This window comes from Streptomyces sp. NPDC048370 (assembly GCF_043200825.1).
GTDB lineage: Bacteria > Actinomycetota > Actinomycetes > Streptomycetales > Streptomycetaceae > Streptomyces.
Genome location: NZ_JBICYI010000015.1, coordinates 112,177 through 160,508, shown reverse-complemented (window position 1 = coordinate 160,508; position 48,332 = coordinate 112,177). Strand labels below are relative to the sequence as shown.

Below are 48,332 nucleotides of genomic sequence, written 5' to 3'. Positions count from 1 at the left end.
GGGGGGGCGCGGGGGGGGGGGGGGGGGGGGGGGGCCCCCCCCCCCCGCGGCCCCGGGGGGGGGGCCCCCCCCCCCCCCCCCCCCCCCCCCACCGCCGTACGACCAGGTGGCTAGGATGTGCGGCCGCAAGATCAACTCATTGGGGGGAACCGTGCCAACCGTTCTGTGCGTGTCGTACACGCGATCGGCCGCCGGATCGGGGGGACGGCCGTGACGTGGACCGCAGAGGCGAACGAGGCGGCTTGGCGCCTGCACTCGATCCTGGACATGCCGACCTATCGCCTGACCGAAGTGCCGCGCCCGAGGCCCGACGCCTCCCGGCCCGCCGATCGTGAGGACGATCTCCGCGCCCAACGGTTCGCCGCGCTCGTCTCCGCGAGTCACATCAACGGCCCCGCGGTCGCCGCCGGCTCGCCCCCGGGACGCGTCCTGCTCGGCTGGTCCCGTCCTTCGGCCGCCCGCTCCGTCGACGTCTTCCTCGGCGGCTCGTCCCTCGTCGGCGGTGACGACGCCGCCGACCCGGAGTCGGTACTGCTCCGCCTCCCCGCGGGCGCGCGCGCACGGCGCACAGCCCCGGGGGCCTTCAGCGAGGCCATGGCGCGCTTCCCCTGTTGGACCGCCATCGCCGGGGTCGCCGACGGGCTGCTGGTCGACGACGCACCTCGGGAGCAAGGCGCGTCCCGCATCCGCCCCACCCTTGAGGACAGTCTGCTCGGCGTGTGGCAGGGGTCCTTCGCCTGGCTGGTGGTGGCCGACCCGGTCGCGCCGGACGAACTCGACGAGATGGTCGGCGAGACGGCGGACCGGCAGCGGCGCGTACAGGCCAAGGCGGAGAGCTCACCCGAGTACGGCCTCGAACACGCTCGACTGGAGCACAGGCACAAGGAGTTGGCCCGGGCGGAGGCCACCGGCCTGTGGCGGGTACGTCTCCTGGCCGGTGCCGCCACCGTCGAGGACGCGCAACGGGTCGCGGCCCTGGTCTGCGCGTCGACGGACATCGAAGGGTTGCCCTACGCGCTCAAGCCGACCGGGCAGGTGGGCGACCTGCCGACCCTGCTCGGCGCAGTCCTGCCGGAGCGCACGGCCTTCCCCTTCCACGCGAGTTCGGAACTGCTGGCGGCCGTCGCCCGTACCCCCTCCCAGGAGATACCCGGCGTACGGTTCGCACTCCGCCCCGAGTTCGACGTCACCCCGGAGAGCGCCGGTCAGCGCACACCGCCACCGGCCGCCCCGATCCGGCTCGGGTCGATCCTGGACCGCAACCGCAGCCCCGTGGGCGATCTGGACCTGCCCCGCTCCACGCTCAACCGGCACACCTTCGTCTGTGGGGCGACGGGCGGCGGCAAGTCCCAGACGGTCCGTGGCCTGCTCGAAGCCGCCACGCGCGAGGGTCTGCCCTGGCTGGTCGTCGAGCCGGCCAAGGCGGAGTACCGGTTCATGTCCGCGCGGCTGCAGGACGAGGACGAGGTCATCGTCATCAAGCCGGGTGACCGCGAAGCGCTGCCCGCCGGGCTGAACCCCCTGGAGCCTTCACTCTTCGCCGGCGGTGAGCGCTTCCCCCTGCAGACCCACCTGGACATGGTCCGCGCGCTCTTCCTCGCCTCCTTCGACCCGCAGGAGCCGTTCCCGCAGGTGCTGAGCGCCGCCCTGACCCGGTGCTACGAGGACCTGGGGTGGGACCTCACCCTCGGCGAACCCAAGGACCCCCGGACCGAGCCGCGCTACCCGACGCTCGAGGACCTGGAGCACACGGCCCTCCAGATCGTGTCGGAGATCGGCTACGGCAAGGAGATCACCGACAACGTCCAGGGCTTCATCAAGATCCGGCTCGCCAGTCTCCGGCTCGGGACCACGGGACGGTTCCTGGAGGGCGGCCACCCCATCGACTTCGGTGAACTCCTCAAGCGCAACGTGGTCTTCGAGATCGAGGACGTCGGCGACGACAAGGACAAGGCGTTCCTGATGGGAACGATCCTGATCCGGCTCATCGAGTACCTGCGGATGGAACAGCGCACGACGCGAAGGCTCTCCTTCCCCTTGCGCCACCTGACCGTCTTCGAGGAGGCCCACAGGCTGCTGCGCCGCTCCGAGGAGGGCGGAGCGAGCTCGCACGCCGTGGAGATGTTCGCCGGCCTGCTCGCCGAGATCCGGGCCTACGGCGAGGGTCTGGTGATCGCCGACCAGATCCCCAGCAAACTCGTCCCCGACGTCATCAAGAACACCGCGGCCAAGGTCGTCCACCGCCTCCCCGCTCAGGACGACCGCGAGGCCGTGGGCGCCACCATGAACATCACCGAGGCGCAGTCGGAGTACCTGGTCACCCTCAAGCCCGGTGAGGCCGCCGTGTTCACCGACGGCATGGACTATCCGATCCTGGTCCGCATGCAGGACGGGACGGCCCGCGAGGACGCCGCGGCCATCCGGCCGGCGTCTCCGGCGCCGATGATCGCGACGCGAAGCCGGGCGTGCGGCACGGACTGCGCCACCGCCCCCTGCACGCTCAGGCAACTGCGCACCGCGCAACGCCTGACCGAGGAGGACGAGCTGCGCATCACGCTCTGGGCCGAGACGGCCGTGGCGGCCCATCTGCTGAGCTGGACCACCCCTCGTCCCGGAGAGGCCATGCGCCGCGCCCTCGCTCCCTACTGGTCCGCGGACCGGCGCATGGTGGAGTGCGCCATCGGCCAGGCGGTCGACCGTGCGGTCCACAGCCGGGTCGGAGCCGCCGCATCGCCCGACGCCCTGGCCGAGCACGTTGCGTGGGTGATGCGGGCCCAACTCGACGGCCACGACCCTTGCCCGGTCGCCGAGCCGCGGTGGAAGGCCCGGAAGGGGACGAAGACACGGCAGTACTACCACGGGCGGTACTCGCCGTCGGTGCTGGAGAAGGCGGTCGGCTGCGCGGACCCGTCGGAGGAGTGGGCCAAACGATTCGCCCGCGCGCTGGCGTGCTTCGACCGCCGCCCCGGCAGGCCGAAGGCGCCGGAACAGGGAGGTACACGGAATGGCGAAGGCTGAGTTCTATGTGTCGGCCGATGTGGAGGCCGACGGTCCGGTGCCCGGGCCGTTCTCGATGTCGAGCTTCGGGCTCGCGGTCGCGGGGGTCCACGACGGGGCGGCGTTCACGGCCTGTGATCCCGGTGAGCGCACGTTCTACGCCGAACTCAAGCCGATCAGCGACGCCTTCGACCCGGAGGCGCTGGCCGTCAGTGGACTGGACCGTGGACGGTTGGCGCGGGAGGGGCAGGAGCCCGCGCGGGCCATGAACGCCGCGGCCGGCTGGCTCGCGGGCGTGGCCGACGAGTTGGGCGCCGTTCCGGTGTTCGTCGCGTACCCGCTGGGCTACGACTGGATGTGGATGTACTGGTACTTCATGCGGTTCGCCGACGCCGGCTCGCCGTTCGGGCACTCCCGCTGCATGGACCTCAAGACGCTGTACGCCGCCAAGGCCGCCGTACCGCTCCGTCGGGCGACGAAGCGGTCGATGCCGCCCGGTCTGCTGTCCTCGCGGCCCCACACCCACAACGCTCTGGACGACGCGATCGAACAGGCCGAGTTGTTCCAGAACCTGATGCGGTGGGAACCCGACGCCTGACCCGTGACGCACGGCCGGTGGTTAACCTGGGGAAATGCTTACAGAAGTGACAGCGACCCGCTACGTCACGCCCTTGCGTGAGGGCGGCTCGCTCCCCGGGATCGTCGAGGCCGACGATCTCGGTACGTACGTCATGAAGTTCACCGGAGCCGGGCAGGGGCGGAAGACGCTCGTCGCCGAAGTCGTCTGCGGTCAGCTCGCGCGGCGGCTCGGGCTGCGGGTGCCCGAGCTGGTCGGGATCCAGCTCGATCCCGTCATCGGGCTGTCCGAGCCCGATCAGGAGGTCCAGGAGCTGCTGAAGGCCAGCGGTGGGCTCAACCTCGGGATGGACTATCTGCCCGGGTCCCTGGGGTTCGATCCGCTGGCGTACGAAGTGGATCCGAAGGAGGCCGGGAAGGTCGTCTGGTTCGACGCGGTGATCAACAACGTCGACCGGTCCTGGCGGAACCCGAACATGCTCGTCTGGCACGGCGATCTGTGGCTGATCGACCACGGCGCCACCATGATCTGGCACCACAACTGGCGCGGCGCCCAGGCCTCCGCCGCGAAGCCGTACGACGCCTCCGACCACGCCCTCGCGCCGTTCTCGCCGGACGTCGCAGCGGCCGCGGCCGAGCTCGCGCCGCTCGTCACACGGGAGCTCCTGGAGGAGGTCGCCGCCGACGTGCCCGACGAGTGGCTCGTCGACGAGCCCGGCTTCGAGTCCACCGACGCGCTGCGCCAGGCCTATGTGGAGGCGCTGCTGCCGCGTGCCGCCACCATCCACGAGCGCATCACCCTCGGTCCGCGCGTCGAGCGCCGGCCCGCGCAGCCGCCCGGCTGGCTCGCCGACCGCCTCACCCCCCGGACGCACTCCACCGAGAAGGACCGCACCTCGTGACCGACCGCGATGTCTTCGAGTACGCCCTGCTGCGCGTCGTGCCACGCGTCGAGCGCGGTGAGTGCTTCAACGCCGGTGTGGTGGTCTACTGCCGCGCCAAGTCCTACGTCGCCGCCCGTACGCACCTGGACGAGACCAAGCTCCGCGCTCTCGACCCCGGCGCGGACGTCGTCGGCGTACGGGCCGCCCTGCACGCGGTCGAGGGGGTCTGCCTGGGCGGCGAGGGCGCGGGACAGGCGTCCCGCGACGACGCCGGGCGGCGCTTCCGCTGGCTCATCGCGCCCCGCTCGACGGTCGTCCAGCCGGGCCCGGTGCACACCGGTCTGACGGCCGATCCCGAGGGCGAGGTCGACCGGCTGCTCGATCTGCTGGTGCGCTGACCCCTCGCCGCGGGGTACGGAGTGAGCCGGTGCACCCGGTGGGCCGTTGACACCGGGTGCCAGGGCTTCTAGCGTCTCGTCTGCGAAGGTACTAAGCGGTCGCTCATGTGAGTGAGGGACGCACCGTGCGGGCCGCTACCAGGGATGATCCAAGGGCGAGGAGAACCAGCATGTCGACCACCGAGCAGCGCGTAGCCGTCGTCACCGGCGCGGCGCGGGGCATTGGCGCAGCGACCGCCGTACGGCTGGCCGCCGAGGGCCGCGCCGTCGCCGTACTCGACCTCGACGAGGCGGCCTGCAAGGACACCGTCGAGAAGATCACCGCCGCGGGTGGCACCGCCATCGCCGTCGGCTGCGACGTCTCCGACAGCGCCCAGGTCGAGGCCGCCGTCGCGCGCGTGGCCACCGAGCTCGGTGCGCCGACGATCCTCGTCAACAACGCGGGCGTGCTCCGCGACAACCTGCTCTTCAAGATGTCCGAGTCCGACTGGGACCTGGTCATGAACGTCCACCTCAAGGGCGCCTTCCTGATGGCCAAGGCCTGCCAGAAGCACATGGTGGACGCGGGCTTCGGCCGGATCGTCTCGCTCTCCTCGTCCTCCGCGCTCGGCAACCGGGGCCAGGCGAACTACTCGGCCGTCAAGGCCGGTCTGCAGGGCTTCACCAAGACCCTCGCCAAGGAGCTCGGCAAGTTCGGCATCACGGCCAACGCCGTCGCCCCGGGCTTCATCGTCACCGAGATGACCGCGCAGACCGCCGAGCGCATGGGCATGGGCTTCGAGGACTTCCAGGCCGCGGCCGCGTCCATGATCCCGGTGCAGCGCGTCGGCAGGCCCGAGGACGTCTCCAACGCCATCGCCTTCTTCACGGGCGACGACGCCGGCTTCATCTCCGGCCAGGTCATGTACGTGGCCGGCGGACCGCTCAACTGACGCGCGCGCGGGAAGAGGAGACGTACATGAGCAGCAAGGAACTGCCGGAGCTGTCCGGCAAGGTCGCCCTCGTCACCGGCGCGAGCCGGGGCATCGGCTACGGAGTCGCCGAGGCCCTCGTGGCCCGGGGCGACAGGGTGTGCATCACGGGACGCGGCGAGGAGGCCCTCAAGGAGGCCGTCGAGCAGCTCGGCTCCGACCGGGTGATCGCCGTGCCGGGAAAGGCCCACGACGAGGCCCACCAGGCCGCCGCCGTCGCCGCCACGATGGAGGCTTTCGGTCGGGTCGACTTCCTGGTGAACAATGCCGGGACGAATCCGGTATTCGGCCCGATGGCCGATCTCGACCTGAATGTCGCCCGTAAGGTCTACGAGACGAATGTGATCTCGGCGCTCGGATTCGCCCAGCAGACCTGGCACGCCTGGCAGAAGGACCACGGCGGCGCGATCGTGAACATCGCGTCCGTCGCCGGCGTCTCCCCCTCGCCGTTCATCGGCGCGTACGGCATGAGCAAGGCGGCCATGATCAATCTGACCCTGCAGCTCGCGCACGAATTCGCGCCAGGGGTCCGGGTCAACGCGATCGCCCCTGCCGTGGTCAAGACCAAGTTCGCCCAGGCCCTCTACGAGGGCCGGGAGGCGGAGGCGGCGGCCGCCTACCCGCTCGGCAGGCTGGGGGTCCCCGAGGACATCGGCGGTGCCGCCGCGTTCCTCACGTCCGACCAGTCGGACTGGATCACGGGCCAGACTCTCGTGGTCGACGGGGGGATTTTCCTCAACGCCGGTGTCGGGTGACCGATATCCGGACACTTTCCGGAATTCTTGACCGGTTTGAACCCGGTTAATCGTCGAATGCCTCAAGTGCCCCGTCAGGGTCGAACGTTGACCAGGCGGGGCGCTGCGGTATGGTCGGCCGACCCAAGGCTGAACGAGGAGCGTGCGCACGTGTTCAACCGGACCAGTCTGCAGGTCGCTGCAGCCCTTGCGTCCATATCCCTGGTGTCCGGATGCGGGCTGTTTTCGGACAATGAATCCGCTGCGGACCAGAGAATCGTGGTCGGCACGACGAGTTCACCCACCACGCTCGATCCGGCGGCCGCTTGGGACAATTCCTGGGAGCTGTTCCGAAATGTCTTCCAGACGCTGGTGAGTTTCCCCACGGGAAGTACGTCGCCGCAGTCCGACGCCGCGGACTGCAAATTCACCGACAGCTCCAGCCGGGTCTTCGAGTGCACCCTCCTCGACGGGCTGAAGTTCTCGAACGGGCACGCGCTGGACGCCAAGGCCGTGCAGCACTCGATCGAGCGCATCCGGAAGATCAACGTCGAGGGCGGCCCGAACGGGCTGCTCGGCTCGCTCGACACGATCGAGACGGTCGACGACCGCACGGTCGTCTTCAAGCTGAACAAGCCCGACGCCACCTTCCCGTTCATCCTGGCCACCCCCGCCATGTCGCTGGTGGACCCGGCCGAGTACCCGGCCGACAAGCTCCGCGAGGACGGCGAGCTCACCGGCTCCGGTCCGTACGTCCTCGACGAGTACACCGAGGGTGACAAGGCCGAGCTGACCAAGAACCCCACCTACAAGGGGTTCGCGGACCGCAAGAACGCCGGCGTGACCATCCGGTACTTCAAGGAGTCCGAGCCGATGGTCGCCGCGCTGCGGAAGAAGGAGATCGACGCCACCTACCGCGGCCTCACCGCCGAGGAGGTCGTCGAGCTCCAGAACGCCAGCGACGCCAACGAGCACCTCCAGCTGGTGGAGTCGACCGGCGCCGACATCCGCTACCTCGTCTTCAACGCCCAGGACCCCACGGTCGCCAAGGAGCCCGTCCGCCGCGCGATCGCCCAGGTCGTCGACCGCGAGGAACTCGTCGCCAAGGCCTACAAGGGCACGGCCGAGCCGCTGTACTCCATGGTCCCCAAGGGCATCGTCGGCCACACCACCGAGTTCTTCGACCGCTTCGGCGAGCCGAGCGTGCCCAAGGCGCGGGAGATCCTGCGCGACGCCGGGATCAAGAAGCCCGTCGACCTGACCTTCTGGTTCACCACCGACCGGTACGGCTCCGGCACCGCGCTCGAGTTCGCCGAGCTCAAGCGGCAGCTGGACGCCTCCGGGCTCTTCCAGGTGACGCTCCAGAGCAAGCCGTGGAAGGAGTTCGCGGCGAGCTACCAGAAGGGGCAGTACCCGGTCTTCGGCCGCGGCTGGTTCCCCGACTTCCCGGACGCGGACAACTTCATCGCCCCCTTCGTCGGCAAGCAGAACGCGCTGGGGACGCCGTACCTGAGCCCCGAGATCACCGACGAGATACTCCCGAAGTCGCGGCGCGAGACCGACCGCGGGGCGGCCGTCTCCCAGTTCCGCAAGGCGCAGGAGATCATGGTCGAGGACGTCCGTCTGCTCCCGCTGTGGCAGGGCAAGCTCTACATCGCGGCCAGCGAGGACATCGGCGGCGCCGAGCGCGCGCTCGACCCGCAGACCGTCATGCAGATGTGGGAGCTCAGCCGCAGGGCCAGCTGGTAGGCGGCCCTCCCGGCCCCGAGCAGCACCGCTGTCAGTGGCCCCCGGTAGGTTCTCAGGCGTAGAAGAGATCGCCTACCGGAGGTTGTTGACGTGACCGACACCGACATGCTGCCCGAGTCCTGGCGCGGCGTCCTCGGGGACGAGCTGCAGAAGCCGTACTTCAAGCAGCTGACCGAGTTCGTCGAGGAGGAGCGGGCCAAGGGGCCGGTCTACCCGCCGCGCGAGGAGGTCTTCGCCGCGCTGGCGGCGACACCGTACGACAAGGTGAAGGTCCTGATCCTCGGTCAGGACCCGTACCACGGGGAGGGGCAGGGGCACGGCCTCTGCTTCTCCGTGCGGCCGGGTGTCAAGACCCCGCCCTCCCTGCGGAACATCTACAAGGAGATGCAGGAGGAGCTCGGCCACCCCGTGCCGGACAACGGCTATCTGATGCCGTGGGCCGAGCAGGGCGTCCTGCTGCTCAACGCGGTCCTCACCGTCCGGGCCGGCGAGGCGAACTCGCACAAGAGCCAGGGCTGGGAGAAGTTCACGGACGCGGTGATCGGCGCGGTGGCTTCGCGGCCGGACCCGGCGGTCTTCGTGCTCTGGGGGAACTACGCGCAGAAGAAGCTCCCGCTGATCGACGAGGAGCGGCACGTCGTGGTGAAGGGCGCGCACCCGTCCCCGCTCTCGGCGAAGAAGTTCTTCGGGTCCCGCCCCTTCACGCAGATCGACGAGGCGATCGCCGCCCAGGGCCACGAGCCGATCGACTGGCGCATCCCGAACCTGGGCTGAGCCGTCCACCGCCGGGCTCGCGGCAGGTCGTGAGCCCGCGCGGCTGACAGGGGCGGGGCGCCACCCGAGCCTGTGCCGGATCGGGGGCCTCGGCGGTTAGCGTCGGAGCCCCCGGACGGTGAGCGCGTGGAGGCCCGCAGTGACCGAGCAGCAGCAGGTGTCGGACGACGGCGTCATGACCCGGATCGGGCAGGCGACGATGCTGCTCCACGGCGGGGACCGCGAGGAGGCACGCAACCGGTTCGGCGAGCTGTGGGGGCAGATCGGCCCGGACGGCGACCCCCTGCACCGCTGCACGCTCGCGCACTACATGGCCGACGCGCAGGACGATCCGGACGCCGAGCTGGCCTGGGACCTGCGGGCGCTGCTTGCGGCCGAGGAGCTGAACGAGGAGCGGCTGGCCACCCACGACTCTGCCGTCGCGCTCCGGGCCCTGTACCCCTCGCTCCACCTCAACCTGGCCGCCGACTATCTGAAGCTCCAGCGGCTCGACGCGGCCCGGATCCACCTCGACCGGGCCCGCGTGGCCTCGGACTCCCTGGACGACGACGGCTACGGCAACGGGGTCCGGGCCGCGATCGAGCGCCTGGAGGTACGACTCGGGGCGCGGTAGCGTCGGCGGCTCACCGACGCGGTGGCGCCGGTGGTTCGCCGACGCCGTTGCTTCGGCGGTTCGCCGAGCCCGCCGCGCCGCCGGCCGTCCTCCGTAGCCGCGCCGCCGGCCGTCACCTCCGTGGCCGCGCCGTCGCGCGCCCGCCGCGTCAGTCGCCCGTCGCCCCGTCGATGCGCTCGCGCAGCAGGTCCGCGTGGCCGTTGTGGCGCGCGTACTCCTCGATCATGTGGGTGTAGATCCAGCGCAGGTTGAAGACCTCGCCGCTCGGGTGCTTGCCCGCGCTCACGTCGTCGAGGCCGTGGGCCGCCGCGACGGCGCGGGCCTCCTCGATCTCCCGCAACCAGGTGGCGTGGGTCTCCTCCCACGTGCCCTCGTCGGTGACCCGGAAGACACGGTCGCGGTCCTCCGGCGTGCTGTAGATCCGCTCGGCCTGCTCACCGGCCATGACCCGCCGGAACCAGCCGCGCTCCACATCGGCCATGTGGCGGACGAGGCCGAGCAGGGTGAGGTTCGACGGCGGCGCGGAGGCCGTGCGCAGCTGCGCCCCGTCGAGGCCCTGGCACTTCAGGGCGAGGGTCTGCCGGTGGTAGTCAAGCCAGCCTTCGAGCATCTCGCGCTCGCCGGCGAGGGTGGACGGTTCGGTACGCGTGCTGTCATCGACTGAGGTCATCAGGGCATCGTCGCCCATGGTCGCGGTCGGCGCCAGGGGTTTCGGCCGCCGTCACCCGCCGCGTTCACCCGCCGAGCATGCCGCGCAGCAACTCCTCGAACCCTGTGCGCAGTTCCGCGCGGCTGGGTACGGCGGAGTGGAAGGACCCCGCCGCGCAGGAGAACATCAGCCCCTCGCACCAGGCGATCAGGGAGAGGGCGTGCCGCTCGGGGGCCGCCGAGCCGGCGTCCGCCATCAGCGCGATCAGCGGCCCGTGGAAGACAGCCGAGCCCGCCGCGTCGAAGAAGGTACGGAGCTCGGGGCGGCGGGTGGCCTCCAGGGCGAGTTCGTACCGCGAGACCAGCAGCGCCCGATGGTCGGTGACGTACCGGTGCAGGGCAAGCGACAGGGCGTCCACCAGGGCGTCGAGCCCGCTGTCCGGTCCCGGCATCTCGTGCGGGGTGAGTACCCGCGACTCCAGCTCGACCTGTCTGCGTACCGCCGTTTCGAGCAGCGCCTGCCGGGTGCGGGCATGGTTGGACGTCGACCCCTGCGGCAGACCGGCGCGCTCGTCCACGGCGCGATGCGTCAGCCCGCGCATCCCGCGTTCGACGAGCAGGGCGAGCGCGGCGTCACCGATACGGGTGGGACGGGAGAGGGCCGTGGGGGACGGGTCGGACGGGTCGGACGGGTCGGACGCGTCGGACGCGTCGGAGACGTGCGAGTCCGAGGCGGACGCGGGGGTGCGGGCGGTCATGGGGACAATCTATCCACCGATCTCACTACATCTGTAGTACCGTCTCGGGTGAGGGCTACTACAGCTGTAGTAGCCGCGGATCGGCCGTCGAGGAGCAGTCATGGAACAGCACCGTGCCGTCGTGATCGGAGCGGGCGTCGGCGGACTCACCGCCGCCGTCGCCCTCCACCGGAGCGGCTGGGACGTCACCGTCCTGGAGCGCGCCGCCGCGCTCACCCCGGTCGGGGCCGGTATCGGCCTCGCCCCCAACGCCCAGCGCGCCCTGGACGTCATCGGCCTCGGCGACCGCGTCCGCGCGCTCTCCGCCTGGCAGGGCGACGGCGGCATGCGCGCCCCCGACGGCCGCTGGCTCGCCCGTACCAGCGCCCGGGCCGCCGCCGACCGCTTCGGCGGACCGCTCGTCCTCCTCCACCGCGCCACCCTCGTCGAGATCCTCACCGCCGCCCTCCCCGCCGGCGTCGTAAGGACCGGGGCGCCGGCCACCGTCGCCGACCCCGGCGACGACGGACGGCCCGCCGTCGTCCGCACCCCGGACGGGGAGATCGAGGCCGAACTGGTCGTCGGCGCCGACGGCATCCACTCGACCGTCCGACGCACTCTCTTCCCCGACCACCCGGGGCCCCGCTACTCCGGCTTCACCACCTGGCGCGTCGTCATCCCCGCCCCCGACCGGCCCTTCGCCCCGCACGAGACCTGGGGCAGGGGCCGTCTCTGGGGCACCCAGCCCCTCAAGGACGGCCGGATCTACGCCTACGCCATGGCCGCCGCCCCCGAAGGCGCCCACGCCCCCGACGACGAGCGGGCCGAACTCCACAGGCTCTTCGGCGACTGGCACCACCCGGTCCCCGAGATCCTCGCCGCCGTCGCCCCCGACGCCGTCCTGCGCCACGACGTCCACCACATGCCCGACCCCCTGCCCGCCTTCCACCACGGCCGCGTCGCCCTGCTCGGTGACGCCGCGCACGCCATGCAGCCGACCCTCGGCCAGGGCGGCAACCAGGCCATCGAGGACGCCGTCGTCCTGGCCCACCACGCGGACCGGGGGCTCCCGCCGAGCCGCGCCCTCGCCGCGTACACCGCCGACCGGCTGCCGCGCACCACCGCCATCGTCCGCAAGGCCGCCCGCACCGGCCGGCTCACCCTGCTCTCCGCCCGGCCCGCCGTCGCCGTGCGCGACGCGCTCATCACGGCCGTATCGCGCTTCGGACCTGGCCTCGTGCTGCGCGGTTTCGACGGCATCGCCGACTGGCGGCCGCCGCTCGCCGACGAGCGCCCCCGCGTAAGCTGACCAGCGCGAACGGCACGTCGGGTGCCGTCGCGGACACATCGTCACGCGCAAGGGAGACCCCGTGAAGGTCGGCTGCATCGGACTCGGCGACATCGCGCAGAAGGCCTATCTCCCCGTCCTGGCCGCCCTCCCCGGGGTCGAACTCCACCTGCAGACACGGACGAAGTCGACCCTCGACCGGGTCGCCGGGACCCACCGCGTACCGCCGATCCAGCGCCACAGTGACCTCGACTCGCTGCTCGCCGCCGGGCTCGACGCCGCCTTCGTGCACGCGCCGACCGCCGTGCACCCCGAGATCACCGCCCGGCTCCTGGAGGCCGGCGTACCGACGTACGTCGACAAGCCGCTGGCGTACGAATACGCCGAATCCGAGCGGCTCGTGGAGCTCGCGGAGGCGCGCGGGGTGAGCCTGACCGTCGGCTTCAACCGCAGGCTCGCCCCCGGCTACGCCCAGTGCCTGGAGCACCCGCGCGAGCTGATCCTCATGCAGAAGAACCGCGTCGGACTGCCCGAGGACCCGCGCACCCTGGTCCTGGACGACTTCATCCACGTCGTCGACACCCTGCGCTTCCTGCTGCCCGGCGAGGTCGAGCACACCGACGTACGAGCCCGGATCCGCGACGGGCTCATGCACCACGTCGTGCTCCAGCTCTCCGGCGACGGCTTCACCGCCATCGGCATGATGAACCGGATGAACGGCTCCACCGAGGAGATCCTGGAGGTCTCGGGACAGGACACGAAGCGTCAGGTCCTCAACCTGGCCGACATCGTGGACCACAAGGGTCAGCCGACGGTCCGCCGGCGCGGCGACTGGGTGCCGGTGGCCCGTCAGCGCGGCATCGAGCAGGCCGTCCTCGCCTTCCTCGACGCCGTACGGGACGGGCACACTCTCAGCGCCCGCGACGCTCTCCGGACCCACGAGCTGTGCGAGCGCGTGGTGCGCGAAGCGCTGACTCAGGCCTCCTGAGCGCGCCCATGCCCTCGGCTGCGCAGAGCGCGGCAAGGACGGTCAGGGCGAAGTACAACGGCCAATCGCCGTACCGGACGTAACCCGTCGTCGCCTGCGAGAGCGGTACGTCGTAGACGGCCGCCGCGCTCCGGTCGGTGCCCAGCGGCGTACCGATCCGGCGCCCGTCGGGGCCGTACGCGGCGCTGATGCCGGTCAGCGTCGCGTGCACCATGGGGCGGCCGGTCTCCGCCGCGCGCAGCGCCGCGAGCGAGGCGTGCTGCGCGGGCGCCCAGCTGTCCTGGAAGGTCGAGGTCGCCGACTGGGCGATCAGCAGCGCGGCCCCGTCGCGGGTCAGCCGGCGGCTCATGTCGGGGAACGCGGACTCGAAGCAGACCAGCGGACCGATCCGCAGCGCAGGACGGCCGTCCTGGGCCGGCACGGTCATCACCACCGGCTCCGTGCCGCGCCGCCGGTCCTCGGTCGCCGCCTTGCCGAACGAGGTCACCCAGCCGAGGACCGGGCGCGCGGGGATGTACTCGCCGAACGGCACGAGCCGCATCTTGTCGTACCGTTCGCCGGTCGGTCCCTGGGCCCCGATCAGGACACTGCTCTTGAAGATGCCCGGTCGGTCGGAGCGGCGGGCGTCCACGTTGACGAGGATCGGCGCGTCCACGGCACGTGACAGCGCGGCCAGCCGGTTCGCGAGGTCGGGGCGGGCCGTCAGATCGGAGCCGACGCTGCTCTCGCCCCATACGACCAGGTCGACGTCCTGGCCGACGAGCTCCCGGGTGAGCTCCTCGCCGCGGGCGAACCTCCGCTCCGCGCCGCCCGATCCGTCGTACACCCCGGGCTGGACGACGGCGATCCGCGCCGTGCCCTGCTCGCGCGGTGGGGCGACGCCCCACCAGACCGTGCCCGCGATGAGGGCGGACACCACGAGGCCGACCAGCGCCGTCAGTCGTACGGCAGCCGCCGACACCACAAGGAGGGCGAAGGCGGTGTTGACCGCCACCACGAGCAGGGTCACCAGCCAGACGCCGCCGACGGAGGCGAGGCGCAGCGCCGGGCCCACCTGCCACTGGCTGGCGCCGAGGAGGCCCCAGGGCCCGCCCAGCCCCTCCCAGGAGCGGACGAGTTCGATGAGCAGCCAGCCGGACGGGACGACGACCAGCGCGGCGGCCGCACGCGGCCCTGACGGCCCGTCCGCGAGCATGGCGCGCACCAACCAGCCCCACGGCAGCCACAGAAGCCCGAGCAGGCCGGCGACGACGAGGATGAACACGTGCAGGCTCGGCATCAGCCACTGGTGCACGGCCAGCATGAACCCGAGGCCGCCCAGCCAGCCCTCCAGGCCCGCACGGCGCGCGGTGGGCGCGGTGCGCAGCAGCAGGAGCCAGGGGACGAGCGCCACGTAGGCGAACCACCACAGCGCGGGCGCGGGGAACGCGAGCGCGGGCAGCGCACCGCACGCGACCGCGACCGCGGCGCGTGCGGCGCGGTGGGGTGTGGGGGCGGGGGAGTGCGGGGTGCGGCGGGGCGTCGCATCGGTGGGGTGCGCGGCGTCGGCACCGCGACCACCACGACGGCCGAACGGATTCCGCATGCCGCGTCGCCTCCAGGTCGTGTCGCCTCCAGTGTGCGCCGTACGACGGCCCGGGGCCGTTCCCGCCACGACCGTAGGAGCCGCCGGCCGAGCGACCTACGAGCGACGGTACGAGCGTCAGAGGCGGCGCCACTTCTCCTCGACGACCACGGAGCTCAGCCGCCAGCCGACGTCCGTCCGGACCAGGGAGAACGCGTAGCGGCCGCCGCAGACGAAGTCCTCGCCCGACTCGAACCGCATCGGGTTCACGTAGTCGGCGCGCACGTCCGCGCTGTCGCCCGGGTAGCCGCCGAGGTCCTGGATGCGGACGCGCCGGTTCACGATGAGGTGCTGGCGTACGGGGAAGAGCCGCATCGTCTCGGCGAGCCAGTCGGCGACCTCGGTCACAGGGCCCTCGACACCGCCGGAACCTCGGTAGTCGGCGCGGCCGTCGCGGGTGAACAGCGCCCGGTAGCCCGTCCAGTCGGAGTCGTCCACGGCCACCGCGTATCCGGTGACGAGGTCGTCGATGGCCATCCGGTCCATCACGGTCGCGAGATCCACGCGCTGCGTCATCGCTTCAGTGTCCGGCAGCGGGAGGCCCGCGCCAAGAGCCGCGCGGGGTGGGCGTGATCGGATCTCGCGGTCCGGCCCCGGATCCGCCGGACGGCCCCTAGGCCGCCTCCCAGCGGTGGGGGCGGCCGCCGCGCCATTCGACCAGGTGGGGGTCGTCGAGGATCATGTCGGCGTCCTCGAGGCCCGCGCGGCGCAGGAACTCGACAAGGTCGGTGTCGTTGTGCGCCAGGCCCACGATCTGTCCGCGGACGGTGACGCGCCGCCCGCCGTCGGGGGACGGGCGGTGCACGACGATGGGTGGTTGCCAGGCCATGGTTCCAGGGTGCGGTGCGCACCCGAAGATCGCCCGGCGGCGGAGCGGTACTGGGGGTCAGCCCCCGGACTCGCCCGCGTGCGGGCTGAGGGCGTCCGTGCCGACCAGGATGAAGAGCAGGATGCCAAGCGCGATCCGGTAGATCACGAACGGCATGAAGCTCTTGGTGGTGATGAACTTCATGAACCAGGCGATGACGGCGTAGCCGACACCGAAGGCGATGATCGTCGCGAAGACCGTCGGGCCCCAGGAGACGTGGCCGCCCTCGGTCGCGTCCTTCAGCTCGAAGAGGCCGGAGGCCAGCACGGCGGGGATGGCGAGCAGGAACGAGTATCGGGCCGCCGCCTCACGGGTGTACCCCATCAGCAGACCGCCGGAGATCGTCGCGCCCGAGCGGGAGACGCCCGGGATCAGGGCCATCGCCTGGCAGAAGCCGAAGATCAGGCCGTCCCTCACACCGAGTTCCTTGAGCGTCTTGCGCTCGCGGACGACGCGGTGCCGGCCGCCGGTCTCGTCGCGGGCGGCGAGCCGGTCGGCGATGCCGAGGACGATGCCCATCACGATCAGCGTCGTGGCGATCAGCCGCAGGTCACGGAACGGGCCCTCGATGTGGTCCTTGAGCGTCACGCCGAGCACACCGATCGGGATCGAGCCGACGATCACGAGCCAGCCCATCTGGGCGTCGTGGTCGCTCCGCATCGACTTGTCGCGCAGCGAGCGGAACCAGGCGGAGACGATCCGCGCGATGTCCTTGCGGAAGTAGATCAGGACGGCGGCCTCCGTACCGATCTGCGTGATCGCGGTGAAGGCCGCGCCCGGGTCCTCCCAGCCGGCGAAGGCGGCGGTGAGGCGGAGGTGCGCGCTGGAGGAGATGGGAAGGAACTCCGTCAGCCCCTGGACGAGTCCGAGGATGAATGATTCGAACCAACTCATGGGGCTAGGGCCGTCCCGAATGTGCTCGTGCCGTCAGAAAAGGCGATCGCGTCTCGGATCGGAGATCAACCGCCGGTCGTTGCGCAGCGTACCGCCCCCAGATGAAGGCCCCGATCTCAGGTCTCCACAGGACCCGTCGTCGTCCAGCCCGCCGAGCGCACATGGTGGGTCAGGCTCACGGGGTCCGCCTCGCCCCCGCAGGAGGCGCACACGACGCGCGGGCTGAGCACCTCGCCGCACGCGTGTTCAAGGAGGACCGGGCGGTCCTCGGTGTTCAGGTGGCGGTCGCCCCAGGCCATCAGCGTCAGCAGGACGGGCTGCAGCTCCTGCCCGGCGGCCGTGGCCCGGTACTCGTAGCGCGTCGGACGCTCGCTGTACGGCACCTTCTCCAGGATCCCGGCCTCCACCAGGCGCTTCAGGCGCGCGGTCAGGATGTCGCGCGGGGCCCCGGTGTTCCGGGCGATCCGGTCGAAGCGGCGCACGCCGAGCGAGATCTCGCGCAGCACCAGCAGGGAGTACTTCTCCCCGACGAGGGCGAGGGTGTCGGCGATCGAGCAGGGGCGGGGAGCGGCCTTCATGCGCCCCAGCCTAAGGCAGGGGAGAAGGGAGGGTTTGAAAATCAAACTGACTGGGCTATGTTACTGGCAGGTGTTGGTCCAGATATCAAACTCACCAGGTGATCGAGGAGCCGTCATCATGCGCGACGCCGTCATCGTCGAAGCGGTCCGCACGCCCATCGGCAGGGGGAAGGCCAACGGCACCCTGTCCCAGGTCCACCCCGTCGCCCTGCTCTCCCACACCCTGCGCGCCCTGATCGAGCGCAGCGGCATCGACCCCGCGCTCGTCGACGACGTCATCGGCGGCACCGTCGACCAGGTCGGCGAGCAGGCCATGAACACCACCCGCTACGCCTGGCTCGGCGCGGGCTTCCCCGAATCGGTGCCCGCCACCACCGTCGACCGGCAGTGCGGCTCCTCCCAGCAGGCCGTGCACTTCGCTGCGCAGGGGGTGCTCTCAGGGGCGTACGACATCGCCGTCGCCTGCGGGGTCGAGTCGATGAGCCGGGTCCCGATGTGGTCGAACGTGCCGCCCGGGGCCGACCCCTTCGGGCCCGGCGTCGCCGAGCGGTACCCCGACGGCCTGGTCCCGCAGGGGATCAGCGCGGAGCTGATCGCCGCGAAGTGGTCGATCGGGCGCGAGGCCATGGACGAGTTCGCCGCCGCCTCGCACGCCAAGGCCGCGCGCAGTTGGGAGGCCGGGCTCTTCGACGCCGAGGTCGTCCCGTACGGAGACGTCCGGCGCGACGAGTCGGTGCGGCCCACGACCACGACCGAGATCCTCGCCGGGCTCCGGCCCGCCTTCGAGGACCCCGGCTTCGCCGAGCGCTTCCCGCAGATCGACTGGTCGGTGACGGCAGGCAACAGCAGCCCGACCAACGACGGCGCCTCGGCCGTCCTCGTCATGGCGGCCGAGACCGCCGAGCGTCTCGGCCTGCGCCCGCTCGCCCGGCTGCACAGCTTCGCGGTGACCGGCTCCGATCCGCTGCTCATGCTGACCGGCGTGATCCCGGCGACGGAGAAGGTGCTGCGCAGGGCCGGACTCGGCCTGGCCGACATCGATCTCTTCGAGATCAACGAGGCGTTCGCCGGCGTCGTGCTCGCCTGGCAGCAGGAGACCGGCGCGGACCCGGCCAAGGTCAACGTCCACGGCGGCGCGATCGCGCTCGGCCACCCGCTCGGCGCGAGCGGCACCCGACTGACGACCACCCTGGTCCACGCCCTGCGCGCCCGGGGCGCGCGCTACGGCCTCCAGGCGATGTGCGAGGCAGGCGGCCTGGCGAACGCGATGATCGTCGAGGCGCTCTGAGGCACGGCCGCGCGGCGGCCCGGCTGACGTGGGCAAGACCCTAGTCGGTGGCCCGGGCTCCCGTGACCTCCAGCGGTCGCGCGGGGGCCGGCTCCGACGTCGACGGTCGTGCCGCCGCGCGGGCGCGCAGGCCGTGGCGCTTGCGCCAGGCCACGACCGCCGCCGCGAGGCCGGAGACGACGATGAAGCCCATCGAGATCAGGAAGGCGGGCGAGGTCGGCGAGCCGGCCTCGCTGCCCGCCACCACGTACGCCGCCGTGTTCGGGATCGACCCGAGCCCGGTCGCGAGCAGGAACGGCGCGTACCCCATGCGGGAGACCGCCGCGCAGTAGTTGGCCGCCGCGAACGGCACCCCCGGGAAGAGCCGGATCGCCAGCATCGAGCGGAACCCGTGGCGGCTCAACTGCCCGTCCGCCGCCGTCAGCCAGCGGCCCCGCAGCAGCGGCCGCAGCGCGTCCTGACCGAGCAGCCGCCCGAGCGTGAACGAGATGCCCGCGCCCAGGACCGTCCCGGCCACCGCTGCCACAAGCCCCGCCTGCGTACCGAAGAGCGCGCCCGCCGCCAGGTTCAGGATCGGCCGCGGTACGAAGGCCGCCGTGCACACCCCGTACGCCAGACCGAACAGGACCACCGCGCCCGCGCCGCTCGACTGAGCCGGCCAGCCCTCCGCGAGCAGCCGCTGTGGCTCGTAGAGCAGGACGGTCGTCGCCGCGGCGAGCAGGAGGACGGCGAGCAGGGAGAGGCGCGACCAGGGCGACAGCAGAGCCCGGGAGCAGCGCGGCGCGAAGGAGCCCGGCGGCCGGGTGACGGGGTCGAGCATCCGGGGAGAGTAACCGACCTGCCCATGTGATCGCCGTAATGTCCGTCATCCGCCGTGCTGCCATCCGATGAACGGTGATCGGCGGCGGGCGACAGGCGGTCGGCGATCGGTCGTACTGTGATCCGTATGACGTCCGCGCCGCCCGCCGTCCCCGCCAGCGCCCTCGCCGACACCGTGCTCGGGCGTCTCACCGAGGCGTACCCGCCCGCCGGTGACCCCTTCCGGGCGCAGGAGATGGTCGCGTACATGAAGGGCGTCGCCCCCTTCCTCGGCATCCGCACCCCCGAGCGGCGCACCCTGTCCCGTACCGTCCTCGACGGCACCCCGCGCCCCGACGAGGCCGACTGCACGGCCGTCGCCCTGCGCTGCTTCGCCCTCCCCGAGCGCGAGTACCACTACTTCGCCGTCGACTACCTGCGCCGCCACGTCCGGCGCTGCTCCTCGGGCTTCCTGCCCGTCGCCCGCCACCTCGTCACCACCGACTCCTGGTGGGACACCGTCGACCACCTCGCCGCCCATGCGGTCGGCGGGCTCGTCGCCGCCGATCCAGCGCTCGCCGAGCGCATGGACGAGTGGATCGAGGACGACGACCTCTGGGTCGCGCGGACCGCGCTCCTGCACCAACTCCGCTTCAAGGGCGCCACCGACAGCGAGCGGCTGTTCGCCTACTGCCTGCGCCGCGCGGGGGACACCGACTTCTTCCTCCGCAAGGCGATCGGCTGGGCCCTGCGCGAATACGCCAAGACGGACCCCGACGAGGTGCGCGCCTTCGTCGAGACCCACCGGGCCCGGCTGTCCCCGCTCTCGGTGCGCGAGGCACTCAAGCACCTCTGAGCCCTCCGACCCCTCCGAACTTCCCCTCGGCGGAAAATCGTTCGACGTCCGTCGTCCGTTCCACGAGGATCAGGGGCATGTCCCGGTACGCCTTCCTCGCAGCACGGCCCGCAGTCGCGGCCGCGCCGAAGGCTGCCGTTGTCGATTCCACGTTCCTCGCCACGGCCCTCGCGTCCACGGCCGTCGCAGCCGCATTCGACGGCGCCCGAAGCTGACCCTCCCCGGATCGTCCGGCGGACCCCTCAGGGGGAGGGTCGGTCAGGCCCCGGGGTCCCCTCACACGCTTCGAGCTCAAGGAACGAGCGAACCATGTCCAAGACGGCATACGTGCGCACCAAGCCGCACCTGAACATCGGCACCATGGGCCACGTCGACCACGGCAAAACCACCCTCACCGCCGCCATCACCAAGGTCCTCAGCGAGCGCGGGACCGGCACGTTCGTGCCGTTCGACCGTATCGACCGCGCGCCCGAGGAGGCCCAGCGCGGCATCACCATCAACATCGCGCACGTCGAGTACGAGACCGACACCCGCCACTACGCCCATGTGGACATGCCCGGCCACGCCGACTACGTCAAGAACATGGTCACCGGCGCCGCCCAGCTCGACGGGGCGATCCTCGTCGTCTCCGCGCTCGACGGGATCATGCCGCAGACCGCCGAGCACGTGCTCCTCGCCCGCCAGGTCGGCGTCGACCACATCGTCGTCGCCCTCAACAAGGCCGACGCGGGGGACGACGAGCTGACCGACCTGGTCGAGCTGGAGGTGCGGGAGCTGCTGACCGCGCACGGCTACGCCGGCGACTCCGTGCCCGTCGTCCGGGTGTCCGGCCTCAAGGCCCTGGAGGGGGACGCGCGGTGGTCCGGGGCGATCGAGGCGCTCCTCGACGCCGTGGACACGTACGTACCGATGCCGGTGCGCTATGTGGACGCGCCGTTCCTGATGTCCGTCGAGAACGTGCTCACGATCACCGGGCGCGGCACCGTCGTCACGGGCGCGATCGAGCGGGGCACGGTCCGCGTCGGCGACCGGGTGGAGGTGCTCGGCGCGGAGGTCGAGACCGTCGTGACCGGGGTCGAGACCTTCGGCAAGCCCATGGAGTCCGCCGAGGCCGGTGACAACGTGGCGCTGCTGTTGCGCGGCGTCGCGCGTGACGCGGTCCGCCGCGGGCACGTGGTGGCGGCGCCGGGCAGCGTCGTGCCGAGCCGTCGGTTCACGGCGCAGGTGTACGTCCTGTCGGGCGCGGAGGGCGGTCGTACCACCCCCGTCTCCACCGGATACCGGCCGCAGTTCTACATCCGGACCGCGGACGTCGTCGGCGACGTCGACCTGGGTGAGGCGGCGGTCGCGCGCCCCGGCGACACGGTCACCATGACCGTCGAGCTGGGCCGTGACGTCCCGCTCGAGCCCGGTCTCGGCTTCGCGATCCGCGAGGGCGGGCGCACGGTCGGCGCCGGCACGGTCACGACCGTGGACTGAGCCCCGAACGGGTCTCACAGCGGCTCACGGCCCACGGCTCACGGCCCATGGCTCACAGCGGAGGCCCGCGTTCCGAACCCCACGGGACGCGGGCCTCCGCCGTCCGCCGTGCGGGCACAATGAGGGCGTGAACAACGAGGGCATGGACGACGAGGGCGTGGACGACGAAGGCGTGGACAACGAGGGCGTGAACGAGGCCGACGAGCAGATCCCCGTCGTCCGTGACGTCGACGGAGGCACCGCCCGGCTCATGCCGGACATCGACCGGGACCGGGCCTGGCTGCTGACCGTGGACGGCGCACCGCAGTCGTACGTCGACCTGGACGAGCCCACGCACCTCGAGTTCGAGTACGCGCGCCGGCTCGCCCACGTCCTCGACAGCGCGGCCGACGAGGGCGACGCCCTCTCCGTCCTCCACCTCGGCGGCGGCGCCCTCACCCTGCCCCGCTACGTCGCCGCCACCCGCCCCGGCTCGCGCCAGGACGTCGTGGAGGCCGACCTGGGGCTGCTCGACCTGATCGCCGCGCACCTTCCGCTGCCGGAGGGATCCGGGGTGTCCGTGCACGGGGCCGACGCCCGGGCCTGGCTGGAGAAGGCCCCCACCGGGTCGGTGGACGTGCTCGTCGCCGACGTCTTCGGCGGCTCGCGGGTCCCGGCGCACCTGACCTCCGTGGAGTACGCGCGCGAGGCCAGGCGGGTGCTGCGGCCGGGCGGGATCTATGCCGCCAACCTGGCCGACGGGGCGCCTTTCGCCTTCCTCCGCTCCCAACTGGCCACTTTCGCCGCCGTCTTCCCCGAACTCGCCCTGATCGCCGAACCGGCCGTGCTGCGCGGCCGCCGCTTCGGCAACGCCGTCCTGGTCGCCTCCGACGGGGACATCGACACGGCCCGCCTGGCCCGGCGCACGGCGGCGGACGCCTTCCCCGCGCGCGTGGAGTACGGCGAGAGCCTCACGCGCTTCACCGGCGACGCCCGGCCCGTGGGCGACGCGGACGCGGTGCCGTCCCCCGTACCGCCGGACGGGGCGTTCAGCATCGGGTGACGGTCAGCCGATGGCCTGCTGTTCCGTCGGGGCCGATGCGGCGGGGCCGGACGCGATCTCTTTCGTATGCGTACGGCGCGTCAGGTTCCGTACGTCGGGGACGAGCAGCACCAGGGCCGTCGCGACGACGATCAGCACCGCAGAACCCCAGAGCGCCTGACTCCGGCCGAAGAGGCTCTCCGCCGGGCCCGCGAGGGCGGTGGAGAGCGGGAGCATGGCCGTCGAGCCGAACCAGTCGTACGCCGCGACCCGGGACAGCTTCTCCTCCGGGATCTCCTGGTGCAGCGTGGTCATCCACGCCACGCCGAACACCTCGATGGCCACCCCGCTGACGAACATGGCCAGCGAGAGCCCGACGACATCGAGCGGCACCGCGAGCGCCGCCGAGGGCAGGGCCATGGGGAAGACGCCCAAGGTGCCCACGAGCAGCATCCGGCGCGGCTTCCAGCGCATCATCAGCAGCGCGCCGGAGAGCGTGCCCACACCGAACGCGGCGAGCGCGAGCCCCCACGGCCTGGCGCCGCCGAGCTCGTCCCGGGCGACCAGCGGTCCGTACACCGACTCGGCCGCGCCGACGAGGGCCACGACGACGGCGAACTGGGCCACGATCGACCAGAGCCACGGGCGCCCGATGACCTCCTGCCAGCCCTCGCGCAGATCGGAGAGCAGGCCGCCGCCGGGCTTCCGTTCGGCGATGTGGCTGACGTCGAGGAAGGCGCGGAACCCGCCGGCGACGGCGAAGGCGGCCGCGTCGATGGCGAGGACCCAGCCGGGGCCGACGGCGGCGATCATCGCGCCGCCGAGCGCTGCCCCGCCGATGCCGGCGCCGTGCATGGCCATCCGGAAGAGGGCGAAGGCGCGGCCGACCTGTTCCCCGCTGACGCTGGACATCAGCATGCCCTCGGCGGCCGGACTGAAGAAGGCCTGGCCCGTTCCGCACAGGGCGGTCAGCAGCATCATCTGCCAGAGCTTCGGGTCGCCCGCGAGGACGAGCACGGCGAAGACGGCCTGGGAGACGCAGTTCAGCGCGTTGGCGGCGACCATGACGCGGTGCCGGGGTATCCGGTCGGCGACGGCGCCGCCGATGAGCAGGAAGAGGACGAGCGGGAGGGTCCGGGCCGCCGCCACCAGGCCCACGTCGCCGCCGTCGCCGCCGGACTGGATCACCGCGAACGCCGCCGCGATCAGGGCACCGTGGGTGCCGAGGTTGGTGACGATCGCGGCGGCGGTCAGCAGGACGTAGTTGCGGCCGGCCCAGTCGGGGCGGCGGCGTGCTCTGCGGGGGGAGGCGGCGGGGTTTCTCACCCCGGGACTATCCCCGTCGCCGCCGCCCCCTGCCAAACCGATTACGGTCGGGCCTCGGCCGTCAGGAAGAGGCCGGGGCCAGTCGTACGGTCGCGAGGATCTTCTGGATCGTCGCGTCCGCCAGCTCGTCCTTGACGCTGTCGGCCCCGTAGATCACGAACGACGAGAAGTCGCCCTTGGCGTTCTTGAAGGAGAACGCGAGGGACTTGCCGTCCGACTCGCACGGGTTCCGCTTCTTGATCCCCGGGGCGGTGGCCGTCGCGACGCTGCCGGTGAGACCGGACGTGGTGGTGTACGGCACGGCCTTGGTGATCTTGATGGTGCCCTTGGGCATGTGCTGCGCGTAGCCCGCCCACACCCAGTTGCCGGCCTCGTTGAACGCCGCCTCTTCGGTGTTCTTGGCGCCCTGGCCGCCCTTGGTGCCCGCGCTGCTCAGGCCCCAGCTCTCCTTGGAGCCGTCCTTGTTCGTGTCGAACGTGCACCACTTGCTCTTGTAGCGCACCGGAGCCGACATCGTGACGACCGGGGAGCCGTCACCCTTCTTCTCGTCCTCGAAGAACGTGACGCTGCCGGGCTTCAGGAGCTCCCAGTCGGCCGGTACGTCGAACAGCGTGCCGTACTTCGGGTTGTGGACGACCTTCCAGCCCGGGATGGTCGGCTGCAGGTCGGCGTCGTCGCGCGGGTTGTCGACGGAAGGCGTCGGCGCCGGCGCGGGGGCCGAGGTGGACGTGGTGGGCTTCGGGTCGTCGCCTGCCTGCGTCTTCTTGCCGTCGTCCTTGCCGAGGACGAGGAAACCGGTGACGCCGGCCGCCACGACGACGGCGGTCGCGGCGACGATCGCGATGACGGTCGTCTGCTTCTTCTTGCCGTCGCCCGGGCCGCCCGGTACGCCCTGCGGCGCGCCCGGCACCGCGTACTGCGGCACGGTCGGCTGCTGGTACGGGTTGGGCTGCGGGTAGCCGGGCTGTGCGGGCTGCTGCGGGTAACCCGGCTGCGTGGGCGGCTGGGTCGGCGGCTGCTGCGGGTACCCGGGCTGCTGCTGATAGCCGGGCTGTTGGTAGGGGTTCGGCTGCTGGTACCCCGACTGCTGGTAGGGGTTCTGATTCTGGTCCTGCGGGTTCTGCTCGCCCCCGGGCGGCTGCTGTCCTGGCCACATGGCCAGTAACCATAGAGGTGTGGCGGGAACCCTGCTACGTCCGCCCCCTGCGGACGGGTGACGGCGGGGCGGTCGTGGGGGATGGCCTTCTGTGCTACTCGTGGGTAACATCGGCGCATGAGCGCAGACCAGATGTCCGTCGGCGAGATGCTCGCCGCCACGGTTCCCATGGCCAGGACCCTCAACCTCGAGTTCCTGGAGACCACTTCCGAGCGGGCCGTCGTCCGCCTGCCGGACCAGGCCGACTACCACAACCACGTCGGCGGCCCGCACGCCGGAGCGATGTTCACGCTGGCCGAGTCGGCCAGCGGCGCGATCGTCCTGGCCGCCTTCGGCGACCAGCTGAACCGCGCGGTGCCGCTCGCCGTCACGGCTGAGATCGGCTACAAGAAGCTGGCCATGGGCGTCGTCACGGCCACCGCGACCCTCGGCCGCCCGGCCGCCGAGGTCGTCGCCGACCTTGACGCGGGCGAGCGCCCGGAGTTTCCCGTGCACATCGCGATCACGCGCGAGGACGGCGCGGTGACCGGCGAGATGACCGTCGTCTGGACGCTGCGGCCGAACGGCCAGGGGAAGTAGCGACGCAGGGGGTGCGGAGGCGGCCGGTTGGCGCCTCCGTACCGCGCCTGCCGACCCCGCCGCCCGCCTCCGTACCGTCCCCCACCGCCCCCGCCGCTCCTCACGCGTCGATGACCACCACGCGTGCCCAGTCGGGCGGTGCGTCCGGGACGTACTCGGGGTTGTTCTCGTTGTACGACCTCGGTCTGCGCGCGCGGGGGAAGAGGCCCACCACCGTTCGGCACGGCGGCGGTGCGCTGGGCCACGGCGTCTGGCCGTCGGTCAGGGCCACGATCACATCGGGGCGCGGACGGCCGCCCAGGGCCTTGGTGAAGCCCGCGCGCAGATCCGTACCCCCGCCGCCGACCAGCGGAATGCCCTCCGCGCGGCAGATCGGGTGCGCGACCCGGGCCGCCGCGTCGCAGGACACGACGGAGACCAGGTCCCGACGGCCGCCCACGGTACGGGAGATGGCGGCGACCTCCAGGAGCGCGCTGCCCAGTTCGGCGTCGCTGACCGAGCCCGAGGTGTCGATGACCACGGTGACCCGAGGCGGCCTCCGCCGCAGACTCGGGAGTACGACACCGGGCAGCCCGGCCGAGCGCCGGGACGGACGGCCGTAGCTGTAGTCGTCGCCCGCGCCCGGCCCCGAGGCCGCCGAGCGGAGGGCCGCGCCCAGCAACTCCCGCCACGGCTGCGGGGGATGGAACGCCTCCTCGGCCCACCGCTTCCACCCCTGCGGGGCGCTCCCCGGCCGCCCGGAGATGGCCTGCGCCACCCGGAACCGCACCGCGTCCCGCTGCTGCTCGCTCAGGCCGTCCGCGCCGTCGGGGCCGAGGTCCCACTCCCGTTCGCTGCCGTCCGCGCCGCTGCCGCAGTCCAGCCAGACGAGGTGGTCCGTCCTGGGCCCGAGCCGGAACAGACGCAGGTAGTCCTCCATCAGCTCCCCCGTGGGGAGGTGCAGGTCGCTCGGTACGACGGCGCCCTTGGGCCGTACCAGGCCGTCGCCGAAGATGTCGTCGTTGATCTCCAGGTCGGCGGCGATGTTCATCCGCAGCCGCTCCGTGGGGCCGTTCAGTCCGCGCGTCCGGGCGAGCCGGTCGCCGCGCCCGTGGTGGTCGCGCAGCAGGTGGGACACCTCGTGCACCCAGACCCCGGCCAGCTCCTCCACCGGGGTCCGTTCCACGAACCCGGGGGAGACGTAGCACCGCCAGTGGCGGTCCACTCCCATGGTCGGCACCCGCCGGTCCTCGACCACGTGCAGGGCGAACAGCGCCGTCGCCAGGTACGGCCGGGCCCGGGCGGCCTGCAGGCGCGCGGTGAAGAGCTTGTCGAGGTCGAGGCCGACCGCCGTCATCGGCTGCCCTGCGCGCTCAGGGCCGCCTGGGCGGCGCGGGCCGCCGCGTCGTCGGCGCGCCGGGACAGGGAGACCACGCCGGCGAGCTTCTCGATCGCCGCGGGAACCGTCCAGTCCTCCTGCCGCAGCGAGGCGAGCGTCGTCGCCGGGACGACCACCAGGTCAGGGGCCCCGGTCTCCAACGCCCGCACCAGGACCGCCCAGGCCGCGTCCCAGCGGGCCTCGTCCGGGCGCCCGCGTACCGCCGCCACCACTCCGTCGAGCGCGGCCTGGCGCAGGTCCCCGCGCTGGGGCAGCTCGGCGGACCCGGGGTCGGCGAGCAGCGTCTCGGGGTCCGGGAGGTCCATCCGGTCCAGGCTCGCCATCACCTCGAGGCCGGGCCCGTCGCCCACGGTGCCCCGCACCAGCTGGGCCAGCACGTCGCGCGAGGAGCCGGCCGCCGTCGCGAAGGCGATCAGACGGAGGGTCATCTCCCAGCTCCGGGGCGAGGGCCAGGGGCCGCCCCGCCGCGTCTCGCTGTTGGGCAGCCGGTGCACGAGCTCGGGGCGGACGGAGAGGAACCCGCAGACCGCGCGCCGGGCGAACTCCACGGCCTCGGGCAGCTTCCCGGGGTCGAGGCGGGGCAGTGTGGCCCGGGGCCAGGTCCCGCCGAGGCCGCGGACGACGACCTCCCCGTCGTGGGCCCACTGGAGGTGGACGAACCGGTTGGCCAGGGGTGGACTCAGCTCCCAGCCGTCGGCGGCCGAGGACCTCGGGTTGGCGGCGGCCACGATCCGTACCCCGGGCGGCAGTTGGAGGGCGCCGATCCGCCGTTCCAGGACGAGACGGAGCAGCGCGGCCTGTACGGAGGGCGGCGCCGTGGACAGCTCGTCGAGGAAGAGCAGCCCCCGCCCGGTCCTGACCAGTCGCACGGCCCAGTCCGGCGGGGCCATCGGGACACCTTGCTCGGCGGGGTCGTCGCCGACGACGGGCAGGCCCGAGAAGTCCGACGGCTCGTGCACGCTGGCGATCACCGTGGTCAGGGGGAGGTCCAGCTCCTCGGCCAGCCGGGTCAGGGCCGCCGTCTTGCCGATCCCCGGCTCACCCCAGAGGATCACCGGCAGGTCGGCGGCCACGGCCAGTGTCAGGGCCTCCAGTTGGGTGTCGGGCCGGGGCTCGGTGGCGGTGTCGCCGAGCAGGGTCAGCAACGCGCCGGCGACGTCGAGGGGGGAGTCGAGGTCGGGGGCGAGATCGGGGGCGGGGGCGTACGCGGGCATGGTGGACATATCGGTCACAGATGATCACCTTGGGTTTCGTGGTGGTGGGACGGATGAGAAGCGGATGCGGGGACGGAGCCCCGGGCCGCCCGCCTCAGTGCGCGAGGCGGGGGCGGGTTCGGTGGGCGCGGGGACGAGGATCAGAGGGGACGAGGCGGTGGGGCGGGGGTACGTCGAGGCCCGACCGGAACAGCCCGTAGGCGATCCGCCGCTGCGCCGCCCCCTCAAGGGCGTCCCGCAGCGGTCCGCCGCGCAGCGTCGCCCCGGGCCCGAGCAGGCCCTCGACGACCGCGAGCGCGCCGACGACGTCACCGTGCTGCAGACGTTCGCGCACGCCGACGAGACAGTCCGGACGCCGGTGCGCCTCGTCGATCACCCGCAGACAGGGCAGCGGAGGTCCACCCAGGGCGACGAGCAGCTCCTCCCGCGCGAGCTCCTCCGGGTCGTGGTCCAGCGGAGCCAGTACGCCGTCGACCAGAGCGATCCGGTGCCGGTCACCCCGGCACTCCACGACCCGGGGACCCGAGGCCCCCTGCTCCTCGGCGGGGCCGGAGGGCGCGTGGTCCGGTACGAGCGCGGACGCGACCAGCGGGTGGAGCCGGCCGGCCTCGATCGCGCCAGCCCGGAGCAGCTCCAGATCGGGCAGCACCCAGGTCGCCGCGTCCGGGAGGAGGAGCGGCGTGGCGGGACTGCGCGTATCCCGGCGAGCCTCGGTGGCCGGGTCCGCGTCCCCCTCCGCGTCCGCAGCCGCAGCCGCAGCCGCAGCCGCATCCACGTCCAGCGTGAGGCGGCGGCGCGCGTCGAGGCGTACGGTCACCGGGCCGGCGGACCTGCCCTCGGCCCGGAGCACGTGCCTCGCCTCCGCCTGCCAGCGGTCGACGGCACAGCGGAACCCCTCGGGCACCGGTACCGGAGGCTCGCCCGCGGGCGCGTCGGCCCCCGAGCGGACGCGCAGCTCATCGGCCCTGCGCGCGTCCCACAGATGGCGGTGCAGGTCGAGGCGGAACCGCCGGCCGGGCAGCGGATGCGGGTGGCGCCCGACGGGGCCCTGCCCGAGGGACCCGTCGGAGGACCCGTCCCAGAGGGCGAGGCTGATCCGCTGACCGCCGTCCGCCCACGCGGGCGGAGTCCGGGCCACGAGGTGCACCGGCCCGTCCCGCGACGGCGGCTCCGCCCTGGCGTACCGGGCCAGCGAGATCGTCAGGCCCGGGCGCAGCAGCCCGTCCGGAGCGATCCTCGGCATGTGCCAGCGCAGCAGGTCGGGGGCCAGGTGGCGGAGATCGCGCCGGATCCGGTCGGTGAGGTCCCGGCCGTGGGCCCGTGCCACGGACCGTAGGTCGAGATCGACATCGACGCGTGCGGCGGCACACGCGCCCGCCCAGTCCCCGGCGAGGCGACGGGCGGTCGCTGTCTTGATCATGGAGGGCGGCACGGCGAACTCGCGGACGCGCAGCCAGAAGGAGAGGAAGGAAGCGTGGGAATCCTCGTACGCGGGATGAGTGGTCATCAGCACTCACCTTGCGCGGACGGGCCCCCCCAACACTGAACGGAGTGAGTGGTCATCGCGGCGGAGCGTAGCGCGCCCCGGCCGCGGCCGACCAGTGATTTACGCGCCCGGGAGGCGGCGGGCGGTCCTGCCGTGACCAGGTAGGCTGCCTCGGCGCGCGCGACGCGGCGCGCGCCTCGACACGGGAGGAACCGCGTTGCACGTCCAGGAGTGGCTGGAGACGATCCCCGCGGTGGCGATCTACGCGCTGGTGGGAGTGGTGATCGGGCTCGAAAGCCTGGGAATCCCGTTGCCCGGCGAGATCGTCCTCGTCAGCTCGGCCCTGCTCGCCTCCCAGCACGGTGACATCAATCCGTACGTCCTCGGGGCCTGCGCCACCGCCGGGGCCATCATCGGCGACTCGATCGGCTACGCGATCGGTCGCAGGGGCGGGCGTCCGCTGCTCGCCTGGCTGGGCAAGAAGTTCCCCAAACACTTCAGCGAGGCCAACATCGCGCTGGCGGAGCGGTCCTTCGAGAAGTGGGGCATGTGGGCCGTCTTCTTCGGCCGCTTCGTCGCCCTGCTGCGGATCTTCGCGGGACCGCTCGCGGGCGTGCTGCGGATGCCGTACTGGAAGTTCCTCATCGCCAACGTCTTCGGCGGCATCCTCTGGGCGGGCGGTACGACGGCCGTCATCTACTCGGTGGGCGTCGTCGCCGAGGCGTGGCTCAAGCGCTTCTCGTGGCTGGGTCTGGTGCTCGCGGTCCTGGTCGGCGTCGCGTCGATGCTGATCCTGAAGAACCGCGCGAAGAAGGCCGCGGCGGCGACGCAGTCGAAGACCGAGTCGGCGCCCGAGCCGGAGCCGACGCCGGTGTCCGCTTCGGCTTCGGTGGCGGACTGACGGGGCGCCCCCGACGGACACGAAAGGGCGCGGTGGCCTCACGGCCGCCGCGCCCTTCTCCGTCTCGTGGGCTCCGGCCCTCAGTCCTCGAAGGCCTCGGCGTGGCCCTTGGCCAGGTGGAGGTACATCTCCGCGTTGAGGCGGATGCCCGCCTGCTCCTCCTCCGTCAGCGGGCGCCGCACCTTGGCCGGGACTCCGGCCACCAGCGAACCCGGCGGGATCTCCATCCCCTGCGGGACGAGCGCCTGCGCGGCGATGAGCGAACCGGCGCCCACCCGGGCGCCGTTGAGGACCGTGGCGCCCATGCCCACCAGGACGTCGTCCTCGATGGTGCAGCCGTGGACGGTCGCGTTGTGGCCGACCGTCACCCGGTCGCCGATCGTCACCGGGAAGCCCGGATCGACGTGGACGGTGCAGTTGTCCTGGATGTTGGAGTCCTCGCCCACGACGACGGGACCGCAGTCCGCCCGGAGCACCGCGTGGTACCAGACGCTGGCGCGGGCCCCCAGCGTGACGTCGCCGAGCACCACGGAGGTCGGCGCCGTGAAGGCGGTCGGATCGACCTGCGGCTCCTTGCCGCCCACGCCCCTGATCAACGCCTCGGTCATCGTTCGCTCCTGATCGCTCATGATTGCGTCACGCCTCCACGCACCCTAGTCGCGGCCCATGACGGACATCACAGGGCACCCCACTGATCAGCTACGACGGTGCGGACTACCGTGTGCGGGTGCCCAGGAACAGAAACACGTTCTCCTCTCTCACCGCTTGGCGGCGCCGCGTTCTCGCCCGCGCCGTGCAGGGCGGGTGGCGCTGGGTGCAGGAGGCCGGTTCGGTGACCGCCGAGCACCCCGGGAAGCTGCGCTTCCGTCGCCTCGGGGCGGGCACCCGGCTGGCGTTCCCGCAGGGGACCGTCTTCGGCGAGCAGTGGATCGAGATCGGCGAGTGCTGCATCATCGCCGAGCAGGTCACCCTCACGGCGGGCATGCTGCCCGGGCTCGACCTCGGCCCCGACACGGTGCTGACCCTGGGCAACGGTGTCGTCCTCGGCCGCGGCAGCCACGTCATCGCCGATACCCGGGTGACCATCGGCTCGGACACGTACTGCGGTCCGTACGTCTACATCACCTCGACCAACCACAGCTACGACGACCCGGACGAGCCGGTCGGCAGGCAGTGGCCGCGCTCCGAGCCGGTCGAGATCGGGCCGGGCTGCTGGCTGGGCACGGGCGCGGTGATCCTGCCGGGCGCCAAGCTCGGCCGCAACGTGGTGGTCGCGGCGGGCGCCGTCGTACGGGGTGAGGTGCCGGACCACTCGGTGGTGGCCGGCGCGCCGGCGAAGGTGGTGCGCAGCTGGGACCCGGAGCGGGGCTGGCAGCCGCCGCTGCGGACGCCGGCGCCGGTGCCCGTACCGGACGGTGTGACGCACGAGCAGCTCGCCGCGCTCGCGGCATGGGACCTCGCGGAGGGCTGACCCGGTTCGCGCGGGGTCGATCCGTCAGCCCGTCGCCAGCAGGACCGTGCCGACCAGGGCCAGGCCGGCGCCCGCCGCCTGGACCGCGCGCAGCCGTTCCTTCAGCACGCCCCGCGCCGCGAGCGCCGTGACCACCGGGTAGAGGTTGGCGAGGACGGCCGCGACGGTCACCGGGCCGTTCTGCGCCGCGATCGAGTACGTACCGTTGGCGGCGACGTCCGCGAGGCCGACGAAGGCGAGCGCGGGGAGGGCCGCCCACACGACCTTCATCCCGCCGCCGTCCTCCGGCAGCGCCCGCCCGCCCCTCTTCACCGAGACGTACAGCGCGCCGCCGCCCACCGCCACGTTGGTCACCCGCTGGACGAACAGGGCGAGGAACAGGCCGGTCAGCGTCGAGGACGCCTCGGCGATCAGCGCCATCACCGAGCCGAAGCCGAAGGCCGCGACCAGGGTGAGCAGCACGGCCTGGCGCTGCACGGGTGCGCCGCGCAGCTCGGGCCCGCCGGCGAGCAGGACACCGACGATCGCCACGCCGATCCCGGCGAACTGGAGGAGCCCCGGCCGGTCGCCGATGAGCAGGCCCACGGAGACGGGCACGACGACGCCGAGCGAGCCGAGCGGGGAGACGACGCCCATCGGGCCGAGCGCCAGGGCCTTGTAGAAGGAGAGCATCGCGACCGGACCGACCACGCCCGCCGCGACGGCGTACCAGAGCTGGGGCCCGATCTCGGTCCAGCCGCCGGTGACGACCACGATCGCGCCGAGGACGACGACCGCGACGGTCTGCGAGGCGACGACCACCGTGAGCGCCGGCATGCGCCGGGTGAGCAGCCCGCCGCCGAAGTCGGCCAAGCCCCAGAGCAGGGCGGTGGCCAGGGCGAACAGCGCAGTCATGGATCCTCGCAGGGTGGCGGTCTCGCAGTACAGTGCGGTGGACAGCTGGTACACCGCGGTAGACCCCACCGTAGTTCAGTCTGTTGGACTATGTCATCCAAAATATTGGACGGAATGTGTCGGACCTCGATCAGCTCACGCAGTCGCTCGCGCGGAATCTGAAGCGGTGGCGCAATGAACGCGGATTCACGCTGGACGCGCTCGCCGCACGGGCCGGCGTCAGCCGCGGCATGATCATCCAGATCGAGCAGGCCCGGACGAACCCCAGCGTCGGCACCACCGTGAAGCTCGCGGACGCGCTCGGTGTCTCGATCACCACCCTCCTCGACTACGAGCAGGGCTCCCACGTCCGCCTCGTCCCGCCCGACCAGGCCGTCCGCATGTGGTCCACATCCACCGGCAGCCACACCACCCTGCTCGCCGGCACCGAGGCGCGCGGCCCCCTGGAGCTCTGGGCCTGGACGCTGATGCCGGGCGACGGCAGCGCGTCCGACCCGCACCCCGACGGCACCACCGAGCTGCTGCACGTCGCGGCGGGCGAGCTGACCCTCGTGGTCGAGGGCGAGGAGCACCGCATCCCGGCCGGCACCTCCGCCGTCTTCGAGGCCAACGTGCCGCACGCGTACCGCAACGACGGCACGGAGCGGGTCGAGATGACCATGGCCGTCTCCATCCCGCCCGCACGCTGAGACGCCCAACGTCGTCCCGGGCGGCCGCTGTTAGCGTGAGCCGCATGCGCGCACCCATCGGAGACTTCGACAACGCCGTTCCCGCCCGCGACCGCCTGGACCAGCTCACGGAACCGGTCGCCACGGCCGTACGCGCCTGGCAGGGCACCGGACCGGCGGATCAGCTGCTGTACGTCGACACCGACCCGGAGATCGCCGACACGGCCGCCTTCGTCGCGCACCACGGCGCGGACCTCCTCGACGCCTCCGCGAACTGCGTGATCGTGGCAGGGAAGCGCGGCGAGGAGACGACCCTGGCGGCCTGCGTGGTGCGCTCGGCCACCCGGGTCGACGTCAACGGAGTCGTCCGCCGCCACCTGGGCTCCCGCAAGGCGCGGTTCGCGGACATGGAGACCGCGACGGGCCGGAGCGGTATGGAGTACGGCGGCATCACACCGGTCGGACTCCCGGCCGACTGGCCCCTCCTGGTGGACGCGACGGTGATCGACACCCCCTGGGTCCTCATCGGCAGCGGGCGTCGGCGCGGCAAGCTGATCGTCCCGGGCAAGGCCTTCGCCGAGCTGCCCGGCGCCGTCGTCCTGGAGGGGCTCGGCGTCGCCTGAGGGACGGCTTCAGCCGAGGCGGGGGATCTCGATGGCGGGGCAGCGGTCCATGACCATGTCGAGGCCCGCGGCGCGGGTGCGTGCGTACGCGGCTTCGTCCACGACGTCGAGCTGGAACCAGACGGCCTTGGCGCCCTTGGCGACGGCTTCGTCGGCGACCGCGCCGGCGAGTGCGCTGTTGACGAACACGTCCACGACGTCGACGTCGAAGGGGATCGCGTCGAGGGAGGCGTAGCCCTGCTCGCCGTGGACCGTCTCGGCCTTCGGGTGCACGGGGACTATCCGCTTGCCGTGCCGCTGCAGGAAGGCCGCGACGCCGTAGGCGGCACGCTCCTGGTTGGCGGAGAGCCCCACGATGGCCCAGGTGTCCCCGGCCTCGTCGAGGATCTTCCGGATGGTCTCCGTCTCGTTGCGCACGCTCTGCCTCCGGTCGGTGATGGTGGGCACTCCCTGAGTGCAGAACGAGCGCCGACCGCGTGGGATTCCCGACGGGGCGGGCTCGGGGTCGGCGTCGTCCTCCCGGGCCGACCGGCCGAGATTCCGCAACACGGCTGGTCACCCCTAGGGTGACCGCATGCCTGCCACGCTGAGTTCCACGAAAGCCGCCGCCGCGCTCCGGCGATCCGCCCGCGTCTCCGCCGAGTTGCTCGTCGTCCTCGTCATGGCCGCGGTGGCCCTGTGGTTGCTGGGTCGGATGTGGCCGGTCGTCTGGCCCCTCGTCGTGGCCCTTCTCCTCACCACACTGACCTGGCCGCTCGCCCGCTCCCTGCGTCGGCTCGGCTGGCCCCCGGCTCTGGCGGCCTCGGCCGTGACCGTGCTCTTCCTCCTCGTCGCGGCGGGCATCGTGGCGCTGATCGCGGTACCCGTCTCGTCCCAGTCGGGCGAGCTCGCCGACGGCGTGGTGGAAGGCATCCAGAGGCTGCGCGAGTGGGCGGCGGGACCGCCGCTGAACATCGGCGACGAACAGATCGCCGGCGCCTTCGACACGGCGGTCGACCGCGTCCAGAACAGCGTCGGCAGCATGGTCTCCGCCGTCGGTACGGGCGTGAGCACCGTGTTCAACGGGGTGGTCACCGCCGTCCTCGCGCTCTTCCTGATGTTCTTCTTCCTCAAGGACGGCCCGCGCTTCCTGCCGTGGCTCACCCGTCAGCTCCCCGGCCGACTGGCCACCGACGTGCCCGTCGTGGCCGAGCGCGGCTGGGACACCCTGGGCGCGTTCGTGCGCTCGCAGGCCTTCGTCGGCCTGCTCGACGCCGTCTTCATCGGCCTCGGCCTCTGGATCCTCGGAGTACCCCTGGTGCTCCCGCTGGCGGTGCTTACCTTCGTCTCGGCCTTCGTGCCCATCGTGGGAGCGCTGTTCGCCGGGCTTGTCGCCGTTCTCATCGCGCTGGTGTCCAACGGTCCGACGGACGCGCTGATCGTCCTCGCCATCATCGTCGTGGTGCAGCAGCTGGAGGGGAACGTCTTCCAGCCCATGATCCAGAGCCGGGGGCTCGGCCTCCACGCCGCCGTGATCCTGCTGGCGGTGACCCTGGGCGGCAGCCTCGCCGGCATCGTGGGCAGCCTGCTGGCCGTACCCATCGCCGCGCTGATCGCGGTCGTCTGGAACTACCTGCGCGAACAGCTCAGCGACCCGCCGCAGGAGTCGGAGACCCCGGACGCGCCAGAGTCCCCGGACGCCCCGCCCCTCGACGCCCCCGTCCCGGCGTAGCCGCTCCGGAGCCCTCAGTCGCCCCAGGCCCGCAGCTCCTCCTCACGCGGGGACCCCGCGTGAGGAGCCACCGGCTCACGAAGCTCGGACATCGGCCATCGCTCCCTTCCCGTTACCCGCCCCGCCCGCCCCTTCAGGATTCCGCCGCGACCAGCGCCCGCTTGAGGATCTTGCCGGTCGGGCCGAGCGGCATCTCGGCCACGAACCGTACGAGGCGCGGGTACTTGTGCCGGCCGAGGCGCTCCTTCGACCACTCCACAAGATCCGCCTCGTCGACGGCCCCGGCCCCCGGGCGCAGGACGACCACGGCGCAGACCTCCTCGCCCTTCGCCTCGTCGGGGACGCCGATCACCGCGACCTCGGAGACCGCCGGGTGGCGGACCAGGACCTCCTCGACCTCGCGCGGGTAGATGTTGAAGCCGCCCCGGATCACCAGGTCCTTCTTCCGGTCCACGATGCTCAGGAAGCCCTCCTCGTCCCGGACGCCGAGGTCCCCCGTGCGGAACCAGCCGTCGACCACCGCCGCGGCCGTCGCCTCCGGGTCGTCGAGGTACCCGGCGAAGACGTTGTGCCCGCGCACCACGACCTCGCCGATCCCGCCGTCCGCGAGCAGCTCGATCCGGTCCTCGACGGCCGCGTCGGCGACCCCGATCTCGACCCCCCACACCGGGTGCCCCACCGTCCCCGGGCGGCGCCCGATGTGCGGCTGGTTGAAGGTCGCGACCGGCGAGGTCTCGGTGAGGCCGTACCCCTCCAGGACCTGCGTCGAGAACGTCTCCTCGAACCGTTCCAGGACGGCGACCGGAAGCGCCGCCCCGCCGGACACGGCCGCCCGCAGCGCCGCCGGCCGCCGGTCGTCGGCGGCCGCCGCCTCGACCAGCGCGTGGTACATCGTCGGTACGCCCATGAAGACGGTGACGCCCTCGTCGGCCAGTGCCGTGAGCGCCGCCGGGCCGCTGAACCGGGGCATCAGGACGAGGGTGGCCCCGGCCCGCAGCGTCCCGTTCATCGCGCAGGTCTGTCCGTAGCTGTGGAAGAGCGGCAGACAGCCGAGGACGACGTCGTCCGCGCCGAGGCCCAGCAGGTCCTGCGAGGTCACGGAGGCGTTCATGACGATGTTGAGGTGGGTGAGGCGGGCACCCTTCGGCCGGCCCGTCGTCCCGCTCGTGTACAGGATCACCGCCGTGTCGGAGGGCTCGGCCGGCTCGGCGGCCCGCAGCGGCTCCGCCGCCGACGGCGCGCCCTGGAGCGCGCGCACCCCGGCGTTCCGCGCCGCCTCCTCGGCCACCGCCCACAGGGGGCCGCCGCTCACGATCGCGACCGCGCCGCTGTGCTCCAGGACGTACCGCACCTCCTCGGCGACCAGCAGGGCGTGGACCGGGACGACCGTGGCCCCGGCGGCGAGCGCGCCGTAGTACACCCGCAGGAACTCCGTCGTGTTCGGCAGCAGGAGGGCGACCCGGTCGCCCGGCTTCACGCCCGAGGCCCGCAGCCCGGCGGCGCAGCGCAGCGCCTCGTGCCACAGCTCCCGGTAGGTCAGCCGGGCCGCGCCCTCGACGACCGCGATCCGGTCCGGGAACTGGCGGGCGGACTCGCCCAGGACGTTGGCGACGCTCAGTGACATGGCACGCTCCAGGAAACACGGCGTTGACGGGCCTGACACGGCACAGAATCCTTCCTGGCACGGGTCCGGCGCCATGTGCACCTGCCCACCATGTGACGCCATCGAGTGGGCAGCGGCCCCTCCGGGATGTCCGGCACGTGGCATCCGCCAAACGGCGGCGTTACGGTGCGGCCATGACCCACTCTCCGGCGGCGAAGCCCGGTCGCGGCTCCGGCGCGGCCGCCACGACCGCCGCCGCCACGACCTCCGGCGCGGCCGCCACGACCGCCGACGCGACGCTGCGCCGCACCATCGCCGCCTCGCTCCTCGGCGACCTCGCCCGCCTCACGGACCGAGCCGTCGACGACATCCGCGCCCACAGCGGTACGTACGCCTCCGGCACCCCCGTCACCCGCGAGGACCTGTGGGAGATCTGCCGCGACAACCTGCTGCGGGCCCTCCAGGACTTCGGCGGCCTCGCCCCCACCGGCGTCGACTTCGAGCACGCCGCGCGCGAGACCGGCCGTCGCAGGGCCGAGCAGAACGTGCCGCTCGACACCGTCCTGCGCGCCTACCGCCGGGGCGGCCGGGTGCTCTGGCAGGTGATGGCGGAACACCTGCGGGCCCGACCCGGCCGGGACACCGACACCCGGGACACCGAGCTCGACGTCGCGGGCGCCCTGTGGGAGACCATCGACCGCTACTCGGTGGCCATGGCCGACGCCTACCGGCTGACCCAGCTGGAGATGCAGAGCCGCCAGGACACCCGCCGCGTCGCCCTCTTCGAGGCGCTGCTCGACGGCCGCGCCGACGACCCGGCCGTCGCCGCGGCCGCCTCCGCCGCCCTCGGGGTCCCGCTGAGCGACCGGTACGTCGTCGTGGTCGCCGCCCAGAACCCGGCCGCCCCGCCCCACCCGGCGCCCGTCCTGGAGGCCCGCGGCCTGTGGTCGTTCTGGCGCCCCCGCGCCGGCCGCTACGCGGGCATCGTCCGGCTGCCGCGCGGCGCCGACGCCCCGCGCACCCTGATCGACCTGCTCCGCCGGCAGACCGGGACCACCGCCGGGGTCTCCCCGGAGTTCGACCGGCTCGCCCAGGCCGGCCGGGCCCTGCGGCTCGCCGAACAGACCCTCCGTACCCTCCCCGTCGGCAGTGGCGAGGCCGCCGCGTTCGACGACCGGCTCACGGAGGTGCTGCTCAGCGGCCGGGGCGACATCGCGGACCGGATCGTCGCCGTCCACCTCGGCCCTGTCCTCGCCACCACCGGCGAGCGCGCCGCCCTCCTGGAGACCCTCCGGGTCTGGCTCGACTGCGGCTGCTCCGCCGCCCGGGCCGCCGAGCGGCTCTACTGCCACCGCAACACCGTCCTCAACCGCATCAGCCGTATCGCGGAGCTCACAGGCCGCTCCAGCGAATCGGGTGAGACCCGCCTCGGCTGGGCCCTCGCCCTGCGGGCCCTCCCGCTCGCGGAGCTCGGCGAAGAGCCGGAGCGGACGGCGGGGGACAGGGGCGCGTTCCAGGGCGCATAGGGTGGCGGGATGCAGGAGCAGTACCGCACCATCGCCCGTGAGGGTGTGCACGAGACCGAGATCAACCGCTCGCGCTTCATCTGTGCGCTCGCGCCGGTGGCGACCGAGCAGGAGGCGCAGGACTTCGTCGCGCGCGTCCGCAAGGAGCACCCGACCGCCAGCCACAACTGCTTCGCGTACGTCATCGGCGCCGACGCCTCCGTCCAGAAGGCGAGCGACGACGGGGAGCCCGGCGGCACGGCCGGCGTCCCCATGCTCCAGATGCTCCTGCGGCGCGAGGTGCGGTACGTCGCCGCCGTCGTCACCCGCTACTACGGCGGCGTGAAGCTCGGCGCGGGCGGTCTGATCCGGGCGTACGGCGGTGTGGTCGGCGAGGCCCTGGACGCGCTCGGCACCCTCACCCGGCAGCGCTACCGCCTCGCCACGGTGACCGTCGACCACCAGCGCGCGGGCAAGCTGGAGAACGACCTGCGGGCGACCGGCAGGAACGTACGGGACGTGCGGTACGGCGAGGCCGTCGCCCTGGAGATCGGACTCCCGGACGCCGACGTCGAGGCCTTCCGGGGCTGGCTCGCCGACGTGACGGCCGGCACCGCCGGCCTGGAACTGGGCGGCGAGGCGTACGGCGATGCCTGAGCGGAAGCTCCCGGAATCCCCCCGATCTCCCGAAGTCCCGGGTTTCCCCGAAGCCACGGCCGTTGTCCGACCCCACCGATACGCTCCTGGATCATGAGATTCCTGCACACGTCGGACTGGCACCTGGGACGGTCGTTCCACCGGGTGAGCCTGCTCGACGCCCAGTCCGCGTTCCTGGACCACCTCGTGGCCACGGTGCGCGAGCGTGACGTGGACGCGGTCCTGGTCGCCGGGGATGTCTACGACCGGGCCGTGCCGCCGCTCTCCGCCGTCGAGCTCTTCGACACCGCCCTGCACCGGCTCGCCGAGGCCGGGGTGCCGACGGTCATGATCTCCGGCAACCACGACTCGGCCCGCCGCCTCGGCGTCGGCGCCGGGCTCATCGAGCGCGCCGGCATCCACCTCCGTACGGACCCGGCGGGGATCGGCACGCCCGTCGTGCTCGCCGACGCCCACGGGGACGTCGCGCTGTACGGCCTGCCGTATCTGGAACCGGCCCTCGTGCGCGAGCGGTTGGGCGCGGCAAGGGCCGGGCACGAGTCGGTGCTCTCCGCCGCCATGGACCGGGTCCGCGCCGACCTCGCCGCCCGCCCCGCGGGCACCCGCTCCGTCGTCCTCGCGCACGCCTTCGTCGCGGGCGGCGAACCGAGCGACAGCGAGCGGGACATCACCGTCGGCGGCGTCGCCGCCGTCCCCGCGGGGGTCTTCGACGGCGTCGACTACGTGGCCCTCGGCCATCTGCACGGCAGCCAGACCGTCACCCCGCGCGTCCGCTACTCCGGCTCGCCCCTCGCGTACTCCTTCTCCGAGGTCCACCACCGCAAGACGCTGTGGCTGATCGACCTCGGTCCTGACGGCGCGATCGAGGCGGCGGAGCGCGTCGACTGCCCCGTGCCCAGGTCCCTCGCCCGGATCCGCGGCCGGCTCGACGACCTGCTGGCCGACCCCGCCCTCGTACGGCACGAGGAGTCGTGGGTCGAGGCGACCCTCACCGACCCGGTGCGGCCGGCCGAGCCCATGGCCCGGCTCGCCGAGCGCTTCCCGCACACCCTGCACCTGGTCTTCGAGCCGGAGCGTACCGAGGGCGACCCGTCCGCCTCGTACGCGCAGCGGTTGCGTGACCGCAGCGACCAGCAGATCGCGGAGGACTTCGTGGCCCATGTGCGCGGCGGCGCCGGACCCGACGACACCGAGCGGACCGTGCTGTACGGCGCCTTCGACGACGTACGGGTGGACGCGGCGGCGACGGAGCGCGAGGTGGGCGCCCGGTGAGACTCCACCGCCTCTCCGTCTCGGCCTTCGGCCCCTTCGGCGCCACCCAGGAGATCGACTTCGACGCGCTCTCCGACGCGGGCCTCTTCCTGCTCCACGGCCCCACCGGCGCGGGCAAGACCTCCGTCCTCGACGCCGTCTGCTACGCCCTGTACGGAGCCGTGCCCGGCGCCCGGCAGTCGCCCGGGACCTCGCTCCGCAGCGACCACGCCCCGGTCGGCACGTACACCGAGGTCATGCTCGAACTGACCGTGGGGGAGCGGCGGTTGGAGATCACCCGGCGGCCCGCCCAGCCGCGCCCCAAGAAGCGGGGCGGCGGCTTCACCACCGAGAAGGCCCAGAGCTGGCTGCGCGAGTACGACTCCGGCACGGGCGAGTGGGCCGCGCTCAGCCGCTCCCACCAGGAGATCGGCGAGGAGATCACCCAGCTCGTCGGCATGAGCCGCGAGCAGTTCTGTCAGGTCGTGCTCCTGCCGCAGGGCGACTTCGCGCGCTTCCTGCGGGCGGACGCGGAGGCGCGCGGCAAGCTGCTCGGACGGCTCTTCGACACCCGCCGGTTCGCGGCCGTCGAGGAGCGCCTCGCCGATCTGCGGCGCGCCGCGGAGCAGCAGGTACGGGAAGGGGACGAGAGGCTGCTCGCCCTCGCCCACCGGACGGCGCAGGTCACCGGCGGCGCGGTCGTCGAGGAGCGGCCGGGCGAACCCGGACTCGCCCAGGCCGTCCTGACCCAGGCGGCCGTCGCCCGCTCCGAGGCGCGCGAGGCCCTCGACATCACCGACGCGGCGGTCGCGGCCGCGGAGTCCCGGCAGGCGGCCGCCCGCCGGACGCTCGACACGGAACGGGATCTGGCGGCCCGTCAGGCGCGGTACGCCGAGACCCGGCGGCGCCAGGAGGCCCTGGAGGCGGGCAGGCCCGAGCGGGACCGTGCGCAGGCCGTGCTCGACCGCTCGCGCAAGGCCGACCTCGTGGCCCCGGCCCTCGGCCTGCGCGCCGACGCGGAGCGCGACCACGCGGCGGCACGGACGGCCCGGGAGCGGAGTCGCGGCCGGCTGCCCGCCGACCTGGCCGACGCGGGCGCGGAGCAGCTGTCCGTATGGGAGCGACGGCTGACCGAGGAGCTGGGCGGCCTCGAATCCGCGCGTCGGGCGGAGCTGCGCGGCACGGAGATCACGCGGGAGCGCGCGGAGCTGACGCGGCAGGCCCGCGCGGACGAGGACGTCCTGGAGGAGACGGGCGGCTGGCTCAGCGGCTGGGAAGCCCGGCGGGCCGATCTCGCGACCCGTATCGAGGCCGCCCAGGAGGCCGCGGCCCGCGCCGAGCACCTCGCGGGCCGCCTCGAACCGGCCCGCCGCAGGCTGGACGCCGCGCGCCGCAGGGACGCGCTCGCCGAGCAGACGACCACCACGGAGTCCCGGCTCACGGCCGCCCGCGAGCGCCGCAACGAAGCCCACGAGAGCTGGCTCGACGTCAAGTCCCGTCGCCTCCAGGGCATCGCCGCCGAACTGGCCGCCGCCCTCACCCCCGGCGACCCCTGCCAGGTCTGCGGCTCCGCCGACCATCCGGCCCCCGCCCGCACGGGCGCCGACCACGTCGACCGGGCCACGGAGGACGCCGCCTACGCCGCCTTCACCCGCGCCGAGGAGGAGCGTACGGCGGCGGAGCGCGACACGGCCGCCACCGCCCGGGCGTGGGCGGCGGCCCGCGCGGAGGTCCAGGACGGCGCCGACCTCGACGTCGAGCCCGCCGTCGATGAACTAGCCGCAGAGGTCGAGGCGTTGGAGCGCCGGCACGCCGAGGCGCACGCGCTCGCCGCCCAGACCCACGGCGCGCGGGAGGCCCTCGCGCGGGCCGAGCGCGAGTACGAGAGCCGGGTGGCCGCCCAGCGGGACGCCGAGCGCCGCGTCGCCGCGCGGACCTCCCGGCTGGAGGTGCTCGACCGCGAGCTGACCGCCCTGGACGCCGAAGTGGCCCGAGGGCGCGGCGACTCCGCGAGCGTCGCCGAGCAGGCCTCACGGCTCGAGCGGAGGATCGCCCTCCTGATCGACGCCGCCGAGACCGTACGCGCCGTGGAACTCACCGCCCAGCGGCTGAAGGAGGCCGACGACCGGCTCGCCGACGCCGCGTTCCGCGCCGGGTTCGACACCCCCGCCGAGGCCTCCGCCGCCCTCCTCCGCGACGGCGAGCACCGCACGCTCCAGCACCGCATCGATGCCTGGCAGGCGGAGGCCGCGGCCGTCGCCGACCGCCTGGCCGAGCCGGAGACCCGGGCCGCCGCCGAACGCCCGCCCGCCGACCCGCGGGCCGCCGAGACCGCGGACACCGCCGCCGAACGGGCCCTGCGCGAGGCCACCTCGGCCCTCGCCGCCGTCCGCGAGCGCGGCGCCGAACTGGCCAGGCTCTCCGGGCAGGCCGACACCGAGGTCCGCCGCCTCGGGCCGCTGCGCGCGGAGTACGACCGCGTCGCCCGGCTCGCCGGACTGACAGCGGGCACCTCCGCGGAGAACGAGCGGAAGATGCGCCTGGAGTCCTACGTCCTCGCCGCCCGGCTCGAACAGGTCGCGGCCGCGGCGACGGCCCGGCTCCAGCGGATGTCCTCCGGCCGCTACACCCTCGTCCACTCCGACGCCCGCTCCGGCGGCCGGCGGGCCGGCCTCGGCCTGCACGTCGTCGACGCCTGGACGGGCAACGAGCGGGACACCGCCACCCTCTCCGGAGGCGAGACCTTCTTCGCCTCGCTGGCCCTCGCCCTCGGCCTCGCCGACGTCGTCACCGACGAGGCCGGCGGCGTCCGCCTCGACACCCTCTTCATCGACGAGGGCTTCGGCAGCCTGGACGACCAGACCCTCGACGAGGTCCTCGACGTCCTCGACTCCCTGCGCGAACGGGACCGCAGCGTCGGCATCGTCAGCCACGTCGGCGACCTGCGACGCCGCATCCCGGCCCAGCTGGAGGTCGTCAAGGAGCGGACGGGGTCGGTCGTGCGGCAGAGAGGGAACGGCGCCTGACGCCCCGTTTCGAGCCCGGAAAGCTTGGCGTGAAAGGAAGTTGACGCTCCCTCGGCCTTTTGAGGAGAGTTCAACTATCCAAGTGGTGGCGGATTTGGAGGCGTCGGCGTTCCCGGGCCCTCGGGGCCCCCGCCGTCGCACCCCCCGCGACTGCCGAGTTCGGGGGAGCACATGACAACGCCGGGGCAGGACAGCAATCAGGGCGGAGAAGGCGCCCAGCCACTGGGCACCGGCCCGCACACGCCAGGGGCGTACGGGCCGCCTCCATCGGGTGGCTCATGGCCGGGAGGTCCGGCGCCGTCGGGCGGACAACCCTTCCCAGGCGGACAACCGTTCCCAGGCGGACAACCCTTCCCGGGCGGGCAGTTCTTTCCGCCACCGCCCCCGCACCCGCCCATGACCGGCGCTCCTCCGCCGGGGCCTGCGCGGAGGCGGAAGCGACTGCTGCTGCTCGGCGCGGGTGTCGGGGTACTCGTCCTCGCCCTGATCGGGGGGCTGCTGTTCTTCGACGGCGACAACAGCGCCGGCCGGGCCGCAGACGGTAAGGAATCCGCGAAGGCCGACCCTCGGGCGCTGCTGCCCTACCGCCTGGCCCTCGCCGACCTCGGCGTCGCCCCTGGGCTGCGCTACAAGGACGACCTCCCCGGCGGCGTGATGAAGCGCGAGGTCACCGTCACCGCCGGAGGCAGCCGGTTCGGCAGCAGCGGCTTCGGGCGGGAGGAGCTCGACCAGGAGATCCTCAGCGTCGGCGGCAAGTCCTTCACCCGCTGGCGGGTGGACCCCGCCGCCAAGGACGGGGCCAAGAAGCCGAGCTCGTGGAACGCCGGAGCGGGCCCGGCCGCCGAACTCACCGACGAGCTGACCAAGCACCGGCCCTCGCCACCACAATTGGCGAACCAGTTCTTCGAGGCCCTGGCCGCACTCGAGAAGAAGCCCCCCGCCGGCGGATACCGCTCTGCTCCTCGCACCGTGGACGGCACCGAAGCGCAGGAGCTGGACACCCCCGCCGGACAGCTCGTCATCACCCGCAAGGAGCCCTACCGGGTGCTGAGGGTGGAGCCGCCGAGCGGTTTCGTGCCCGGCGCGGCATCGTCCCGGTCCGCAACTCCGGCGTCGTACACGACCGTGCGCGCGGCGGCCGACGACGACGGTGGCGAGAGCGAGGGCCTCTTCGACGGCGAGGACACCCAGGCCCTGGACGTGGATCCGGTCACCGAAGCCGACGCACCCGCCATGTACGACACCCTGGAGAAGCAGACCAAGGAACTCGGCAACGCGGGCGACAGCGGTATCTCCCTCTCCCTGAACGGCTCCGGGACCGTCCGCTGCAGCTCCGGCGGCTGCACCGCCACCGGCACCTTCTCCGGACAGATCACCAGCGACGCCAAGTCCCGTCTGGTGGGCGGCCAGGTCACCGCCGTCATGACCGCCACGTTCAGCATCGACGGCCAGTCCGGCGGCAGTTGCACGAGTCCCGCCGGCACCTTCCCGGTCAGCGGCTCCGGTGTCTCCGGCAGCCTCACCTGCTCCAACCCCGGCGCCGGCGCCACCTTCGCCTCCGTCGAGGCCCGCAAGAAGGCCGAGGCCAGGGCCCGCTCCCGCGCGAGCGGCGGACGGCCTGTTTCATACTCGATCCCGCTGCGCGCCAACTCTCTGATCAACGCCCGCGCCCTCGCCACCGTCGAGGTGCAGAAGCTGGTCCAGCGGGCGGGCAAGGAGCGCAAGGACGGGCTGGCCAAGCGTCCGTCGGGCTGCAAGTGCTTCCTCGCCGGCACCGACGTGCTCATGGCGGACGGCAGGACCAAGAACATCGAGGACATCCGACTCGGTGACAGGGTTCTCGCCACCGACCCGGTAACCGGTGAGACGAATGGTCGCGAGATCTCCGCGACCATCGTCACGGACGACGACAAGCGTTTCAACGAGCTGGCGATAGCGACCCGTGAGGGCGAGAAGCGGCTCACGGCGACACACGAGCACCCGTTCTGGTCTCCGTCGGAGAAGGCATGGGTCGAAGCAGCCGACCTCCGCGGAGGTATGACTCTTCGTTCCCGTGACGGGAGCGCGGTCGCCGTCCAGGCGAACCGTGCATTCGACCGGAACGCCCGTACCTACAACCTGACGGTGGACGGCCTGCACACGTACTACGTGCTCGCAGGGGCGACCCCGGTTCTCGTTCACAATGCGGATCCGTGCAAGGAGGTCGTTCTCGACAGGTTCGACACGTACGAGCAAGCCAGGAACAAGGCGTTGGCGCTCCTGGGAAAGATCGACCCTTCGACTCGGGTGCCGTATGTCGGACGCCTGGAGAGTGCGGCCTCGACGTACGGCAAGGTTGTGGGTTTCACCACCCGAGTGAACGGGGAGTTCAAGAGGTTCCGGCTGGACTATGATCCGCAGAAGGGCCTCCATATCAATGTGGAGGTCGGGAAGGGCGAGAACGCCCGTAAGTGGGCCGTTCCCTGGAACGGAACGGAAGCGGATCTCGTAAAGATTCTGGAGAGTTTCCGGTGAGCCTGGCCGACGTCTACGGAACGAGACCGGAGCTGCTCCCTCGATCCATGGTCCGCCTGGTTCGAGGAGACGGGCAGGGTGAAAGGCGCTTGGTCTGGGTCGGTCGACCCGGGATCGAGCTGCTGGATCTCGAAAGCCACCTCCAGGTCGAAAGGGACACTGTGGGGCGGCTCCCGCGCAACCCGGATGCCACGGTGGACTGGAATGCTGTCGAACCCGGGCTGGTGATCTGCTCCTTGGAGACGGAATCGGCCGACGTGGACGCAATCCTTCGGGAGTACGCTCCAGACGCGGGCAGTCTTGTCTTTCTCTGGGGAAGTGTCGCCATCCCCAGTGTGGAGATGACGTCGGAGGTTGCGAGGGACCAGATCTCGGCAATCCTTGAGTCAAGCCCGGAATTCTGGATCTGTTCCCCGAAGAATCGCGTTCTGATGGAGTTCTCGTTCTCCGGCTCGTTGACCGTGGCGCAGTTGCCGGCTCCATGAGCAGCGTATGGCGGAGCCGCAGATGCTCATCCGTACGGCTGCGGTCGCTCCGAGCCTGACCCATGGCGTCGGTCGAGGGCGCGCAGCGTGGCGCGGTCCCTGGTCAGGCGTTGCGCGCCGGGCAGGCGGAGGTCGAGTGCGCCGTTGAGCGTTTCGCCCCAGAAGCCGAGGAGGGGGGTGATCCACCCCCCGTCCTCCCGGCCAAGGTGCGCGAACGTCTCTTCGAGCAACGCGATCTCCTGCGGTGCCACCTCGTGGACGAGGATGCGGAAGAGGCCCGACGGGGGCTCGGGAGTGGCGGCCAGCCCCTTGGGCCGGACAGTCATCAACTGCTCGCAGAAGTCCTGGACGATCCGTTCCTCGCCGAGCAGCGCCCACCGCTCGTACGCGCGAAGCAACCCCGTCCATCTGCTCCCCTCGACCGGGGCGTCGAGGTGCAGGGTCATGGTGGCGGAGTCGGTGTGGTGCAGGCTGATCCGGACGAGGTCGGGTGAGGTGACGGACCCCTCCACCCGCACCTGGCCGTTCCACATCGCGCACAGGATGTGGTGCAGGATCCGCTGTCGGTCCCCCTCCGTGGTGGCCAGCCAGTCGTCGCGGTAGCCCAGCCGCTGTCGCCAGTGCAGGAAGTCGCCGGCGCTGCCCACTTCATCCTGCGTACGCGCCCATGTGCGCAGGACGTGTCGTACCTCGGGGACGTCGGCGAGGCTCATCTCGCTGCGGAACAGCACGACGGTGATCGAATCGGTGTCGGCCGCACGGAATTCCACTGCGGCGCGTGGGAGGTTCAGCCACCGCCGGAGGAACCGGGCGGCGTTGCTGTTGCTCTGGGTGTAGGGGTGCGTCACCAGTACTCGCAGCGGGCCGTCGCCCTTCGGGACGTACCCGGCCGGGACCATGGCCGCCAGCCGTGAACGGAAGGCGTCGAGCCACCGGGTGTCGACCACTCCCACGGCGTTCTCGTCGCCCGCGGCTTCCTGCAGCAGCATCTCCATGGAGGGCGGCAGCGGATTGTCGTCGTGCATGCTCGACGACCTGCGGAAGAGCGCCTGCACACGTTGCTCGACGAGCTGCTTGATCCTGTTCACCGCGACGGACGGGGAGTGACGGGCCGCGTCCAG

General features: G+C 72.5%; 46 protein-coding genes (1 of these 46 running past the window's edge). 28 read left to right on the top strand and 18 right to left on the bottom strand.

All coding sequences use genetic code 11. The annotated features are described in order from the left end of the window. Positions 1-210 precede the first annotated feature (210 nt). The 9 genes from ACGFYP_RS28365 (at position 211) to ACGFYP_RS28325 (ending at position 9,696) form a co-directional block, all read left to right on the top strand. Entirely contained in the window at positions 211-3,018 is a 2,808-nt protein-coding gene (locus tag ACGFYP_RS28365; RefSeq protein WP_393499230.1) for an ATP-binding protein, read from the top strand. After that, the gene (locus ACGFYP_RS28360) at positions 3,005-3,595 is read left to right on the top strand and encodes an exonuclease (RefSeq protein ID WP_393499227.1); all 591 of its coding nucleotides are present in this window, start codon (positions 3,005-3,007) and stop codon (positions 3,593-3,595) included. Before ACGFYP_RS28365 ends, ACGFYP_RS28360 begins: the two co-directional genes overlap by 14 nt. Before the next feature lie 34 nt (positions 3,596-3,629). After that, a complete protein-coding gene (locus ACGFYP_RS28355; RefSeq protein ID WP_393499224.1) occupies positions 3,630-4,475 on the top strand; it encodes a HipA family kinase in 846 nt (281 codons plus the stop codon). Beyond that, a complete protein-coding gene (locus ACGFYP_RS28350) occupies positions 4,472-4,855 on the top strand; it encodes a DUF3037 domain-containing protein (protein WP_393499221.1) in 384 nt (127 codons plus the stop codon). Before ACGFYP_RS28355 ends, ACGFYP_RS28350 begins: the two co-directional genes overlap by 4 nt. 170 nt (positions 4,856-5,025) lie before the next feature. Continuing rightward, complete coding sequence (fabG, locus tag ACGFYP_RS28345; RefSeq protein ID WP_361957097.1) at positions 5,026-5,787, top strand: 3-oxoacyl-ACP reductase FabG; 762 nt, start codon at positions 5,026-5,028, stop codon at positions 5,785-5,787. A gap of 26 nt (positions 5,788-5,813) precedes the next feature. Then, positions 5,814-6,581: an SDR family oxidoreductase gene (locus tag ACGFYP_RS28340; RefSeq protein WP_393499217.1), complete on the top strand. Its 768-nt coding sequence runs from the start codon at positions 5,814-5,816 to the stop codon at positions 6,579-6,581. Between the two features lie 150 nt (positions 6,582-6,731). Beyond that, positions 6,732-8,309 carry an ABC transporter substrate-binding protein gene (locus ACGFYP_RS28335; RefSeq protein WP_361957103.1) on the top strand — a complete coding sequence of 526 codons (1,578 nt, stop codon included), beginning with the start codon at positions 6,732-6,734 and terminating at the stop codon, positions 8,307-8,309. 90 nt (positions 8,310-8,399) lie between these two features. Beyond that, entirely contained in the window at positions 8,400-9,083 is a 684-nt protein-coding gene (ung, locus tag ACGFYP_RS28330; protein WP_361957106.1) for a uracil-DNA glycosylase, read from the top strand. Positions 9,084-9,222: 139 nt separating this feature from the next. Further along, positions 9,223-9,696, top strand: coding sequence for a hypothetical protein (locus ACGFYP_RS28325; RefSeq protein WP_393499212.1), 474 nt, complete (start codon positions 9,223-9,225; stop codon positions 9,694-9,696). A gap of 148 nt (positions 9,697-9,844) precedes the next feature. Here the strand turns inward: ACGFYP_RS28325 and ACGFYP_RS28320 are convergent, their stop codons facing one another. Both ACGFYP_RS28320 and ACGFYP_RS28315 read right to left on the bottom strand, forming a co-directional pair. Further along, positions 9,845-10,366 carry a DinB family protein gene (locus ACGFYP_RS28320; RefSeq protein ID WP_361957112.1) on the bottom strand — a complete coding sequence of 174 codons (522 nt, stop codon included), beginning with the start codon at positions 10,364-10,366 and terminating at the stop codon, positions 9,845-9,847. Between the two features lie 64 nt (positions 10,367-10,430). Continuing rightward, entirely contained in the window at positions 10,431-11,102 is a 672-nt protein-coding gene (locus tag ACGFYP_RS28315; protein ID WP_393499208.1) for a TetR/AcrR family transcriptional regulator, read from the bottom strand. Between the two features lie 100 nt (positions 11,103-11,202). Between ACGFYP_RS28315 and ACGFYP_RS28310 the strand changes: the two genes are divergently transcribed. After that, complete coding sequence (locus ACGFYP_RS28310) at positions 11,203-12,390, top strand: FAD-dependent monooxygenase (RefSeq protein ID WP_393499205.1); 1,188 nt, start codon at positions 11,203-11,205, stop codon at positions 12,388-12,390. Positions 12,391-12,451: 61 nt separating this feature from the next. Further along, positions 12,452-13,357: a Gfo/Idh/MocA family protein gene (locus tag ACGFYP_RS28305; protein ID WP_393499202.1), complete on the top strand. Its 906-nt coding sequence runs from the start codon at positions 12,452-12,454 to the stop codon at positions 13,355-13,357. On the opposite strand, the gene lnt is transcribed toward ACGFYP_RS28305, so the two are convergent. The 5 genes from lnt to ACGFYP_RS28280 form a co-directional block, all read right to left on the bottom strand. Further along, positions 13,281-14,942, bottom strand: coding sequence for an apolipoprotein N-acyltransferase (gene lnt / locus ACGFYP_RS28300; RefSeq protein WP_393499199.1), 1,662 nt, complete (start codon positions 14,940-14,942; stop codon positions 13,281-13,283). The genes ACGFYP_RS28305 and lnt overlap by 77 nt on opposite strands. 117 nt (positions 14,943-15,059) lie before the next feature. Continuing rightward, positions 15,060-15,497 carry a nuclear transport factor 2 family protein gene (locus tag ACGFYP_RS28295; protein ID WP_361957127.1) on the bottom strand — a complete coding sequence of 146 codons (438 nt, stop codon included), beginning with the start codon at positions 15,495-15,497 and terminating at the stop codon, positions 15,060-15,062. A gap of 97 nt (positions 15,498-15,594) precedes the next feature. Next, complete coding sequence (locus tag ACGFYP_RS28290; protein WP_260227218.1) at positions 15,595-15,810, bottom strand: hypothetical protein; 216 nt, start codon at positions 15,808-15,810, stop codon at positions 15,595-15,597. A gap of 57 nt (positions 15,811-15,867) precedes the next feature. Next, the gene (locus ACGFYP_RS28285) at positions 15,868-16,743 is read right to left on the bottom strand and encodes an undecaprenyl-diphosphate phosphatase (RefSeq protein WP_361957133.1); all 876 of its coding nucleotides are present in this window, start codon (positions 16,741-16,743) and stop codon (positions 15,868-15,870) included. A 116-nt stretch (positions 16,744-16,859) separates the two neighbouring features. After that, positions 16,860-17,321: a winged helix-turn-helix transcriptional regulator gene (locus tag ACGFYP_RS28280; RefSeq protein ID WP_393499193.1), complete on the bottom strand. Its 462-nt coding sequence runs from the start codon at positions 17,319-17,321 to the stop codon at positions 16,860-16,862. 118 nt (positions 17,322-17,439) lie between these two features. Between ACGFYP_RS28280 and ACGFYP_RS28275 the strand changes: the two genes are divergently transcribed. After that, positions 17,440-18,609, top strand: coding sequence for a thiolase family protein (locus tag ACGFYP_RS28275; RefSeq protein WP_393499190.1), 1,170 nt, complete (start codon positions 17,440-17,442; stop codon positions 18,607-18,609). 40 nt (positions 18,610-18,649) lie between these two features. Here the strand turns inward: ACGFYP_RS28275 and ACGFYP_RS28270 are convergent, their stop codons facing one another. After that, on the bottom strand, positions 18,650-19,429 hold the full coding sequence (locus ACGFYP_RS28270) for a TVP38/TMEM64 family protein (RefSeq protein WP_393499187.1): 780 nt from the start codon (positions 19,427-19,429) through the stop codon (positions 18,650-18,652). Positions 19,430-19,555: 126 nt separating this feature from the next. Here ACGFYP_RS28270 and ACGFYP_RS28265 point away from each other — a divergent pair, with 126 nt between their 5' ends. From ACGFYP_RS28265 to ACGFYP_RS28250, 4 genes are all read left to right on the top strand, one after another. Further along, positions 19,556-20,263, top strand: a complete 708-nt coding sequence (locus tag ACGFYP_RS28265; protein WP_393499184.1) for a DNA alkylation repair protein — start codon at positions 19,556-19,558, stop codon at positions 20,261-20,263. Positions 20,264-20,340: 77 nt separating this feature from the next. Beyond that, the gene (locus tag ACGFYP_RS28260; RefSeq protein ID WP_393499181.1) at positions 20,341-20,478 is read left to right on the top strand and encodes a hypothetical protein; all 138 of its coding nucleotides are present in this window, start codon (positions 20,341-20,343) and stop codon (positions 20,476-20,478) included. Between the two features lie 94 nt (positions 20,479-20,572). Then, entirely contained in the window at positions 20,573-21,742 is a 1,170-nt protein-coding gene (tuf, locus tag ACGFYP_RS28255) for an elongation factor Tu (RefSeq protein ID WP_361957151.1), read from the top strand. Between the two features lie 142 nt (positions 21,743-21,884). Then, positions 21,885-22,784, top strand: coding sequence for a spermidine synthase (locus tag ACGFYP_RS28250; protein WP_393499351.1), 900 nt, complete (start codon positions 21,885-21,887; stop codon positions 22,782-22,784). A 3-nt stretch (positions 22,785-22,787) separates the two neighbouring features. Here ACGFYP_RS28250 and ACGFYP_RS28245 read toward each other — a convergent pair whose 3' ends face one another. Further along, the gene (locus ACGFYP_RS28245) at positions 22,788-24,089 is read right to left on the bottom strand and encodes an MFS transporter (protein WP_393499178.1); all 1,302 of its coding nucleotides are present in this window, start codon (positions 24,087-24,089) and stop codon (positions 22,788-22,790) included. 61 nt (positions 24,090-24,150) lie between these two features. Continuing rightward, positions 24,151-25,245 (bottom strand): hypothetical protein, encoded by a 1,095-nt coding sequence (locus ACGFYP_RS28240; protein ID WP_393499175.1) that lies wholly within the window; start codon positions 25,243-25,245, stop codon positions 24,151-24,153. Positions 25,246-25,362: 117 nt separating this feature from the next. Between ACGFYP_RS28240 and ACGFYP_RS28235 the strand changes: the two genes are divergently transcribed. Then, complete coding sequence (locus ACGFYP_RS28235; RefSeq protein WP_393499172.1) at positions 25,363-25,824, top strand: DUF4442 domain-containing protein; 462 nt, start codon at positions 25,363-25,365, stop codon at positions 25,822-25,824. Between the two features lie 100 nt (positions 25,825-25,924). Here the strand turns inward: ACGFYP_RS28235 and ACGFYP_RS28230 are convergent, their stop codons facing one another. The 3 genes from ACGFYP_RS28230 to ACGFYP_RS28220 all read right to left on the bottom strand — a co-directional run bounded on the left by ACGFYP_RS28230 (position 25,925) and on the right by ACGFYP_RS28220 (position 29,923). Next, a complete protein-coding gene (locus tag ACGFYP_RS28230) occupies positions 25,925-27,160 on the bottom strand; it encodes a VWA-like domain-containing protein (protein ID WP_393499169.1) in 1,236 nt (411 codons plus the stop codon). Beyond that, complete coding sequence (locus ACGFYP_RS28225) at positions 27,157-28,425, bottom strand: AAA family ATPase (RefSeq protein WP_393499348.1); 1,269 nt, start codon at positions 28,423-28,425, stop codon at positions 27,157-27,159. Before ACGFYP_RS28225 ends, ACGFYP_RS28230 begins: the two co-directional genes overlap by 4 nt. Before the next feature lie 85 nt (positions 28,426-28,510). Next, positions 28,511-29,923, bottom strand: a complete 1,413-nt coding sequence (locus ACGFYP_RS28220; protein WP_393499166.1) for a hypothetical protein — start codon at positions 29,921-29,923, stop codon at positions 28,511-28,513. A gap of 196 nt (positions 29,924-30,119) precedes the next feature. Here ACGFYP_RS28220 and ACGFYP_RS28215 point away from each other — a divergent pair, with 196 nt between their 5' ends. Then, positions 30,120-30,803, top strand: a complete 684-nt coding sequence (locus ACGFYP_RS28215; RefSeq protein WP_393499163.1) for a DedA family protein — start codon at positions 30,120-30,122, stop codon at positions 30,801-30,803. An 80-nt stretch (positions 30,804-30,883) separates the two neighbouring features. Here ACGFYP_RS28215 and ACGFYP_RS28210 read toward each other — a convergent pair whose 3' ends face one another. After that, complete coding sequence (locus ACGFYP_RS28210) at positions 30,884-31,411, bottom strand: gamma carbonic anhydrase family protein (RefSeq protein ID WP_361957172.1); 528 nt, start codon at positions 31,409-31,411, stop codon at positions 30,884-30,886. A 119-nt stretch (positions 31,412-31,530) separates the two neighbouring features. Between ACGFYP_RS28210 and ACGFYP_RS28205 the strand changes: the two genes are divergently transcribed. Further along, entirely contained in the window at positions 31,531-32,274 is a 744-nt protein-coding gene (locus ACGFYP_RS28205) for an acyltransferase (protein ID WP_393499158.1), read from the top strand. 24 nt (positions 32,275-32,298) lie between these two features. On the opposite strand, the gene ACGFYP_RS28200 is transcribed toward ACGFYP_RS28205, so the two are convergent. Beyond that, positions 32,299-33,168, bottom strand: coding sequence for an EamA family transporter (locus tag ACGFYP_RS28200; RefSeq protein ID WP_393499156.1), 870 nt, complete (start codon positions 33,166-33,168; stop codon positions 32,299-32,301). Positions 33,169-33,284: 116 nt separating this feature from the next. Here ACGFYP_RS28200 and ACGFYP_RS28195 point away from each other — a divergent pair, with 116 nt between their 5' ends. Both ACGFYP_RS28195 and ACGFYP_RS28190 read left to right on the top strand, forming a co-directional pair. Next, complete coding sequence (locus ACGFYP_RS28195; RefSeq protein ID WP_361957180.1) at positions 33,285-33,857, top strand: XRE family transcriptional regulator; 573 nt, start codon at positions 33,285-33,287, stop codon at positions 33,855-33,857. A gap of 44 nt (positions 33,858-33,901) precedes the next feature. Next, positions 33,902-34,459: a YbaK/EbsC family protein gene (locus tag ACGFYP_RS28190; protein ID WP_393499151.1), complete on the top strand. Its 558-nt coding sequence runs from the start codon at positions 33,902-33,904 to the stop codon at positions 34,457-34,459. Between the two features lie 9 nt (positions 34,460-34,468). On the opposite strand, the gene ACGFYP_RS28185 is transcribed toward ACGFYP_RS28190, so the two are convergent. Continuing rightward, positions 34,469-34,876: a CoA-binding protein gene (locus ACGFYP_RS28185; protein WP_361957581.1), complete on the bottom strand. Its 408-nt coding sequence runs from the start codon at positions 34,874-34,876 to the stop codon at positions 34,469-34,471. A gap of 157 nt (positions 34,877-35,033) precedes the next feature. On the opposite strand from ACGFYP_RS28185, the gene ACGFYP_RS28180 reads away from it, so the two are divergent. Next, entirely contained in the window at positions 35,034-36,170 is a 1,137-nt protein-coding gene (locus ACGFYP_RS28180; protein ID WP_393499148.1) for an AI-2E family transporter, read from the top strand. 133 nt (positions 36,171-36,303) lie between these two features. Here the strand turns inward: ACGFYP_RS28180 and ACGFYP_RS28175 are convergent, their stop codons facing one another. After that, on the bottom strand, positions 36,304-37,794 hold the full coding sequence (locus ACGFYP_RS28175) for a long-chain fatty acid--CoA ligase (protein WP_393499145.1): 1,491 nt from the start codon (positions 37,792-37,794) through the stop codon (positions 36,304-36,306). Positions 37,795-37,967: 173 nt separating this feature from the next. Between ACGFYP_RS28175 and ACGFYP_RS28170 the strand changes: the two genes are divergently transcribed. The 6 genes from ACGFYP_RS28170 (at position 37,968) to ACGFYP_RS28145 (ending at position 47,211) form a co-directional block, all read left to right on the top strand. After that, positions 37,968-39,299: a PucR family transcriptional regulator gene (locus ACGFYP_RS28170; protein WP_393499142.1), complete on the top strand. Its 1,332-nt coding sequence runs from the start codon at positions 37,968-37,970 to the stop codon at positions 39,297-39,299. A gap of 9 nt (positions 39,300-39,308) precedes the next feature. Further along, on the top strand, positions 39,309-39,935 hold the full coding sequence (locus tag ACGFYP_RS28165) for a YigZ family protein (protein WP_393499140.1): 627 nt from the start codon (positions 39,309-39,311) through the stop codon (positions 39,933-39,935). Between the two features lie 93 nt (positions 39,936-40,028). Beyond that, positions 40,029-41,207, top strand: coding sequence for an exonuclease SbcCD subunit D (locus ACGFYP_RS28160; RefSeq protein ID WP_393499137.1), 1,179 nt, complete (start codon positions 40,029-40,031; stop codon positions 41,205-41,207). Then, positions 41,204-44,212, top strand: coding sequence for an AAA family ATPase (locus ACGFYP_RS28155; protein ID WP_393499134.1), 3,009 nt, complete (start codon positions 41,204-41,206; stop codon positions 44,210-44,212). The genes ACGFYP_RS28160 and ACGFYP_RS28155 overlap by 4 nt, the downstream gene beginning before the upstream one ends. A gap of 396 nt (positions 44,213-44,608) precedes the next feature. Beyond that, positions 44,609-46,726: a polymorphic toxin-type HINT domain-containing protein gene (locus tag ACGFYP_RS28150; RefSeq protein ID WP_393499131.1), complete on the top strand. Its 2,118-nt coding sequence runs from the start codon at positions 44,609-44,611 to the stop codon at positions 46,724-46,726. Continuing rightward, positions 46,723-47,211, top strand: coding sequence for a hypothetical protein (locus ACGFYP_RS28145; protein ID WP_393499127.1), 489 nt, complete (start codon positions 46,723-46,725; stop codon positions 47,209-47,211). Before ACGFYP_RS28150 ends, ACGFYP_RS28145 begins: the two co-directional genes overlap by 4 nt. 26 nt (positions 47,212-47,237) lie before the next feature. Here ACGFYP_RS28145 and ACGFYP_RS28140 read toward each other — a convergent pair whose 3' ends face one another. Continuing rightward, positions 47,238-48,332 carry the end of an SAV_2336 N-terminal domain-related protein gene (locus ACGFYP_RS28140; protein WP_393499124.1) on the bottom strand. Its footprint extends 3,996 nt past the window's final position, so the window shows 1,095 of its 5,091 coding nt (coding positions 3,997-5,091); its start codon lies beyond the right edge, outside the window; the stop codon is at positions 47,238-47,240.

Bases quoted from the DNA above. Each gene is read 5' to 3' on its own strand.
- ACGFYP_RS28170 (WP_393499142.1), top strand. From the start codon at position 37,968: ATGACCCACTCTCCGGCGGCGAAGCCCGGTCGCGGCTCCGGCGCGGCC.
- ACGFYP_RS28210 (WP_361957172.1), bottom strand. From the start codon at position 31,411: ATGACCGAGGCGTTGATCAGGGGCGTGGGCGGCAAGGAGCCGCAGGTC.
- ACGFYP_RS28310 (WP_393499205.1), top strand. From the start codon at position 11,203: ATGGAACAGCACCGTGCCGTCGTGATCGGAGCGGGCGTCGGCGGACTC.
- ACGFYP_RS28160 (WP_393499137.1), top strand. From the start codon at position 40,029: ATGAGATTCCTGCACACGTCGGACTGGCACCTGGGACGGTCGTTCCAC.
- ACGFYP_RS28165 (WP_393499140.1), top strand. From the start codon at position 39,309: ATGCAGGAGCAGTACCGCACCATCGCCCGTGAGGGTGTGCACGAGACC.
- ACGFYP_RS28285 (WP_361957133.1), bottom strand. From the start codon at position 16,743: ATGAGTTGGTTCGAATCATTCATCCTCGGACTCGTCCAGGGGCTGACG.
- fabG (WP_361957097.1), top strand. From the start codon at position 5,026: ATGTCGACCACCGAGCAGCGCGTAGCCGTCGTCACCGGCGCGGCGCGG.
- ACGFYP_RS28240 (WP_393499175.1), bottom strand. From the start codon at position 25,245: ATGTGGCCAGGACAGCAGCCGCCCGGGGGCGAGCAGAACCCGCAGGAC.
- lnt (WP_393499199.1), bottom strand. From the start codon at position 14,942: ATGCGGAATCCGTTCGGCCGTCGTGGTGGTCGCGGTGCCGACGCCGCG.
- ACGFYP_RS28200 (WP_393499156.1), bottom strand. From the start codon at position 33,168: ATGACTGCGCTGTTCGCCCTGGCCACCGCCCTGCTCTGGGGCTTGGCC.
- ACGFYP_RS28270 (WP_393499187.1), bottom strand. From the start codon at position 19,429: ATGCTCGACCCCGTCACCCGGCCGCCGGGCTCCTTCGCGCCGCGCTGC.
- ACGFYP_RS28290 (WP_260227218.1), bottom strand. From the start codon at position 15,810: ATGGCCTGGCAACCACCCATCGTCGTGCACCGCCCGTCCCCCGACGGC.
- ACGFYP_RS28260 (WP_393499181.1), top strand. From the start codon at position 20,341: ATGTCCCGGTACGCCTTCCTCGCAGCACGGCCCGCAGTCGCGGCCGCG.
- ACGFYP_RS28250 (WP_393499351.1), top strand. From the start codon at position 21,885: ATGGACGACGAGGGCGTGGACGACGAAGGCGTGGACAACGAGGGCGTG.
- ACGFYP_RS28355 (WP_393499224.1), top strand. From the start codon at position 3,630: ATGCTTACAGAAGTGACAGCGACCCGCTACGTCACGCCCTTGCGTGAG.
- ACGFYP_RS28150 (WP_393499131.1), top strand. From the start codon at position 44,609: ATGACCGGCGCTCCTCCGCCGGGGCCTGCGCGGAGGCGGAAGCGACTG.
- ACGFYP_RS28265 (WP_393499184.1), top strand. From the start codon at position 19,556: ATGACGTCCGCGCCGCCCGCCGTCCCCGCCAGCGCCCTCGCCGACACC.
- ACGFYP_RS28230 (WP_393499169.1), bottom strand. From the start codon at position 27,160: ATGACGGCGGTCGGCCTCGACCTCGACAAGCTCTTCACCGCGCGCCTG.
- ACGFYP_RS28175 (WP_393499145.1), bottom strand. From the start codon at position 37,794: ATGTCACTGAGCGTCGCCAACGTCCTGGGCGAGTCCGCCCGCCAGTTC.
- ACGFYP_RS28280 (WP_393499193.1), bottom strand. From the start codon at position 17,321: ATGAAGGCCGCTCCCCGCCCCTGCTCGATCGCCGACACCCTCGCCCTC.
- ACGFYP_RS28180 (WP_393499148.1), top strand. From the start codon at position 35,034: ATGCCTGCCACGCTGAGTTCCACGAAAGCCGCCGCCGCGCTCCGGCGA.
- ACGFYP_RS28190 (WP_393499151.1), top strand. From the start codon at position 33,902: ATGCGCGCACCCATCGGAGACTTCGACAACGCCGTTCCCGCCCGCGAC.
- tuf (WP_361957151.1), top strand. From the start codon at position 20,573: ATGTCCAAGACGGCATACGTGCGCACCAAGCCGCACCTGAACATCGGC.
- ACGFYP_RS28225 (WP_393499348.1), bottom strand. From the start codon at position 28,425: ATGTCCACCATGCCCGCGTACGCCCCCGCCCCCGATCTCGCCCCCGAC.
- ACGFYP_RS28360 (WP_393499227.1), top strand. From the start codon at position 3,005: ATGGCGAAGGCTGAGTTCTATGTGTCGGCCGATGTGGAGGCCGACGGT.
- ACGFYP_RS28340 (WP_393499217.1), top strand. From the start codon at position 5,814: ATGAGCAGCAAGGAACTGCCGGAGCTGTCCGGCAAGGTCGCCCTCGTC.
- ACGFYP_RS28315 (WP_393499208.1), bottom strand. From the start codon at position 11,102: ATGACCGCCCGCACCCCCGCGTCCGCCTCGGACTCGCACGTCTCCGAC.
- ACGFYP_RS28220 (WP_393499166.1), bottom strand. From the start codon at position 29,923: ATGACCACTCATCCCGCGTACGAGGATTCCCACGCTTCCTTCCTCTCC.
- ACGFYP_RS28295 (WP_361957127.1), bottom strand. From the start codon at position 15,497: ATGACGCAGCGCGTGGATCTCGCGACCGTGATGGACCGGATGGCCATC.
- ACGFYP_RS28275 (WP_393499190.1), top strand. From the start codon at position 17,440: ATGCGCGACGCCGTCATCGTCGAAGCGGTCCGCACGCCCATCGGCAGG.
- ACGFYP_RS28235 (WP_393499172.1), top strand. From the start codon at position 25,363: ATGAGCGCAGACCAGATGTCCGTCGGCGAGATGCTCGCCGCCACGGTT.
- ACGFYP_RS28320 (WP_361957112.1), bottom strand. From the start codon at position 10,366: ATGACCTCAGTCGATGACAGCACGCGTACCGAACCGTCCACCCTCGCC.